At 62.5% G+C, this 56826-nt stretch carries 57 protein-coding genes and 1 tRNA gene (2 of these 58 cut by a window edge); 40 read left to right on the plus strand and 18 right to left on the minus strand.

Translation table 11 applies throughout. The features are described from left to right. Both H3221_RS00565 and H3221_RS00570 read right to left on the minus strand, forming a co-directional pair. Positions 1-359, minus strand: partial view of a hypothetical protein gene (locus tag H3221_RS00565; protein WP_196476897.1) — the 5' portion only. It extends 184 nt beyond the left edge of the window; the window shows 359 of its 543 coding nt (coding positions 1-359); it begins with the start codon at positions 357-359; its stop codon lies beyond the left edge, outside the window. Positions 360-422: 63 nt separating this feature from the next. After that, a complete protein-coding gene (locus H3221_RS00570; RefSeq protein WP_061337129.1) occupies positions 423-698 on the minus strand; it encodes a helix-turn-helix domain-containing protein in 276 nt (91 codons plus the stop codon). A 146-nt stretch (positions 699-844) separates the two neighbouring features. Here H3221_RS00570 and H3221_RS00575 point away from each other — a divergent pair, with 146 nt between their 5' ends. From H3221_RS00575 to H3221_RS00600, 6 genes are all read left to right on the plus strand, one after another. Then, positions 845-1126, plus strand: a complete 282-nt coding sequence (locus tag H3221_RS00575) for a MerR family transcriptional regulator (protein ID WP_037002676.1) — start codon at positions 845-847, stop codon at positions 1124-1126. Beyond that, positions 1119-1367 carry a hypothetical protein gene (locus tag H3221_RS00580; protein WP_074913447.1) on the plus strand — a complete coding sequence of 83 codons (249 nt, stop codon included), beginning with the start codon at positions 1119-1121 and terminating at the stop codon, positions 1365-1367. Before H3221_RS00575 ends, H3221_RS00580 begins: the two co-directional genes overlap by 8 nt. Beyond that, positions 1360-1758: a hypothetical protein gene (locus tag H3221_RS00585; protein WP_179553542.1), complete on the plus strand. Its 399-nt coding sequence runs from the start codon at positions 1360-1362 to the stop codon at positions 1756-1758. The genes H3221_RS00580 and H3221_RS00585 overlap by 8 nt, the downstream gene beginning before the upstream one ends. Before the next feature lie 460 nt (positions 1759-2218). Then, positions 2219-3502, plus strand: coding sequence for a hypothetical protein (locus tag H3221_RS00590; RefSeq protein ID WP_196476898.1), 1284 nt, complete (start codon positions 2219-2221; stop codon positions 3500-3502). Beyond that, on the plus strand, positions 3499-4488 hold the full coding sequence (locus H3221_RS00595; protein WP_196476899.1) for a phage integrase: 990 nt from the start codon (positions 3499-3501) through the stop codon (positions 4486-4488). Before H3221_RS00590 ends, H3221_RS00595 begins: the two co-directional genes overlap by 4 nt. Positions 4489-4534: 46 nt before the next feature. Then, the gene (locus H3221_RS00600) at positions 4535-4822 is read left to right on the plus strand and encodes a hypothetical protein (RefSeq protein ID WP_037005532.1); all 288 of its coding nucleotides are present in this window, start codon (positions 4535-4537) and stop codon (positions 4820-4822) included. Positions 4823-4897: 75 nt separating this feature from the next. Here H3221_RS00600 and H3221_RS00605 read toward each other — a convergent pair. Beyond that, positions 4898-4974: transfer RNA gene (locus H3221_RS00605), tRNA-Met, on the minus strand. Between the two features lie 223 nt (positions 4975-5197). On the opposite strand from H3221_RS00605, the gene H3221_RS00610 reads away from it, so the two are divergent. Then, the gene (locus H3221_RS00610; protein WP_196476900.1) at positions 5198-5425 is read left to right on the plus strand and encodes a hypothetical protein; all 228 of its coding nucleotides are present in this window, start codon (positions 5198-5200) and stop codon (positions 5423-5425) included. Here H3221_RS00610 and H3221_RS00615 read toward each other — a convergent pair. Next, positions 5422-5778 carry an excalibur calcium-binding domain-containing protein gene (locus H3221_RS00615; protein ID WP_196476901.1) on the minus strand — a complete coding sequence of 119 codons (357 nt, stop codon included), beginning with the start codon at positions 5776-5778 and terminating at the stop codon, positions 5422-5424. The genes H3221_RS00610 and H3221_RS00615 overlap by 4 nt on opposite strands. A 137-nt stretch (positions 5779-5915) precedes the next feature. Here H3221_RS00615 and H3221_RS00620 point away from each other — a divergent pair, with 137 nt between their 5' ends. Together H3221_RS00620 and H3221_RS00625 are read left to right on the plus strand one after the other, a co-directional pair. Next, a complete protein-coding gene (locus H3221_RS00620) occupies positions 5916-6080 on the plus strand; it encodes a hypothetical protein (protein ID WP_196476902.1) in 165 nt (54 codons plus the stop codon). Between the two features lie 24 nt (positions 6081-6104). Beyond that, positions 6105-6551, plus strand: a complete 447-nt coding sequence (locus tag H3221_RS00625) for a hypothetical protein (protein WP_196476903.1) — start codon at positions 6105-6107, stop codon at positions 6549-6551. 835 nt (positions 6552-7386) lie between these two features. On the opposite strand, the gene H3221_RS00630 is transcribed toward H3221_RS00625, so the two are convergent. Then, positions 7387-8301 (minus strand): DMT family transporter, encoded by a 915-nt coding sequence (locus tag H3221_RS00630; protein WP_196473639.1) that lies wholly within the window; start codon positions 8299-8301, stop codon positions 7387-7389. Positions 8302-8555: 254 nt separating this feature from the next. Next, the gene (locus H3221_RS00635) at positions 8556-10478 is read right to left on the minus strand and encodes a bifunctional metallophosphatase/5'-nucleotidase (protein WP_196473640.1); all 1923 of its coding nucleotides are present in this window, start codon (positions 10476-10478) and stop codon (positions 8556-8558) included. 172 nt (positions 10479-10650) lie between these two features. Here H3221_RS00635 and H3221_RS00640 point away from each other — a divergent pair, with 172 nt between their 5' ends. Further along, the gene (locus H3221_RS00640; protein ID WP_196473641.1) at positions 10651-10815 is read left to right on the plus strand and encodes a hypothetical protein; all 165 of its coding nucleotides are present in this window, start codon (positions 10651-10653) and stop codon (positions 10813-10815) included. A gap of 104 nt (positions 10816-10919) precedes the next feature. Here H3221_RS00640 and moaE read toward each other — a convergent pair whose 3' ends face one another. The 4 genes from moaE to H3221_RS00660 all read right to left on the minus strand — a co-directional run bounded on the left by moaE (position 10920) and on the right by H3221_RS00660 (position 13808). Next, on the minus strand, positions 10920-11375 hold the full coding sequence (gene moaE, locus H3221_RS00645; RefSeq protein ID WP_196473642.1) for a molybdopterin synthase catalytic subunit MoaE: 456 nt from the start codon (positions 11373-11375) through the stop codon (positions 10920-10922). Positions 11376-11511: 136 nt separating this feature from the next. Then, a complete protein-coding gene (locus H3221_RS00650) occupies positions 11512-11754 on the minus strand; it encodes a MoaD/ThiS family protein (protein ID WP_196473643.1) in 243 nt (80 codons plus the stop codon). Continuing rightward, on the minus strand, positions 11751-12227 hold the full coding sequence (gene moaC, locus H3221_RS00655; RefSeq protein ID WP_116619775.1) for a cyclic pyranopterin monophosphate synthase MoaC: 477 nt from the start codon (positions 12225-12227) through the stop codon (positions 11751-11753). Before moaC ends, H3221_RS00650 begins: the two co-directional genes overlap by 4 nt. A 189-nt stretch (positions 12228-12416) precedes the next feature. After that, entirely contained in the window at positions 12417-13808 is a 1392-nt protein-coding gene (locus tag H3221_RS00660; protein WP_017678167.1) for a PhoH family protein, read from the minus strand. Between the two features lie 506 nt (positions 13809-14314). Here H3221_RS00660 and yaaA point away from each other — a divergent pair. The 17 genes from yaaA to H3221_RS00745 all read left to right on the plus strand — a co-directional run bounded on the left by yaaA (position 14315) and on the right by H3221_RS00745 (position 34999). Further along, a complete protein-coding gene (yaaA, locus tag H3221_RS00665) occupies positions 14315-15094 on the plus strand; it encodes a peroxide stress protein YaaA (RefSeq protein WP_179575688.1) in 780 nt (259 codons plus the stop codon). 706 nt (positions 15095-15800) lie between these two features. Continuing rightward, positions 15801-17111, plus strand: coding sequence for a GDP-mannose 6-dehydrogenase (gene algD, locus H3221_RS00670; protein ID WP_196473644.1), 1311 nt, complete (start codon positions 15801-15803; stop codon positions 17109-17111). A 51-nt stretch (positions 17112-17162) separates the two neighbouring features. Continuing rightward, entirely contained in the window at positions 17163-18644 is a 1482-nt protein-coding gene (gene alg8 / locus H3221_RS00675) for a mannuronan synthase (protein WP_196473645.1), read from the plus strand. A 26-nt stretch (positions 18645-18670) separates the two neighbouring features. Continuing rightward, a complete protein-coding gene (locus H3221_RS00680) occupies positions 18671-19834 on the plus strand; it encodes an alginate biosynthesis protein Alg44 (protein WP_196473646.1) in 1164 nt (387 codons plus the stop codon). 12 nt (positions 19835-19846) lie between these two features. Beyond that, the gene (gene algK / locus H3221_RS00685; RefSeq protein ID WP_196473647.1) at positions 19847-21223 is read left to right on the plus strand and encodes an alginate biosynthesis TPR repeat lipoprotein AlgK; all 1377 of its coding nucleotides are present in this window, start codon (positions 19847-19849) and stop codon (positions 21221-21223) included. A gap of 14 nt (positions 21224-21237) precedes the next feature. Beyond that, on the plus strand, positions 21238-22677 hold the full coding sequence (locus H3221_RS00690) for an alginate export family protein (protein WP_196473648.1): 1440 nt from the start codon (positions 21238-21240) through the stop codon (positions 22675-22677). Between the two features lie 11 nt (positions 22678-22688). After that, positions 22689-24224, plus strand: coding sequence for a mannuronan 5-epimerase AlgG (gene algG / locus H3221_RS00695; RefSeq protein WP_196473649.1), 1536 nt, complete (start codon positions 22689-22691; stop codon positions 24222-24224). Between the two features lie 11 nt (positions 24225-24235). Continuing rightward, on the plus strand, positions 24236-25666 hold the full coding sequence (locus tag H3221_RS00700) for an alginate O-acetyltransferase (RefSeq protein WP_196473650.1): 1431 nt from the start codon (positions 24236-24238) through the stop codon (positions 25664-25666). Between the two features lie 10 nt (positions 25667-25676). Next, positions 25677-26750, plus strand: a complete 1074-nt coding sequence (locus H3221_RS00705; RefSeq protein ID WP_196473651.1) for a mannuronate-specific alginate lyase — start codon at positions 25677-25679, stop codon at positions 26748-26750. 132 nt (positions 26751-26882) lie between these two features. Continuing rightward, complete coding sequence (locus H3221_RS00710) at positions 26883-28334, plus strand: MBOAT family O-acyltransferase (RefSeq protein WP_196473652.1); 1452 nt, start codon at positions 26883-26885, stop codon at positions 28332-28334. Between the two features lie 13 nt (positions 28335-28347). Further along, positions 28348-29481 carry an alginate O-acetyltransferase gene (locus H3221_RS00715; RefSeq protein ID WP_196473653.1) on the plus strand — a complete coding sequence of 378 codons (1134 nt, stop codon included), beginning with the start codon at positions 28348-28350 and terminating at the stop codon, positions 29479-29481. A gap of 25 nt (positions 29482-29506) precedes the next feature. Next, positions 29507-30154: an alginate O-acetyltransferase AlgF gene (locus H3221_RS00720; RefSeq protein ID WP_196473654.1), complete on the plus strand. Its 648-nt coding sequence runs from the start codon at positions 29507-29509 to the stop codon at positions 30152-30154. A 97-nt stretch (positions 30155-30251) separates the two neighbouring features. Continuing rightward, entirely contained in the window at positions 30252-31688 is a 1437-nt protein-coding gene (locus H3221_RS00725; RefSeq protein ID WP_196473655.1) for a mannose-1-phosphate guanylyltransferase/mannose-6-phosphate isomerase, read from the plus strand. Between the two features lie 281 nt (positions 31689-31969). Continuing rightward, positions 31970-32434, plus strand: coding sequence for a multidrug transporter (locus H3221_RS00730; protein WP_196473656.1), 465 nt, complete (start codon positions 31970-31972; stop codon positions 32432-32434). Between the two features lie 184 nt (positions 32435-32618). After that, entirely contained in the window at positions 32619-33449 is an 831-nt protein-coding gene (locus H3221_RS00735; protein ID WP_196473657.1) for an SDR family oxidoreductase, read from the plus strand. Continuing rightward, on the plus strand, positions 33446-33814 hold the full coding sequence (locus H3221_RS00740) for a hypothetical protein (RefSeq protein ID WP_196473658.1): 369 nt from the start codon (positions 33446-33448) through the stop codon (positions 33812-33814). The genes H3221_RS00735 and H3221_RS00740 overlap by 4 nt, the downstream gene beginning before the upstream one ends. 24 nt (positions 33815-33838) lie before the next feature. Then, the gene (locus H3221_RS00745) at positions 33839-34999 is read left to right on the plus strand and encodes an AAA family ATPase (protein WP_196473659.1); all 1161 of its coding nucleotides are present in this window, start codon (positions 33839-33841) and stop codon (positions 34997-34999) included. A 137-nt stretch (positions 35000-35136) separates the two neighbouring features. On the opposite strand, the gene trxB is transcribed toward H3221_RS00745, so the two are convergent. After that, a complete protein-coding gene (gene trxB, locus H3221_RS00750; protein WP_196473660.1) occupies positions 35137-36084 on the minus strand; it encodes a thioredoxin-disulfide reductase in 948 nt (315 codons plus the stop codon). Positions 36085-36484: 400 nt separating this feature from the next. Between trxB and cysZ the strand changes: the two genes are divergently transcribed. Both cysZ and H3221_RS00760 read left to right on the plus strand, forming a co-directional pair. After that, on the plus strand, positions 36485-37216 hold the full coding sequence (cysZ, locus tag H3221_RS00755) for a sulfate transporter CysZ (protein WP_196473661.1): 732 nt from the start codon (positions 36485-36487) through the stop codon (positions 37214-37216). A 64-nt stretch (positions 37217-37280) separates the two neighbouring features. Then, positions 37281-38495, plus strand: a complete 1215-nt coding sequence (locus H3221_RS00760; protein ID WP_196473662.1) for a glycosyltransferase family 4 protein — start codon at positions 37281-37283, stop codon at positions 38493-38495. A 153-nt stretch (positions 38496-38648) separates the two neighbouring features. Here the strand turns inward: H3221_RS00760 and H3221_RS00765 are convergent, their stop codons facing one another. The 4 genes from H3221_RS00765 to rluD form a co-directional block, all read right to left on the minus strand. After that, positions 38649-39758, minus strand: coding sequence for an NADH:flavin oxidoreductase (locus H3221_RS00765; RefSeq protein WP_196473663.1), 1110 nt, complete (start codon positions 39756-39758; stop codon positions 38649-38651). A gap of 27 nt (positions 39759-39785) precedes the next feature. Continuing rightward, the gene (locus tag H3221_RS00770; RefSeq protein WP_450091408.1) at positions 39786-40376 is read right to left on the minus strand and encodes a TetR/AcrR family transcriptional regulator; all 591 of its coding nucleotides are present in this window, start codon (positions 40374-40376) and stop codon (positions 39786-39788) included. A 303-nt stretch (positions 40377-40679) separates the two neighbouring features. Then, a complete protein-coding gene (gene pgeF / locus H3221_RS00775; RefSeq protein ID WP_196473665.1) occupies positions 40680-41411 on the minus strand; it encodes a peptidoglycan editing factor PgeF in 732 nt (243 codons plus the stop codon). Next, positions 41408-42382, minus strand: a complete 975-nt coding sequence (rluD, locus tag H3221_RS00780) for a 23S rRNA pseudouridine(1911/1915/1917) synthase RluD (RefSeq protein ID WP_196473666.1) — start codon at positions 42380-42382, stop codon at positions 41408-41410. Before rluD ends, pgeF begins: the two co-directional genes overlap by 4 nt. Before the next feature lie 138 nt (positions 42383-42520). Here rluD and H3221_RS00785 point away from each other — a divergent pair, with 138 nt between their 5' ends. From H3221_RS00785 to H3221_RS00800, 4 genes are all read left to right on the plus strand, one after another. After that, complete coding sequence (locus H3221_RS00785) at positions 42521-43513, plus strand: outer membrane protein assembly factor BamD (RefSeq protein WP_196473667.1); 993 nt, start codon at positions 42521-42523, stop codon at positions 43511-43513. A gap of 192 nt (positions 43514-43705) precedes the next feature. After that, positions 43706-43942, plus strand: a complete 237-nt coding sequence (locus tag H3221_RS00790) for a PP0621 family protein (protein ID WP_196473668.1) — start codon at positions 43706-43708, stop codon at positions 43940-43942. Next, positions 43932-45524, plus strand: coding sequence for a sensor histidine kinase (locus H3221_RS00795; protein ID WP_196473669.1), 1593 nt, complete (start codon positions 43932-43934; stop codon positions 45522-45524). Before H3221_RS00790 ends, H3221_RS00795 begins: the two co-directional genes overlap by 11 nt. 2 nt (positions 45525-45526) lie before the next feature. Continuing rightward, a complete protein-coding gene (locus H3221_RS00800) occupies positions 45527-46867 on the plus strand; it encodes a sigma-54-dependent transcriptional regulator (RefSeq protein ID WP_196473670.1) in 1341 nt (446 codons plus the stop codon). Between the two features lie 136 nt (positions 46868-47003). Here H3221_RS00800 and thiO read toward each other — a convergent pair whose 3' ends face one another. Further along, positions 47004-48095 (minus strand): glycine oxidase ThiO, encoded by a 1092-nt coding sequence (thiO, locus tag H3221_RS00805; protein ID WP_196473671.1) that lies wholly within the window; start codon positions 48093-48095, stop codon positions 47004-47006. Between the two features lie 89 nt (positions 48096-48184). Between thiO and H3221_RS00810 the strand changes: the two genes are divergently transcribed. From H3221_RS00810 to H3221_RS00840, 7 genes are all read left to right on the plus strand, one after another. Next, on the plus strand, positions 48185-48694 hold the full coding sequence (locus H3221_RS00810) for a GspH/FimT family protein (RefSeq protein ID WP_196473672.1): 510 nt from the start codon (positions 48185-48187) through the stop codon (positions 48692-48694). 141 nt (positions 48695-48835) lie between these two features. Then, complete coding sequence (locus H3221_RS00815; protein WP_196473673.1) at positions 48836-49324, plus strand: GspH/FimT family pseudopilin; 489 nt, start codon at positions 48836-48838, stop codon at positions 49322-49324. An 8-nt stretch (positions 49325-49332) separates the two neighbouring features. Continuing rightward, positions 49333-49893, plus strand: a complete 561-nt coding sequence (pilV, locus tag H3221_RS00820; RefSeq protein WP_196473674.1) for a type IV pilus modification protein PilV — start codon at positions 49333-49335, stop codon at positions 49891-49893. Continuing rightward, positions 49890-50738 (plus strand): PilW family protein, encoded by an 849-nt coding sequence (locus H3221_RS00825; protein WP_196473675.1) that lies wholly within the window; start codon positions 49890-49892, stop codon positions 50736-50738. The genes pilV and H3221_RS00825 overlap by 4 nt, the downstream gene beginning before the upstream one ends. After that, a complete protein-coding gene (locus H3221_RS00830; protein WP_196473676.1) occupies positions 50735-51382 on the plus strand; it encodes a PilX N-terminal domain-containing pilus assembly protein in 648 nt (215 codons plus the stop codon). The genes H3221_RS00825 and H3221_RS00830 overlap by 4 nt, the downstream gene beginning before the upstream one ends. An 11-nt stretch (positions 51383-51393) precedes the next feature. Then, positions 51394-55068 carry a pilus assembly protein gene (locus H3221_RS00835; protein WP_196473677.1) on the plus strand — a complete coding sequence of 1225 codons (3675 nt, stop codon included), beginning with the start codon at positions 51394-51396 and terminating at the stop codon, positions 55066-55068. A 2-nt stretch (positions 55069-55070) separates the two neighbouring features. Further along, the gene (locus H3221_RS00840) at positions 55071-55496 is read left to right on the plus strand and encodes a type IV pilin protein (protein WP_196473678.1); all 426 of its coding nucleotides are present in this window, start codon (positions 55071-55073) and stop codon (positions 55494-55496) included. Positions 55497-55590: 94 nt separating this feature from the next. Here the strand turns inward: H3221_RS00840 and ispH are convergent, their stop codons facing one another. Together ispH and H3221_RS00850 are read right to left on the minus strand one after the other, a co-directional pair. Continuing rightward, positions 55591-56535, minus strand: coding sequence for a 4-hydroxy-3-methylbut-2-enyl diphosphate reductase (gene ispH / locus H3221_RS00845; RefSeq protein WP_196473679.1), 945 nt, complete (start codon positions 56533-56535; stop codon positions 55591-55593). Positions 56536-56721: 186 nt separating this feature from the next. After that, a protein-coding gene (locus tag H3221_RS00850) for an FKBP-type peptidyl-prolyl cis-trans isomerase (RefSeq protein WP_160019541.1) crosses the window boundary here: on the minus strand, positions 56722-56826 show its final stretch. The gene runs 333 nt beyond the window's last position; 105 of the gene's 438 nt are visible here — the last part of the coding sequence; the start codon falls outside the window, past its right edge — the gene reads right to left on this strand; its stop codon occupies positions 56722-56724.

Here is a 56826-nt window from a genome sequence, read left to right on the forward strand (position 1 = left end):
CTGGCCAAGAAAGGCGTCATAACTCGCCAGTAAAATTTATGAGGCTGCCAAGGAAAGCCATACTGATCACGCTTCCCTCTAGCGGTTACGCGATAAAACCATTTAGTATCATAGACCCATCCGCCCAAGAAACCGCCTATTACAGCCATCATTGCGAGCTTGTCTCTATAAGAAATACCAACTTTATCCCCATAGAACTGAAGAACCACTAGCAGTCCTACTGCAGCAAAAAACGCAACAATCAGATATACAAACTCAAAAATTATTTGATTCTTGTCAGTTTTAAAAAAAGGAACACACTCACGTCCCTCAAGACCATTATTGATACGTGCAGCACTATCCTTGGTTTGCTCTCCCACGTTTATCTCCCTCAGGTACTTAAACTGGCTTTCTTTGAAACCATCTTCGGGCCACTTCCGCTGTTACCTGCTGCCCGCTTCTTGTCCTGCCAATTTTAGGTCTGCTTCGACGTAATCCGGGCTGGTCTGCCCTGCCTCTGGCGCAATGTTCCCTGAAACGAGCCAAAGCGCGTACTCAGGGGTAATACCCAGGATTGCTTCTATGTCGTCTCCATTGACCCGGCGCTTGCCACCTCTGAGCGCATACCACTTCTCGCGGTCGATGCCTGTCAGCTCTTCGAGCCGCTTAGCAGTCAACCCCTTAGAATCCCAAATGGCTATAAGCCGCTCTCTGATCATTCAAAAATCGTCTATAAAATTGGTAAATAGTGCTACTAACTATCTGCCAGCACCGATATATTCGCATCATGTGATTGGGAGTATTTACCAATCACTAATCACTCATTAACCACAGTTTATGAGCATTTCATAGGCAGGGATAGGCAATGACTACTCAGCACCTGAACGAACCTCCTTTCGATGTCAGCTTCGACGTAGACGGCAAACGCGTCATCTACCTCGACTGCCGTAACGCCCTCACCTGCAGCAAGGAAACCTTCGCTGCCATGAACGGTGTTTCCACCGACACCGTGATCGCCTGGATGCAGAGCGGCACCATCCCCAGCGTGAAGATGGGCCGCCCTCGCCTCGTCCACCTCGCCCAAATCCGCACCGATCTGGCCAAGGGCAAAACCATCTTTGCGCAGGGGGATTACGTCGATGAATAAGGCCAACCCGAACCACGGCAACGTCGTTCCGCTCGGCTCCGCCATGGGCGACGTCTGCAGCATCGTGACCTTCGCTACAGGCAGCGGGATTCCCGCTGATGAAGTGGCCGAGCTGGTGGATAACGGCACCCTGCCAAGCCTGACGTTTGCCGACTTCCGCATGGTCAACGTGGGTAAACTCCGCGCCGATCTGCTGAGCGGTAAGGAGTCCTTCAAGGCGGGGGACTACAGCGATGACTAGCAACAGCTCCCCCGTGAATGCATCCAACGCCGCCCAGTACGTCGGCCAAACTGCCCTGGTCGAACTGGCCTGGGACGATGAACCCGAACCGCTCTGGCTGCTCCTGCATATTGTCGGCGTCGTGCTGCCCTTCGAAGGGGTGTATGACCAAGCCTACTTCATGACCCTGGAAATGAACGATCCAGGGCAGTTCCCGAACGAGGTGTTCTTCTCGGACATCCGCACTATCAGGGCGATGCGGCACCGCGACCGGCATGGTTCCGGCAACGTACTGGACCGCATGACCCTGACCCATTCCACCGATGTGGCCGGGTCAGGGGCCGCGCTCCCGGCTCGTCGGGACAGCTTCACCGTCCCGGCGAACGGAAGCACGGGCGCAGCGCACCCTTGACCCCGCACCATGAATATCAGCCTGACAACGGGAGTGTGGGGTAGCTTCACCACCCCGCGCTCCCGAGCCCTCGGCGGCAAGAGTGGGATGACAAGGGCAAAGCCCTTGGTGTTGATTCTCTCGGCCCGCCACCAGCCGCAACGCCGCACCACCGCAAAGCCAGACGCTGGGCGCGCCCGCCTGCACTTCCTCCCGCCTACACCCGACACCCTGCCGGCCTTCCTGGCGTTGATCCTGTTCCTGATCCTCTCGGCAATGGGCAATTCCTGGGTGGCCGGGAAAAGCCCAAAAGGGCCAACGCCGTATGCCTGGACAGTGACAGAAGAAGGATGCGGGCCGGCGGTGGGGTTGCGTGCGAGGCACGAGCGCGGGTGCGCGCCGCCGGCCCGCTGACGTCCCTGTAACACGTCAGATAACAAGCAGTTGAACGAGTGACAAACCTTCAATAACAGGAAATCAGATGGACGCCGTTAAAGACTTCTTCCGCGTTGATAACCAAACCGGCCTTGAGTCTCCTCATGGTCGTTTGTTCCTGGACATCGGCAAGACCGGCTTTGTCGATCTGTCTGCTGTTCGCCTGCTTCGCTGCGGCGTCGATACCGTCCGCCAGCTCTACAAGGGCCTGCTGCGCCCTGACATCCTGGGCCTGTTCGACAAGCCCGGCGCCATTGTCGATTTCGCCGGTGAGCGCTGGCACTCCGGGCGGGTAAGCCGTGACTCGGGCTACCAGTACAAGCTACAGAATGCTGACCTGGGGTTCGTACTGCTGGTGAAGAACTTCAACGCCAAAGTCGAGAACATCGGCCCACACCTGAAAATCGAGGTGTCTCCCCATGCCATCGACAACCTGTCGCCCGAGCGCCTGCAGGCCCGCCTGGATCACTACGCCTCCCAGGTGCTGACGAACATCGAGGTCAATCAATGCGCGGTGCATCTTGCCCTCGACCTGCAGGGCTGGACGCCTCCCGCCGATCTGGTCAGCAACATGCATTGCCGTGCCCGCTCGCACCGGGATGTCTCCGGCATCAACGAACTGCACTGGGCCACGAAATCCAGCGTGTATGGCCGCGGTGAAACCTCGATGTTCGGCTCTGCCAACGGCCTGCAGCTCTGCATCTACAACAAGACCGAACAGGCCAAGGCCACCGACAAGCTCGACTACTGGGAAAGCGTCTGGCGTCGCCGCGACAGCTTCGACGAAACCGACCCGGACAACTACAACCCGGCCCAGGATGTGTGGCGCGTAGAGCTGCGTTATCACCACTCCATCGTCCAACAGTTTGCCAGTGGCTCGGTAGACCTGCAGAGCGGGCAAGTGATCGACACCCGCACCTTTGCCGCCTTCGCGGGCCATCTGGACGGCCTGTGGCGTTACGGCCTGAACCAGTTCAAATACCTTGCCCGTCGCGGCTACTACGCTCCGATCTGGACGCTGATCCGTGACGACGTGCGCGTCGATCTGCCGGTCGATTCCCTGCTCGATGACACCGACTACAGGCGCTACTACAAGACCTCGCGGGGCTTCTCCGGCAAGAATGTGGAACTCTTCCTGGGAAACTTCGTAAGCCTGCTGGCACGGGAGCGAGTGGGCGCTAGAAAAGCTTTTTACACCCTCAAGGACTGGGACTGCTGGCCGGTGATCCGCGATCACTACGCATCCAAGGGTCTCGATGAAGACCGCCTCTATAAACACCTCAAAGCCTTGCTTGAGGAGCGCAGTGTTCGTTGGGGGCGTGCCGTTTGATCACCAAAGGACCAAAGGGCTGGGACGTCGATTTCTGGCTCGATAAATCTGCCGGTATCCGCAAGCGCAAACGTGGCTTTCGCACCAAAAGCGAGGCCGAACGCTGGGTATCCGATACCCGCCGCCAATACAGCCAACGTGGCCGTGATCCAGGCGAACGCCTGTCCGATCTGGTCGATACCTGGCAAGAGCTGCACGGCTCCACGCTCAAAGACCCTTACCGCTACAGCCGGACGATGGCCATAGCGCATGCCCTGGGCAACCCTATTGCCGCCACCTTCACTGCCCTGGACTTTGGCCGCTACCGTACCCAGCGCCTGAAAGACTGCACCCCGGCCACCGTGAACCATGAACACCGCTACATGAAAGCCGTGTTCAATGAGCTGATCCGCCTGGGCGTCTGGCATGAGGCAAACCCGCTGGCCATGCTGCGTCAGCTCAAGGTGGATGAAACCGAGCGAGCGTTTCTCACCCTGGATGAATGCCGGCTGGTCCTGCAGGAATGCGCCGCCTCGACCAACAGCCATACGCTGCCTGTCGCCCAAATCTGCCTGGCTACCGGTGCTCGATGGGATGAAGCCGAAAGCCTGACCCGCCCCCAGGTATCCAATGGCCAAGTGCGCTTCGTGCGTACCAAGAATGGCAAGAGTCGTTCGGTGCCGATCCCGGCCGAGCTGGAGAAGCTCATTCTGTCGCGTGGCTACCCTGGAAACGGCAAGCTGTTCAGCTCCTGCAGGTCAGCCTTCCGCAAAGCCTATGAGCGCACCGGCCTGCATACGCCAGGGCAGATGACCCACATACTCCGCCACACCTTCGCCAGTCACTACATGATGCAAGGCGGGAACATCGTCACCCTGCAGCGCATCCTGGGCCACGGTGACATCAAGATGACCATGCGCTATTCACACCTCGCACCCGATCACTTCGCCACTGCCCTGACCCATTCGCCGCTGGCACTACTGGAAGTGCACGAAACTTCCGTCTAGCCTGTCCCTTGCAGGGCAACTATTCGGCCAAAGCCAGGAGGGCTATATGGGAATGGAAGATCGTGAATGGTACAGGGACGAGCTGCGCAGCAAGGGCAAGAAGCCTTCCTGGGACAACTTCAATGCGAGCATGGCGCAACCACCCGCGCTGACCGAGGGCGAAGTGCCTCGCATTGCCAAGGTAGCAACTCCCCCGTCTGACATTCACCTGCAGGCACAACAGATCCTCGATGCTCGAGCAGACGCCAGTAAAGGCAGCCCATGGCCGATGCTGTTGATGTCGTTCTTCGTTGTGAATGCTATGGGATATGCCGGCTACCTGTTCTTGAGGTAGGGACAAGAAAGGGACAGTTCGGGGACACCGGCCCAAATAAAAAGGGGCTAGCTTGCGCTAACCCCTTGAAATTTATGGTGGCTACACCGGGACTTGAACCTGGGACATCAGCATTATGAATGCTGCGCTCTAACCAACTGAGCTATGTAGCCAACGGCGCGCATTGTCCGCGTCTCGCCTACCGCTGTCAACCCCAGATCATCGATAAATTTACGTTTTATCAAGCGGTTAGGCTTCGCCGGTGGCGGCGTGCTCAATTGCGGGTCTCTGAGCCTGCGGCTGACCTCTCAACCGCCCGAGCGGTGCTTGCGGGGCTGTCGGGCGATGCCGGAAAATCCGCCTCCAGCAGGCTGCAGCGCCGCCGCGCGCTGGCCCATGAACCGGGAGAACACCTTGAGAGCGAGAGACGATTTCGACGATCTGCGGGCGGAGCGTGACATGCCGATGCATTACCGCAACGAACCCAATCGCCATGCCGGGCTGTGGAAGCAGATCGCGATTGGCATCGTCGTCGGCTACAGCGTGCTGGGCATCATCAGTGCGGTTGCCTGGATGCTTGTCGCTCAGCTTGCGCTGAGCAGCCTGTCGATCACCCTGCCCTAACGCCCGCACCATTGCCCTTCACAGGGCACACCATCATTGTCGCCGTCCATCTTGGTGCCGGGGCAGTTGCGCAGAAAGAAGGTGGCTTCGGCACAGGAGGTCATCTGCGAGCAGTGGACTCGGCCATCGCAACGATACTGCGTGCTGGCGACCTGGACTGCGGGTTGGCTGATAGAGGGTGAGGGGCGCAGGCTGTCCAGCGAGAAGGTGGAAGAGCCTGGCTGGGTGACCACCGGATTGTCCATGACCGAGCCATCGCTGGCGATGTTGCTGATCATCGGATTACCAGGCTTGCTCAGATAGAACTGCCAGAAAGCGGCGCCCAACAGCAGGATGATGATCAGCTTCTTCATTGCACAGTCCCTTGCCCGGTTTACGTGCTTGTCAGTATCGGCTCGCCGAGCCGACAACGCCAGGGGCGTGCATTGGCACTTGCCATCCCCTGCCCGCCTCTTCATCCTGCCCCATTATTTACCCTGCGAGCCCTGTCATGACGCCCATCCAGAATATCGGCCTGGCGCTATTCGTGTTGCTTTCCATCGGTTTCGCCCTCGGCCACAAGACCGAGTGCGGCGATGGCCGCGTAGTGGAGACTTATCTGGCCAAGGGGCTGGCCTCACAGTTGCTGGGGCATGATCTTTGCCAGCAACCCTGAACACCTTCATTAAGGAATGATGTGATGAAAACGTTCGCCTTGCTTGTCAGCCTGGGCCTTCTCGGTGCTTGCGCCAACCTGGGCTCGCAGCCGCCGGTGCCGGTCACCTCTCCCGTGGTGCAGGCCTTTCGCGATATCTGCCTGCAGACGGCGCCAAGCTTTGCTGAGGCGCAGCGCGTTGCGCGCCAGCATGGCATCACCGAGATGACCGACATGGGCTTCGCCACCGTTGGCTTCAATGCCGACAAGAGCCTGAGCATTCAGGTGAAGGTCAGCCAGGAATGCGTGGTGACCAGCGAGGCGCAGGAGGATGACAGCCTGACGAGTCAGTTGCTCAGCGCGGCGGCGATCAACGCCGGCACCACGGTGCCGCGCAAGGTGCCGGTGAAGATGATGGTCGCCGGGCAGCCGTTCATCCTGATGCATGATCGTGAAGGCGGTGAAGCCTTCGTGATGTTGAAACCGGAGTGAGGGGTTCGCCGTAGGGCGGATGACGCCTTTTTCATCCGCCGGCTTTGAAAAGGTGGATCGGTGAAGCGTGATCCACCCTACGCGCGTAAAGGCGGTGAGGCCTTCGTGATGTTGAAACCGGAGTGAGGGGATCACCGTAGGGCGGATGACGCCTTTTCCATCCGCCGGCTTTGAAAAGGTGGATCGGTGAAGCGTGATCCACCCTACGCGCGTAAAGGCGGTGAGGCCTTCGTGATGCTGAAGCCGGAGTGAGGGGTTCGCCGTAGGGCGGATGACGCCTTTTTCATCCGCCGGCTTTGAAAAGGTGGATCGGTGAAGCGTGATCCACCCTACGCGCGTAAAGGCGGTGGGCCTTCGTGATGCTGAAGCCGGAGTGAGGGGTTCGCCGTAGGGCGGATGACGCCTTGTTCATCCGCCGGCTTTGAAAAGGTGGATCGGTGAAGCGTGATCCACCCTACGCGCGTGAAGGCGGTGGGCCTTCGTGATGTTGAAGCCGGAGTGAGGGGATCACCGTAGGGCGGATGACGCCTTGTTCATCCGCCGGCGTTAAGAGGTGGATCGGTGAAGCGCGATCCACCCTACGCGCGTGAAGGCGGTGGGCCTTCGTGATGCTGAAGCCGGAGTGAGGGGTTCGCCCCAGGGCGGATTACGCCTTGTTCATCCGCCGGCTTTGAAAAGGTGGATCGGTGAAACGCGATCCACCCTACGCGCGTAAAGGCGGTGGGCCTTCGTGATGTTGAAACCGGAGTGAGGGGATCACCGTAGGGCGGATGACGCCTTTTACATCCGCCGGCGTTAAGAGGTGGATCGGTGAAACGCGATCCACCCTACGCGGCTAGGCGCTCTTGCCGGGTCGCGTAGCCAGCAGCAGGCCGCCAAAGATCATCGCGGCGCCCAGCCAGTGGTAGAGCTGCAGGCTTTCGTTCAACAGCACCCAACCCAGCAACGCGGTGAACACCGGCATCAGGTAGTTGGTCAGCGCCGCCTTGGCCGCGCCGATCACACGGATGCCGTGGTTCCAGGCCAGGTAGGCCAGCAGCGAGGCGAACACGGCGGTGTAGGCGACAGCCGAGAGGTTGGCGGCATTGAGCGCCAGGTGCGCGCCCTGGCTCAGCTCGTATAGATAGAAGGGCAGAATCAGCGGTACGCCCAGCAGGATGAACACGCCCAGCAAGGCCAGCGGCGGGATCGGCTGCAGGTACGCCGACCAGCGCCGCAGCAGCAGCGAGTACAACGCCCAGTCGACCACCGCCAGCAGCATGATCAGGTCGCCCTGGTTGAACGACAGGCTGGCCAGGCGGCTCCATTGCCCCTGGCTGATCAGCACCGCAAGCCCCATCACCGCCACCAGCATGCCCCACCAGGCGCGGCGCGCCGGCCATTCATTGAGCAGCAGCCCGGCGCCGATGAAGGTCACCAGCGGCAGGCAGGTGTTGACCAGCGAGATGTTGATGGCGGCCGTGGTCTGCGCCGCGCTGTAGAGCAGCGAGTTGTAGCCGGCGATGCCCAGGCCGCCGAGCACCAGCAGGCGCCAGCCGGCAGCGCGCACGGCTACGCGATGACGCCACAGCGGCATGGCGACGAAGGGCAGCAGCAGCGCCAGGGCCAGGCACCAGCGCCAGAACGACAGGGTGAACGGGGCGATCTCGCCCGCGAAGGCGCGTGCCACCAGGGCATTGCCGGACCAGCACAGGTTGGCCAGCAACAGGCCGAACAGCGCCAGCGGGCGCGAATGATTGAGTGCAGTCATCGGGCGAGCGCCGCACCAGTGGCGCGACGGTTATGCGAGTGGGGATTGGCCGGCTGTGCGCGGTGAGCGAGCGCGCAGTGCTGAGCGATCATTGCGTAGCTTCCGAATCAGACGGCTTTGCACCATACGGAGGCATTACGGGCTTGGCAAGGTGGCGGACCGTACAACGCGCAAACCGTTGGACCCCGTAGGGTGCGCCGTGCGCACCGACCTAACGGCGTCATTCCCGGTGCGCACGGCGCACCCTACGGTCATCAACGCTGACTGCGGCGACGCAGCGGGCGACTCAGCAGCCAGAGAGTCAGCAGCATGCCGGCCAGGATCACCGCACTGGCGCCCCACTGCATCGGCCCGGCCAGGCGGAACAGCTCGGCTGGATGCAGGCTGGGCGCGCGGACCATGCGCGCTTCGGCTGCCGCACCCGTGGTGGGAATATCGGCCAGGCCGTCGCCATCGAGATCCGGCAGGCTGCGGATATGGTCGAGCAGCACCTGCCATTCCTTGAGTTCCTGCACGCCTTCCTTATCCGGGTCCTGGTCGATGATGGCGTCTTCGATACGCGGCAGCGGGCGACCCTCGGCATCCTTGGGAATGACGTCGAGCAGGCCCTTGGTCAGGTCCGGCACCAGCCAGGTGAAGCTGCCGACGTAGCTGGTAGCACCGATGCTGTAGAGGCGCGTGTCGTTCAGGTCCAGATCACGGTAGCTGCCTTGCGCATCGCTGATTTCGATGCGGCTGACGCGGTCGAACGGCACGCGCCAGGGGTTGTAGGTGAAGCGCAGGCCGGATACGCGCGGGTAATAGCTGTCGCTGTCGCGCAGCTGATAGGCGAGCAGCAGCACTTCGAGCAGCGACTTGATTTCGCGCGCGCTGATGTAGGCCTTGATCATCGGGTAGCCCGGTTCGTCATCGTACTGGCCAATGCCCAGCGGGGCGATGCGAAACAGGTCGGAGACATCCTGCACGCCATTCCGCCCCTTGAGCAGGTCATCGCGGATGGTGCCGTTGCCGGTGAAGGCCAGGTCGGCATCGACGGCATGACGCAGCGCATCGGTGACCAGGTTGGCCAGGGTCTGATCGGTGAAATCACGGCCCAGGCTCTGGTCGAGCCTGGCCAGCGGCTGGTCGAAGCGGTAGCCCCTGGGCGCCAGCATGCGCTCGCTGACCAACTGCTTGAAGTCTTCGACCCTGGCGGTGATGGTCGCATCGCCGACGATGCTGTCGTTGACCGCATGCAGGCGATAGTCACGCACACGCGGCACGCCGTCTTCACCCAGGCTCATGCGCAGCTCACCGAGGTACTGGATTTCCGAGCCGGCCTGCACCACCGGGGTACGCCCATTGACCAGCACAGGTTGCGGCAGCGCCACATGCGAATGGCCGCCGACGACGATATCGATGCCCGGCACCTGCTCGACCAGCTCCACTTCCTCGCCGCGCCAACTGCCATCGGCCTGCTGGGTGACGCCCATGTGCGAGAGCAGGATGACCACCTCGGCGCCCTCCTCGCGCAGCTTGGCCACGGTTTCCCTGGCGGTGGCGACCGGGTCGGCGAAGGTCACCGGCTTGATCATCGGGCTGACCGCCACGGCGTTGTTGCCAAGCAGACCGAACAGGCCGAAACGAATGCCGCCGCGCTCGATGAGCTTGTAAGGCAGGATGCGCCCGGCCTCGACGTGCGCCTGCAGGCTGTCGTCGGCCTTGCTCGCGGTATCGAAACGCATGTTGCTCGACAGCAGCGGCAGCAGCGCGTCGCCCTTGGCCCTGTGCGCCGCGCTGATCATCGCGGCAAGGCCGGCGGGGCGGAAGTCGAATTCGTGGTTGCCGATCACCGCGGCGTCATAGCCCAGTTCGGTCATCAGGCGCAGTTCGCTGCCCATCTCGCGGGCGATGGTGTGAAACAGCGTGCCCATGGTGAAGTCGCCGCCGTCGAGCAACAGCAGAGGTTCTTCGCCGGCTGCTGCGCGGCGTTCATTCAATAAGGTGGCAAGCCGGGCGACGCCGCCGACGGTGTCGTCATCGTTCACCGTCGCCGGGCTGTATTCGTTGTTGGGGCCGAAACCGAGCAGGCGCGACTGCCAGTCGTTGCTGTGCAGGATGGTGAAATGGCGCTCAGCGGCGACCAGCGGCGCCGCACTCAGCAGGCCGGCAAGCAGAAGGGAGAGGAACAGGCGCATGGACGATCCTTGACGATGACTGTCCACAGTATGGAGCAGGCCATGACGCCAGGCAGCGACCAATCGAGACGCAGGTTGTCGCCAATCGAGTCAGACTTTAATTGCCCCAGGTCAGCCCCAAACGAGACGGCGCGACTAAGCTGTAGTCAGGACTGCGAAATGGAGAAGCGCCATGGACCACTATCACCTGATGCTGTTGCTGCTGATCGGCGGCTTCGTGCTGCTGGGCGTCGGCTTCAACTTTCGCGAGCACGAATGGGGCGTGCGCGTCCTGGGTTTGGGCGTATTGCTGATGCTGGTGCCGATTGCATTGCGGGTGCATCTGGCGTTGGCGTAACCCTGGTGCGCGCGGCGCACCCTACGGGATCATCACCAGAGACTTCGACCGAGGCGACGCGCCGCGCCGTAGGGTGCGCCATGCGCACCGGGGGATATGGGCCCCTACGGTTTCCGCCAGCGCTCGGCGGCGCTCTGGTCGCTACAGCGGCCCTCGACCCAGCGCGGGCCTTCGCGGGTGTCTTCCTTCTTCCAGAACGGCGCGCGGGTCTTCAGGTAATCCATGATGAAGTTGCAGGCATCGAACGCAGCCTGGCGATGGGCGCTGCTGGTGCCGACGAAGACGATGGGCTCGCCCGGCTCCAGGCGGCCGATGCGGTGGATGATCTCGATGCCCAGCAGCGGCCAGCGCTCACGCGCCTCATCGGCGATCTTGGCCAGAGCCTTTTCGGTCATGCCGGGGAAGTGTTCGAGGAACATGCCGCCGACTTCGCGACCTTCATTGAAGTCGCGCACGTAGCCGACGAAGGTGACCACCGCACCAATGCCGAGGTTGGCGGCATGCAGGGCGTTGAGCTCGGTGCCGGGGTCGAAGGGTTGGGCCTGGACGCGGATGGTCATGCGATGTGTCCGTTCGGTAGGGCTTTGGAGCGGTGGGCTAAAGCGGAACGCCGCCCGGCCCACCCTACGGTGTCACTAATCTGTGGGAGGGGCTTCAGCCGCGACAACGAACGCGGAGCAGCGGCTAACAGCAGCATCAACCACCGGTAACGGTGGGGAAGAAGGCGACTTCATCGCCTTCGGTCAGCGGTTCGTCGAGGCTGCACAGTTCCTGGTTGCGCGCGCACATCAGGTTTTGCTCGCCCAGCACTTCCCATTCGCCGCCACGGGCCAACAGGTGCAGGCGCAGGTCGTCGAGGGTGGCGAAATCGCCGCTGAGTTGTTCATCGTCACGGCCCAGGGCTTCACGGTAGCGGGCGAAGTACTGCACGCGGATCATGCTTGTTCCTCCAGCTTGTAGTGACCGCTCTTGCCGCCGAGCTTTTCCAACAGGCGTACCTGTTCGATGACCATGCCGCGATCCACGGCCTTGCACATGTCATAGAGGGTCAGCGCGGCGACGCTGGCGGCCGTCAGTGCTTCCATCTCGACACCGGTTTGTCCGGACAGTTTGCAACGCGCGGTGATATGCACGGTGTCGTCACCCTCTGCACTCAGCTCGACCTTGACGCCGGTGAGCATCAGCGGATGACAAAGAGGGATCAGATCGCTGGTCTTCTTCGCGGCCTGGATGCCGGCGATACGCGCCACGGCAAACACATCGCCCTTGGGATGCTCACCGGCGACGATCATCTGCAGGGTGGCAGGCAACATGCGCACGCGCGCTTCGGCAGTGGCTTCGCGGAAGGTGGTCGCCTTGTCAGTGACGTCGACCATGTGCGCGCGGCCTTGGGAATCGAGGTGGGTCAGCACGGGAAAGCTCCAGACGGGAATCGACCGATTGTAAACCTGCAAGTCAGGATTTCGTAGCCCGGATGAAATCCGGGGCCACGGCGACAAAAATTCCCGGATTTCATCCGGGCTACGGGCTGAAAACGAAGACCCGGAGCCCTTGCAGGCTCCGGGTCTTCTTTGTTGTTACTTGTAGTTTGCAGCTTGTAGCTACATGTGGGTTTCCGCGTACTCCGCGAGGATCGAGCGCGGTACGCCCTGCAGGGTGATGTGTACGCCGTGCGGGAAGTCCTTGAAACGTTCGGTGAGGTAGGTCAGACCCGAGCTGGGCGCGGACAGGTAGGGGGTGTCGATCTGCGCCAGGTTGCCCAGGCACACCACTTTAGAGCCATTGCCGGCACGGGTGATGATGGTCTTCATCTGGTGCGGGGTGAGGTTCTGGCATTCATCGATGAGGATCAGGCTCTGCTGGAAGCTGCGCCCGCGGATGTAGTTGAGTGATTTGAACTGCAGCGGCACCTTCTGCAGGATGTAGTCGACGCTGCCGTGGGTGCTCTCGTCCTCCATATGCAGCGCTTCGAGGTTGTCGGTAATCGCGCCGAGCCAGGGCTCCATCTTCTCCGCCTCGGTGCCGGGCAGGAAGCCGATTTCCTGATCCAGCCCCTGCACGCTGCGGGTGGCAATGATGCGCCGGTAGCGCTTGCTGACCATGGTCTGCTCGATGGCCGCAGCCAGCGCCAGGATGGTCTTGCCAGAACCGGCGGCGCCGGACAGGTTGACCAGGTGAATGTCCGGGTCGAGCAAGGCGAACAGCGCCAGCGCCTGGTGGATGTCGCGCGGTTTCAGGCCCCAGGCTTCCTGATGCAGCAGCGGCTCCTGATGCATGTCGAGGATCACCAACTCGTCGCCCTTGATCGCTTTGATCCAGCCGACGAAGCCCTGTTCATCGAGGATGAACTCGTTGACGTGAACCGCCGGCAGGTTGTCGATCAGTTGCACGCGATGCCAGGTACGGCCGTGGTCCTGACGGGTGTCGACCTTGCTCACGCGATCCCAGAACGAGCCGGGCATGTCGTGATACCCCTTCGACAGCAGCGAGACGTCATCGACCAGTTGGTCGGTGTGGTAGTCCTCGGCGTCGATACCGCAGGCGCGCGCCTTCAGGCGCATGTTGATGTCCTTGGTCACCAGCACCACGGACAGGCCGGGGTTGCGCGACTTCAGCTCCACCAACTGGTTGATGATCTTGTTGTCGTTGAGGTTCTCCGGCAGCCAGGTCACCGGTGCCGCACTTTTGCTCATGAGGATGGAAAGACGACCGCAGGGGCCGCTCTTGCCGCGCTGGATGGGAACCCCGTACTCGACGTCCTCGGGCTCCGCCCCGGCGAGGATCTGGTCGATCAGGCGGATGGCCTGGCGACATTCGGCGGCGACGCCGTGCTTGCCGGACTTCAGTTTGTCGAGTTCCTCCAATACGGTCATCGGGATGGCGACGTGGTGTTCTTCGAAGTTGAGCAAGGCGTTGGGATCGTGAATCAGGACGTTGGTGTCGAGAGCGTAGAGGGTTGGAGCGGTGGGCTTGGAGCGTCCGTGGTCATCCATACGTCGGTCACCTTCTTGTAGTAGCCAGACGACGCAATACCTGGGGCGGTGCTGCGCCGGACAGAGACCGCCGACTTTTTCAGGTCGGGGCCGAAAGGTGGCAAGCAAGGTGAGGGCCAATGGCCGCCACCTGTCTGCAGGTTTCGGCGGTCTTGCTTTTTAGATACTCCAAAAAACATGACAGGCAAAAGAACTTTTCAGCTTTTTGAACTTTATTTTTAGCATCGACGAAAAGCGCTTGGCGCCCCTGCAGGACACCGTTAAAGTCCGAAGTCCTACCTGCAGTAACTCGCCTCGCTCACCCGCCCCCGTATGCAGCATGCCGCGCCATCAAGGTGCATCATCACCACGCATCTGCTGTCTTGCCGGGGCCGGAGTCGGTTCATCCGCGAGCAGAGCTCGCGCCTACAACAACAGCACAGTGGTGCTTCTCAATCACCCCGATAGGTGGTCTTGCCGTCCCCTGACCTCTAGAATCGCCGTCACGCTTTCTGGAGACTCCGCACATGCTGATGGTGATTTCACCGGCCAAGACCCTCGACTACGAGACGCCGCCTGCCACCCCGCGCTTCACCCAACCCGAACACCTCGACCACGCCCAGGAACTGATCGCCCAGTTGCGCGACTTCAGCCCGGCGCAGATCGCCGAGCTCATGCATCTGTCGGACAAGCTCGCCGGCCTTAACGCCGCCCGTTTCGGCAGCTGGGAGCGACCGTTCAACCCGTCCAACGCCAAGCAGGCGCTGCTGGCATTCAAGGGCGACGTGTACACCGGGCTGAACGCCGAGGATTTCTCCGAAGAGGATTTCGACTTCGCCCAGACTCATCTGCGCATGCTTTCCGGCCTCTACGGTGTGCTGCGCCCGCTGGACCTGATGCAGGCCTATCGCCTGGAGATGGGCACCAAGCTGGCCAACGGGCGCGGCAAGGATCTGTACGCCTTCTGGGGCGAGCGCATCAGCGGCTGGCTGAACGAAGCGCTGGCCGCCCAGGGCGATGACGTGCTGCTGAACCTGGCCTCCAACGAGTACTTCGGCGCGGTCAAGCGCAAGGCGCTGAACGCCCGCCTCATCGATACCGAGTTCAAGGACCTGAAGAACGGCCAGTACAAGATCATCAGCTTCTACGCCAAGAAGGCCCGTGGCCTGATGGCGCGTTACGTGATCAAGGAGCGTCTGACCAACCCAGAAGGTTTGAAAGACTTCAACTACCAGGGCTATCGCTATTCGGCCGAGCATTCCAAGGCCGACAGCCTGGTTTTCCTGCGCGACCAGCCGCAAGACTGACCTCTACACCGGCCAACCCATGCACCGCTCATCGGTTGCTGCATGGGTTTGGTCGCTGCGCTTGCCGATCCCCTCCTTCCTCGCCCTGCCGCTCCGTTGCGCCCTGAGCGCTGCGCTTGAGAAAAATTCCCTCGCCGTTGCGTTTGATTCTCAAAACCTGTTTGGCATCACAGTTTCAGCGCGCGTGCACTTTCCACAGAACTTATTGCCCCGTTAAGTTATCCGATAGTTTCGAGTGCATTAATGGACATATTGCCATCATGCATTTTGCAACTTGCCATTACATTGCAATCAAAATACCCGTTCAGCTCCGGTTCAGCTTCAGGACGAACGGTAGGAACTATCCGAAAGGGCCGCTACTCATACAGCCCGTAACACATTTCAATACATAACTTTCCAATCACTTGAACCTGCCAGATAGCGAATTAACGTTCGCCGGACAGCTTCACCCAAAGAAAAGTTCGTGTATTTCAAAGGGAGATATAGCAACCCGCCACAGTACCGAGATAGAGGCCTCAAGCGAGGCGGCAGCGACAACATCAAAGGGCCACCTTTCAATATAAAGGCCCACATTTGGTGCCACTTCCGGCGCCCCACTCTATTTATGCCTGAATGAACTTGCTCATATTAAATCAGCACGTTCACGGACTAGCTTTGGCCATAAGGCCAGTATTTGAAACTGCATCGAACGGACGAGGTTAATACCATGCGAATCAGTATCTTCGGGTTGGGTTATGTAGGTGCCGTTTGTGCCGGCTGTTTGTCGGCACGGGGTCACGACGTGATTGGCGTGGATATCTCCGCGAACAAGATCGACCTGATCAACAACGGTAAATCGCCCATCGTTGAACCGGGTCTGGAAGAACTGCTGCAACAGGGTCTGCGTCAGGGTCGCCTGCGCGGCACCACCGACGTCGCCGCTGCCGTTCTGGAAAGCGATGTGTCGTTCATCTGCGTCGGCACGCCGAGCAAGAAGAACGGCGACCTGGAGCTGAACTACATCGAGGGCGTGTGCCGCGAGATCGGCATGGCCATGCGCGACAAGAACGAGCGCCACACCGTTGTGGTACGCAGCACCGTGCTGCCAGGCACCGCCAAGAACGTGGTACTGCCGATTCTCGAAGACTGCTCGGGCAAGAAGGCGGGCGCCGACTTCGGCCTGGCAGTGAACCCCGAGTTCCTCCGCGAAAGTACCGCGATCAAGGACTACGACTTCCCGCCGATGACCGTCATCGGTGAGCTGGACACCGCCTCCGGCGACCTGTTGGCCAGCCTCTACGAAGAACTCGACGCACCGATCATCCGCAAGGACATCGAGGTCGCCGAGATGATCAAGTACACCTGCAACGTCTGGCATGCGGCCAAGGTCACCTTCGCCAACGAGATCGGCAACATCGCCAAGGCCGTCGGCGTCGACGGCCGCGAGGTGATGGACGTGGTCTGCCAGGACCACAAGCTCAACCTGTCCAAGTACTACATGAAACCCGGCTTCGCCTTCGGCGGCTCCTGCCTGCCCAAGGACGTGCGCGCGCTGAACTACCGCGCCGGCAGCCTGGACGTGGAAGCACCGCTGATCGGTTCGCTGATGCGCAGCAACGCCGCCCAGGTGCAGAAGGCCTTCGACATCATCGCCAGCCACGACTCGCGCAAGGTCGCCCTGCTCGGCCTGAGCTTCAAGGCCGGTACCGATGACCTGCGCGAAAGCCCGCAGGTGGAGCTGGCGGAAATGCTCATCGGCAAGGGTTTCGACCTGAGCATCTACGACCGCAACGTCGAGTACGCGCGCGTGCACGGCGCCAACAAGGACTACATCGAGTCGAAGATCCCGCACGTCTCCTCGCTGCTCAACAGTGACCTGGACGACGTGGTGGCCAAGGCCGACATCATCGTCCTGGGTAACAGCGACGAACGCTTCGCCAAGCTGGCCGAGCAGGCGCCGAGCGGCAAGCGGGTGATCGACCTGGTCGGCTTCATGCCCCACGCCAGCAATGGTGTGGCCGAAGGCATCTGCTGGTAAGGACCCGAACGTACCTGTACGCCCAGCGCGTGCAGGTACTCGGAGACGCATATGGACAAGCTCAAGAACGGCCTCAACCAAGCCAGCGGCTGGATGCTCTATCTCAGCCTGCTGATGCTGCTGGCACTGGCTCTGCCACGCACGGTGTTCGACCCCGAGTCGCGGGACTTCCTCCTGCTCATCGGTATCGTCGGCATCTGGCGCTATTCCATGGGCGCCATGCACTTCGTGCGCGGCTGCCTGTTCCTTTACCTGGTGTACCCCTGGTATCGCCGCAAGGTTACAAAACTCGGCAAGGACGCCGACCCCTCTCATGTGTTCCTGATGGTCACCAGCTTTCGTATCGAGGCGCTGACCACCGCCATGGTCTACCGCTCGGTGATTCGTGAGGCCATCGACTGTGGCTACCCAACCACGGTGGTGTGTTCGATCGTCGAGCTCTCCGATGAGTTGCTGATCAAGAACCTCTGGGCTCAGGCCGAGCCGCCGGCACATGTCACCCTGGACATCGTGCGCATTCCCGGCACCGGCAAGCGTGATGGCCTGGCCCATGGTTTTCGCGCCATCTCCCGGCAGATGCCGGACCGCGATGCGGTGGTGGCGGTGATCGACGGCGACACCGTGCTCGAGCCTGACGTGGTGCGCAAGTGCGTGCCCTGGTTCAAGCTGTTCCCCAATGTCGGCGGGCTCACCACCAACGAGTTCTGCGAGGTGCGCGGCAGCTACATCATGAGCGAGTGGCACAAGCTGCGCTTCGCCCAGCGCCACCTCAACATGTGCTCGATGGCCCTGAGCAAACGTGTGCTGACCATGACCGGGCGCATGTCGGTGTTCCGCGCCAGCGTGGTGACCGACCCCGAGTTCATCCGCGACGTGGAAAGCGATCACCTGGAGCACTGGCGCCTGGGCCGCTTCCAGTTCCTCACCGGTGACGACAAGTCCAGCTGGTACAGCCTGATGCGCTTGGGCTACGACACCTTCTACGTGCCGGATGCGGCGATCAACACGGTCGAGCACCCGCCGGAGAAGAGCTTCATCAAGGCCAGCCGCAAGCTGATGTTCCGCTGGTACGGCAACAATCTGCGGCAGAACTCGCGCGCCCTGCGTCTGGGCATGGGTCGCCTCGGCGCCTTCACCAGCCTGGTGCTGTTCGATCAGCGCGTGTCGATGTGGACCTGCCTGCTGGGTCTGTGCGTGGCGATCATCGCCAGCATCAAGTACAGCCTGATGTACCTGCTGATCTACCTGCTGTGGATCGGCACTACGCGGCTGATCCTGACGCTGCTGCTGATGCTCTCCGGCCACCGTATCGGTCCGGCCTACCCGGCGCTGCTCTATTACAACCAGATCGTCGGCGCGATCGTGAAGATCTACGTGTTCTTCCGCCTCGACCAGCAATCCTGGACGCGCCAGAACACCAAGCTCAATCGCGGCCTGTCCAGCTTCGCCAACTGGTTCAACAGCTGGTCGTCGCGTGCCATGACCTTCTCTGCCTCCTGTGTCTTCATCGCCGCGCTGCTGGCGCTGGTGTGACCGTACTCGAATAGGAATTAGCCACCATGAACTCAGTCGCCAATCACAACGTCGTCCATGAGTCCGAGGCCCAGCGCCAGCACGCCCGCGTCAAGCTGCCGGGGCGTCTGCGCTTCACCAATGCCAAGGGCGAACGCATCGATGCGCGTCTGCAGGATGTCTCTGCCGGCGGTTTCAGCTTCACCAACGAGAAGACCACGCACAAGGTCGGTGATTTTCATCGCGGCCAGTTGCAGTTCCAGCTCGACAGCCTGGTGCTGGGCCTGGACGTGGAGTTTCAAGTCAACTCGGTACAGCCCGAGCACAACCGCGTCGGCTGCCAGTTCCATGGCGTCGGCGCACGCGAAACCGCGGCCCTGCGCCACCTGATCAGCGCGCACCTGGCTGGCGAGCTGGTCAACGTCGGCGAAGTGCTGCACATCCTCCAGCGCGACAACTTCACCAAGGCACGCAAGAACGGCGGTGGCGGCGGCATGGGCATGTTCGGTCGCCTGCGCGCGGTGACGTTCAGCGGCGCGATCTTCCTCATCGGTCTGGCCGCCTTCGGCTATATCGGCAAGTCGATCTACGGCCTGTACTTCGTCACCCACGCACAGTCGGCGCAGATCAGCCTGCCGGCGCTGCAGGTGACCATGCCGCGTGAAGGCAGCGTGCAGAGCCTGGCGCAGCCCGATGGCATCGTCGAGAAAGGCGCGCCGATCGCCACCTTCACCACCAGCATGCTGGAAATGCTCAAGGGGCACCTGGGTGACGATCAGCTCGAACCGAGCCAGATCGAAGCGCTGTTCGCCCGTGAGATGCAGGGCACTCTGACCAGCCCATGCAACTGCAAGATCTCTCGCCAACTGGTGGCCGACGGTCAGTTCGCCAGCAAGGGCGACGTGATCTTCGAACTGGTGCCGCAGGACGGCATCGCCACCGTTGCCGCCAGCTTCCCCTACCGCCATCTGGAACAGGCGCGCCCCGGCACGCCGGTGACCTTCAAGGTGGCCGGCGAAGACCAGGCGCGTCACGGCGAGATCGTCAGCAGCGCCCTGCATGACGGCGGCCTGAGCTCGGACATCCGCGTGGTGATCAAGCCCCAGGAAACCCTGCCGGCCAGCCTCGCCGGGCAACCGGTGGATGTGGTCATCGACCGTGGCCCGTCGCTGGGCTGGCTGGTCGATCGCGCCGTCGCTGCCGGGCGATAAGGGGGTCACGCCGTGAGCATGCTCCTTCTTCGCCCCACGCTGCTCGGCCTCGCCGTCAGCGCCACGCTGGCCGGTTGCGCCGGCCTGCCGGATGAGCGCCTGGCGCGTGAAGCCTTGCACAGCGGCGACCAGCAGACGGCCGAATGGCATTTCCGCCAGCTTGCCGAAATGGGCTACAGCGACGCGCAGATCGGCCTGGCCGACATCTATGCAGCGGGTGGCCAGACCCAGGACCTGGATGAAGCCGAGCGCATCTACCGCCAGGCCCTGGACGGCTCGCCACGGGCCGAGGCGCGCCTCGGCAAGCTGCTGGCGCGCAAGCCCGGCAGCAGCCTGGCCGAGCGCCAGGAGGCCGCCGAGCTGCTGGAAAGTGCCGCCCAGGCCCGCGAGCCCAGTGCGCTGCTGCCGCTGACCGAACTCTACCTGTTCTACCCACAGGACTTTCCCGCCATGAACCTCGCGCAACGTATTCAAGACTGGCGCCAGCAGGATCTGCCGCAGGCAGAACTGGCGCAGATTCTTCTGTATCGCACCGATGGTACCTACGACCAGCATCTGGGTGAGATCGAGCGCATCTGCCAGGCGCGCCTGGCCAGCAACGACGCCTGCTACGCCGAGTTGGCCACGGTCTACCAGAAGCAGAACCGCGAAGACGACCGCCAGGCGCTGATCGAGCAACTGCTGGCGGGTTACCGCGCCGGCACTGTCTCGCCCAACCAGGTCGACTCCGTGGCTCAGGTCCTCAGCGACCCTGAGGTCGGCCAACCGCAACCGCAGCAGGCACAGGAGCTGCTCGAAGCCATCGCACCGAACTATCCGGCCGCCTGGGTCAGCCTGGCGCGCCTGCTCTACGACTATCCGGCGCAAGGCGATATCGACACGCTGCTCGGTTATCTGGACAAGGGCCGCGAGGCAGCCCTGCCACGCGCCGAATTGCTACTCGGGCGCCTGTACTACGAAGGCAAGTTGCTGCCGCAGCAACCGAAGAAAGCCGAAGCGCATCTGCGCAAGGCCGCGCCCAGCGAACCCAGCGCCAATTACTACCTGGGGCAGATCTACCTGCGCGGCTACCTCGGCGAGGTCTACGCCCAGCAGGCGCTCGACCACCTGCTCAGCGCTGCGCGCGCCGGCCAGCTCAGCGCCGACTTCGCCCTGGCGCAGATGTTCAGCCAGGGTCGCGGGGTCAAGCCCAACCCGGTCAACGCCTACGTATTCAGCCAACTGGCTCTGCCACGCAACACGCCGCCGACCGTCGAGCTGGCGCATGCGGTGGCCGAGAGCCTGACCCCGGCACAACTGGCCGAAGGCCAACGCCTGCTGCGCGAAGAGCGCGATGCCCGCGGCATCGTCTTGCAGCAGCAGGCCGCCCTGCAGGTCAGCCAGCCATGAACAAGGATGCACGCATGCAGTTAAACCGTATTGCCAGCCAGCTCGGCCTCAGTGCCAGCCTGCTGGCGGCCAGCGCCGCCTGGGCGGCGGATGCGCCGAAGCATTTCGGCCTGGATGTGAAGATCACTGCGCAATCGGAAGACGACCGCGACCTCGGTACCCGCGAAGGTGGCGACGTCAGCGGTATCGGTCTCGATGTGCGCCCCTGGGCCTACGGCGAGCGCGGCGACTGGAGCGCCTTCGCCATGGGCCAGGCAGTTACCGCCACCGACACTATCGAAACCGACCCGCTGCAGGATGACGGCGAAGACAGCACGCAGCGCAGCGACGCGCGCCAGCCGGACAAGAGCTACCTGGCCATGCGCGAATTCTGGGTCGATTACGCCGGCCTCACCGCCTACCCGGGCGAGCACCTGCGCGTCGGTCGTCAGCGCCTGCGCAGTGACGAAGGCACCTGGTGGGACACCAACATCGAAGCGGTCAACTGGCGCTTCGATACCACCCTGTTGCAGGCCAACGTCGGCATCGCCGAGCGCTTCTCCGATTACCGCACCGATCTCGACGACCTGGCGCCCGAAGACGAAGACCGCCAGCATTTCTTCGCCGGCCTCGACTACCAGTGGACGCCCGGACACCGCATCGGCACCAAGCTGCACCACAGCCGCGACGACGGTCGCCTGGCCAATCCCGGCGAGCGCGTCGACGAGCTGAGCAAGCGCTACACCGGTGACCTGACCTGGTTTGGCCTGCACGCCGACGGCGGCTTCTTCGAACGCAATTCACGCAACCGCCTCAACTACTGGGCGCAGCTGACCTGGTTGCAGGGCGATACTGACCAACTGCAGCAGCAGGTGGTCGGCAGCGACCGCATCGCCACCGGCTCGCGCAGCCAGGACGTCGACGCCTGGGCCATGGACCTGGGCCTGCGCTACAGCCTCGATGAAAACTGGAAGATCGGCGCCGCCTATGCCCGTGGCAGCGGCGGTGGCGACGAGGACAAGTCGCGCCAGTTCATGCAGACCGGCCTGCACAGCAACCGCGCCAATTTCACCGGCGTCGAATCGCGCCTGCACCGCTACGGCGAGGCCTTCCGAGGCGAGCTCTCCAACCTGCAGGTGGCCAGTGCCTTCAGCGCCTGGCAACTGGGCGAGGACTACGACGCCAGCGTCGTCTACCACCGTTTCTGGCGCGTCGATGGCGATCAGGACGTCGGCGACAGCGGCATCACCGCGCCGCTAGTGGCTGGCGAGAAAGACATCGGCCAGGAAGTCGACCTGGTGCTGACCCGCTATTTCAAGCAGGGCCTGCTGCCGGCCACCGTTGCTGAACAACTGGATGATCGCTCGGCCCTGGTGCGCCTGCGCGCTGGCGTATTCCTGCCCGGCGACGCCTACGGCAGCGGCACCGACTCGGTGATGCATCGCGCGTTCGTCGACTTCATCTGGCGCTTCTGAGGGATCGGATCATGCAACCCAACGGCTTAGCCCTACCCCTGCTGCTCGGCGCACTGTGCCTCACGGTGCCCCTGGCCCAGGCCAACCCGACGCAGCACCAGTTCGACTACCGCGTACGCAGTGCACCAGCTGACGAACTGCATATGGAAGCGCCCACCCTGCCGGATCTGTCCGGCTACACCAAGGAGGCCGTGCTGGCCAGGATCCCGCGTGACAAGCGCGGTCAGGTGGTGGTGCGGCGCATGCTGCGCCAGGACGCGCTGAAGGACTTCACCGGCGGCAACGAGCGCCTGCGTGAGTGGATCAAACGCCAGCAAGGCATGCCCCAGGCGATCTTCATCGAAGGTGGCCTGGTCACCGCCCAGGACATCGCCAAGGCGCTGCCTGACAGCCAGTTTGCCGAGCAGGAACCGGGCGTGTACCTCGCCCGTCTGCCCATCGTCGTGGCAGAAGGCGCGGCGCTGCATGTCGGCAAGGACACCCGCGAACTGCGCCTGTCGCAAGAGCGCGGCGCGTTCCTGGTCAACGACGGCCTGATGTTTCTCACCGACACCCGCGTCACCGCGTGGCGCGAGGCCGACAACGGCCCGGCGACCCTGCGCGACGACGGCAAGGAGTTCCGCCCGTTCCTGGTGTCCTGGGGCGGCAGCGAGCTGTACATCGCCAGCAGCGTGCTGACCAGCCTGGGCTACGACAACTCCAAGTCCTATGGCGTGTCGATCACCCAGTACACGCCGAACATGCATGAGCGCCTGCAACGTGAAGAACCGACCGGCTGGCTGATCGATTCGGAGTTCGTCGACCACTGGTACGGCTTCTACTGCTACGAAGCGCAGAACGTCGTGATCAAGGGCAACACCTACCGCGACAACATCGTCTACGGCATCGACCCGCACGACCGCTCGCACGGCCTGATCATCGCCGAGAACACCGTGTACGGTACGAAGAAGAAGCACGGCATCATCATCTCGCGCGAGGTCAACGACAGCTGGATCTTCAACAACGAGAGCTACGACAACAAGCTCTCCGGGGTGGTCATCGACCGCAACAGCGAGCGCAACCTGATCGCCTACAACCGCGTGCATGGCAATCATGCCGACGGCATCACCCTGTACGAGAGCGGCGACAACCTGCTGTGGGGCAACCAGGTGCTGCGCAACCAGCGCCACGGCATCCGCATCCGCAACAGCGAGAACATCCGCCTGTACGACAACGTCTCGGCGATGAATCAGCTCACCGGCGTGTACGGCCACATCAAGGACCTGTCCGACACCGACCGCGACCTGCAGCTGGACCCGTTCGACACCAAGATCTCGATGATCATCGTCGGCGGCACCCTGGCCGGCAATGGCTCCAGCCCGATCAACATCGACTCGCCACTTTCCGTCGAGCTGTACCGCGTGAAGATGCTCGCGCCGCGCAAGAGCAGTGGCATCCAGCTCGCCGGCATCCTCGGCGAGAAGCAGGACGAAATCCTCGACCTCATGGTGCGCCAGCGCCTGCCCGTGCTGATCGACCCAATCGATCCCGAGCTGATGACCAACTGACGAGGCCTCTAATGACTGCACACACACTCAAGACCCTGGCCCTGGCAGTGACCTGCGCCGCCTTCGGCAGCACCCTGCAAGCCGAAGAGCGCCAGGCACCGCACTACCAGGTGGAAGATTGCTGCTCGCTGTGCCCGGCTGCGCATGACGCCAGCCGCTACACCACCAACTACATGAAGAACTTCGTCACCCTGATGGATGCCGATGAGGGCTGGCTGTTTCGCAGCGTCGAAGACCTGCGCACCGAGTTCGGCACCAGCGAAATCGGCTACCAGCGCCTCAAGGAACTGCGTGACGGCCTCAAGCAGCGCGGCGTGGAACTGGTGGTGGTCTATCAACCGACCCGCGGCCTGGTCAATCGCAGCAAGCTGCGCCCGGCCGACTATCAGCGCTTCGACTACGACAAGGCACTGCGCAACTATCGCCAGGCGCTGACCCGCTTCGAACAGCTGGGTATCTGGGTGCCGGATCTGGCCTCGCTGACCGACGAGGACAGCGACAAGGCGTTCTACTTCCGCCGCGACCAGCACTGGACACCCTACGGTGCCGAGCGCACCGCGCGTCTGGTGGCCGAGACGGTCAAGCGCATCCCCGGCTTCGAAGACATTCCGCGCAAGGAGTTCGTCACCGAGCGCGTCGGCCTGATGGGCAAGACCGGCACCATGCAGAACGTCGCCAGCCAACTGTGTGGCACCGGTTATGCGGTGCAGTACGTCGATCAGTTCATCACCGAGCCGAAGAATGCCAGCGATGGCGACGCGCTGTTCGGCGACGACAGCAGCCCACAGATCACCCTAGTCGGCACCAGCCACAGCGGCAAGAACTACAACTTCGGCGGCTTCCTGGAGCAGTACCTGGGCACCGACGTGCTCAACGCCGCCTTCCCGGGTGGCGGCCTGGAGGGTGCGATGCTCGAGTACCTGGCCAGCGATTCGTTCCAGAACGACCCGCCGAAGGTTCTCATCTGGGAATTTTCGCCGCTCTACGACCTGGCCTCGGACAAGATCCACCGCCAGTTGATGGCCTCCTTGAACAACGGCTGCAGCGGCCAGACCGAGCTGCTCGCCAGCGAGAAACGCCTGCATCCGGGCAGCAACGAAATTCTCGTCAACGGCCAGAACAAGCTGCTGACCCTGGCCGGCAATCGCCACCAACTCGACCTGCGTTTCAGCGATCCGTCGGTCAAGCGCGTCGACGCCACCATCTGGTACCTCAACGGCCGCCGCGAACAGCTCAAGCTGGAGAAACCCAACACCGTCGACACCGACGGCCGCTTCGCCGTCGAACTGCGTGACGAGCCGGGCTGGGGTGAGCAGAACTTCTTCGCCCTGGAAATCCAGAAGCCCGAGGACAGCGCCGACGACCTGAAAGTACAGGCCAGCCTGTGCCAACGCCCGAGCGGGCCTGGCCAGCAGGTCGCGCAGCATCACGCGAACGACTGAGGAGGCCACCATGCCTGCACGACTCGCACCTTTGACCCTTGTGGCGCTGCTGCTCAGCGCCCCGGCCTTCGCCGCGCTGCAACCGCCGGCGGGTTACTACGCCGCGGTGGGCCAGCGCGACGGCAAGGCGCCCGCCTGCCCGGCGGTACCGCAGCCCTACACCGGTGAATTGCAGTTCACCAGCAAGTACGAGGGCTCCGACAGCGCGCGCGCCACGCTCAATCGCCAGGCGGAGAAGAACTTCCGCGAGCAGACCGCGCACATCACCCGTCTGGAAAAGGAGGCCGGGCGGATGATCACCGGCTACATGCGTACCGGTCAGCGCGAGCGCCTGGAATGCGCCATCGAATGGCTGGACCAGTGGGCCAGCGCCGATGCGCTGGAGTCCGAGCAGTTCAACCACACCGGCAAGTCGATGCGCAAATGGGCGCTCGGCAGCCTGGCCGGCGCCTGGCTACGCCTGAAATTCTCCGAGTCACAGCCGCTGGCCGCCTACCCGCAGCAGAGCGCACGCATCGAAGCCTGGTTCACCCGCCTGGCCGAACACACGGTGCGCGAATGGAGCGACCTGCCGCTGAAGAAGATCAACAACCACAGCTACTGGGCTGCCTGGTCGGTGATGGCGGTGGCGGTGATCGATGATCGCCGCGATCTGTTCGACTGGTCCGTAGGCCAGTTCCGCATCGCTGCCAATCAGGTCGACGACGAAGGCTACCTGGCCAACGAGATGCGCCGCAGCCAACGCGCCCTCGCCTACCACAACTACGCCCTGCCGCCGCTGGCGATGATTGCGGCATTTGCCGAAGCCAATGAAGTCGACCTGCGTGGCGAGAACCATGGTGCCCTGCAGCGCCTGGCCGAGCGCGTGCTGCAAGGCGCGCGCGACCCGGCTGCGTTCGCCCAGCGCACAGGCTCCAAGCAGGACATGAGCGAGCTGCGCAAGGACTTCAAGTACGCCTGGCTGGCGCCCTACTGCAGCCTCTATGCCTGCAGCGAAGAGACCCGCGAACTGAACCAGGAGATGGGGCCGTTCAACAGCTTCCGCCTCGGTGGCGAAGTGACCCAGGTGTTCGGAAAGCCGTAGGAGCCGGCTTGCCGGCGATGCTTTTAAAAGCTGGTCGCTGGCAGGCCAGCGCCTACGGACGTAGCAAAAACAAACCCTCCGCTCGCGGGGGGAAAGGGGGGCGCTGCCCCGGCTGTTCACGGAGAAGCACGGATGGTCTTTTCATCCAACGTCTTTTTGTTCCTGTTCCTGCCGATCTTCCTCGGCCTGTACTACCTGTGCCCGAATCGCGGGCGCAACCTGCTGATCCTGATCGGCAGCTACGCCTTCTATGCCTGGTGGCGGGTGGATTTCCTCCTGCTGTTCGCGGCGGTGACGCTGTGGAACTACGTCTTCGGCCTGCGCATCCAGGCGCATGCCGGCACCGAGAAGGCGCGCCGCTGGGTGGTGGCCGGGGTGATCGGCAACCTGGCCACACTGGGCTATTTCAAGTACGCCAACTTCGGCGTGGCCAACATCAACGCCGTGCTCGAATCCTTCGGTCTCGAGCCCTTCGTGCTGACGTCGGTCATCCTGCCGATCGGTATTTCCTTCTACATCTTCCAGTCGATCAGCTACCTGATCGACGTGTACCGCAGGGACACCGAACCGACGCGCAACCTGATCAACTTCGCCGCGTTCATCGCTCTGTTTCCCCAGCTGATCGCCGGCCCGGTGCTGCGCTACAAGGATCTGGCCGACCAGTTCACCGACCGCACGCACAGCCTCGACAAGTTCAGCGAAGGCGCCACGCGTTTCATGCAGGGCTTCGTCAAGAAGGTGTTCATCGCCGACAGCCTGGCGCCGCTGGTGGACCATTGCTTCGCCCTGGAAAACCCCAGCACCGGCGACGCCTGGCTGGGCATGATCGCCTACACCGCGCAGCTGTACTTCGACTTCTCCGGCTACAGCGACATGGCCATCGGCCTGGGCCTGATGATGGGCTTTCGCTTCATGGAGAACTTCAACCAGCCCTATATCAGCCAGTCGATCACCGAGTTCTGGCGGCGCTGGCACATCAGCCTGTCCACCTGGCTGCGTGACTACCTCTACGTGCCGCTGGGCGGCAACCGTCACGGCACCTTCAACACCTACCGCAACCTGTTTCTGACCATGCTGCTGGGCGGTTTCTGGCATGGCGCCAACTGGACCTTCCTGATCTGGGGCGCCTGGCACGGCACCTGGCTGGCCATCGAACGGGCGCTCGGCGTGAAAGCCGCACCGACTGTGTTCAACCCGCTGAAATGGGCCTTCACCCTGCTGCTGGTGATGCTCGGTTGGGTGATCTTCCGTGCCGAGAACCTGGAGGTGGCCGGGCGCATGTACGCCGCCCTGTTCAGTTTCGGTGATTGGCACCTGAGCGAGCTGACCCAGGCGCACCTCACCGGGCTGCAGATGGTCACGCTGGTACTGGCCTGGGTGGTGATCGCCGTCAACGGCGCCCGCCAGTTCCTTGCCAGTCGGAGCCATGAACCGGGCCTGACGCTGGCCAGCGCCGGTGTCGCCCTGCAGGCCGTCGATCTGCGCATGGTGGCCGTGCGCGGCGCCCTGCTGCTGCTGTTCTGCGCCTCGCTGCTCAAGCTCTCGGCGCAGAGCTACTCCCCCTTCCTGTACTTCCAGTTCTGAGCGGAGGCCGAGCATGAATCGCCCCATCAAGACCCTGTATGTCGCGCTGTTCGCCCTGCTGCTGTTGCCCGTCAGCCTGCTCGCCCTGAGCAAGCTCGGCGCCTACCGCATGCCGGCGCAGCCGAGCGTGCTCGACGGCGGCCTGGCCAAGAGCATCGAGCATCACTACGACGAGAACTTCCCGCTCAAGCAGGCCGGCATCAACCTCTGGGCCGCCCTCGAGTACCTGGCGTTCGGCGAAGGCCGCAGCGGCCTGGTGGTCGGCGAAGACGGCTGGCTGTACTCGGACGAAGAGTTCGATCCCGTGGCCGACGGTCAACGCCAGCTACGCGACAACCTGGCGCTGATCCGTGGCGTACAGCGCCAGCTGGAAGAACGCGATATCCAGTTGCTGCTGGCCATCGTCCCGGCCAAGACCCGTCTGTACCCGGAGCACACCGGCAGCCATCGCCCCAGCGCGCTGCAGCGCAGCCTGTACCCGCGTTTTCACCGCGCGGTGCGCAATGCCGGGATCGCCGCGCCGGACCTGCTCGGCCCGCTGCAGGCGGCCAAGCGCGAAGCGCCGATGTTCCTGCGCACCGACACCCACTGGACGCCGCAAGGTGCCGACGTGACCGCACGCGCCCTGAGCGAGGTGGTGCACAGCGCCATGCAGCTGCGTGGCGAGCCGCAGCAGTTCGTCACCGAGGCCGTGGAAACCCGCTCGCACCAGGGCGACCTGACCCGCTTCCTGCCGTTGGCGCCGCTGTTCGAAAGCCTGATGCCACAAGCCGACCGCCTGCAGCAGCGCGAAACCCACGCCGCCGAAGGCAGCGGCGACGACCTGTTCGGCGACAGCGACCTGCCGGTGACGCTGGTCGGTACCAGCTACAGCGCCAACCCGGCCTGGAACTTCGCGGGTGCCCTGCGTGAACACCTGCAACGCGACCTGGCCAACCACGCCGAGGAAGGCGGCGGCCCACTGGTACCGATGCTCAAGTACCTGCAAAGCGAGGACCTGAAGAACAACCCGCCACAGCTGGTGATCTGGGAATTCCCCGAGCGCTACCTGCCGATGGCCAGCGATTTCACCGATTTCGACCCGCAATGGCTCACCGCACTCAAAGACGGCGGCGAGCGCCAGGGGCTGGCTGCTGCCAGTCACTGATTCATCCCCCAAGGAGGACTATCCGATGAACACTCAAACCACTCTGCGTCGTTTCACCCTGAGCGCCTGCGCCCTGGCCCTGGGCCTCGGCATGCTTCAGGCGCATGCCGATGACGGTGCCCTCTACGGGCCCAAGGCACCCAAGGGTTCGGCCTTCGTCCGTGCCTATAACGCCAGCAGCACCGAACTCGATGTCAGCGTCGGCCAGACCCAGCTCAAGCAAATCTCGCCACTCGGCTCGAGCGACTTCAAGTTCCTCCCGGCCGGCAGCTATCAGGCCCAGGTGGGTAGCGCGCAGATGCCGGTGGAGCTGCAGGCCGCGCGTTACTACACCCTGGTCAGTCAGACCGGCGCCAAGCCGCGCCTGGTCGAGGAACCGCCCTTCACCAGCCGGCAGAAAGCCCTGCTGCGCGTGCAGAACCTGACTGACAGCACCCTCAGCCTGAAAACCGCCGACGGCAAGACCGATGTGGTCGCCGATGTAAAGCCGGACGGCCGTGGCGACCGCGAGATCAACCCGGTCAAGGTCGGCCTGGCGCTGTTCGACGGCGAACGCAAGGTCGCCGACCTGAAACCGGTCACGCTGGAACGCGGCGAAGTGGTCAGCCTGTTCGTCACCGGTGGTCAGGGCAAGTTGTCGCCGGTGTGGGTCAAGCGCCCCATCGACGGTTGATGCAGTGAGTTTCTAGAACAAGGAAAACGGCGGGTACACGCCGCACCGACACGACACGGGCAAACCACTTGATCAATCGTTCAGGAGAGACACAACCATGACCCCCATCATCCTATCCGGTGGCAGCGGCTCGCGACTCTGGCCTCTTTCGCGCAAGCTGTATCCCAAGCAGTTCCTCGCCCTGACCGGTGAGCAGACGCTGTTCCAGCAGACCCTGCAGCGCCTCTCCTTCGACGGCATGCAACCGCCCGTGCTGGTGGCCAACCAGGAGCACCGCTTCATCGTGCTCGAGCAACTGGAGCAGATCGGTCAGCAGACGCAAATGCTGCTGCTCGAGCCGTTCGGCCGCAACACCGCCCCCGCCGTGGCCATGGCCGCCCTGCAGCTGGTCGCCGAAGGTCGTGACGAACTGATGCTGGTGCTGCCGGCCGATCACGTACTGGACGACCAGCAAGCCTTCCGCCAGGCCCTGGCACTGGCCACCGTGGCCGCCGAAAAAGGCGAGATGGTGCTGTTCGGCGTACCAGCCGACCGCCCGGAAACCGGCTACGGCTACATCCGCGGCCAGGCTGATGGCGACCTGCCCGATGGCGTGGCGCGCGTCGCCAGCTTCGTCGAAAAACCCGACGCCCAACGCGCCACCGAGTATGTGAACAGCGGCGACTATTACTGGAACAGCGGCATGTTCCTGTTCCGCGCCAGCCGCTTCCTCGAAGAGCTCAAGCATCACGATGTGGACATCTACGACACCTGCCTGCTGGCCCTGGAACGCAGCCAGCGCGACGGCACGCAGATTTCCATCGACCCGGCCACCTTCGCCTGCTGCCCGGACAACTCCATCGACTACGCGGTGATGGAGAAGACCAGCCGCGCCTGCGTGGTGCCGCTCGCCGCCGGCTGGAACGATGTCGGCAGTTGGTCGTCGATCTGGGAAGTGCATGACAAGGACGACGCCGGCAACGTGACCAAGGGCGACGTGGTGCTCGAGGACAGCCGCAACTGCCTGATCCACGGCAATGGCAAACTGGTTTCGGTACTGGGCCTGGACGACATCGTCGTGGTGGAAACCAAGGACGCCATGATGGTGGCGCACAAGGACCGCGTGCAGGACGTCAAGAAACTGGTCGGCAAGCTCGACGCACAAGGACGCTGCGAGACCCAGAACCACTGCGAGGTGTATCGCCCGTGGGGCTCGTACGACTCGGTGGACATGGGCGGTCGCTTCCAGGTCAAGCACATCACCGTCAAGCCGGGCGCGCAGCTGTCGCTGCAAATGCACCACCACCGCGCCGAGCACTGGATCGTGGTGTCCGGTACGGCCAAGGTGACCTGCGACGACCGTGAGTTCCTGCTCACCGAGAACCAGTCCACCTACATCCCGATGACCTCGGTGCACCGCCTCTCCAACCCGGGCAAGATCCCGCTGGAGATCATCGAGGTGCAGTCCGGCACCTACCTGGGCGAAGACGATATCGAGCGCCTGGAAGACGTGTACGGCCGCAGCGATGCGCTAGCCGCTGGCGCCGCCCACTGAGCGGCTCGTAGCCGGATGCAATGCGGGTCGATCTCGGCCCCGGATTGCATCCGGGCTACGCCCCGGTTCATCCAAGGCATGCGCAACGAACTCCCCTCTCCCATTCATGGGAGAGGGGTTGGGGGAGAGGGCAGAAGATGCCACGCCGTTGCAGGTTCTGCCTTTCCCTGCCCCTTTCCCGCCAGATGAAGGAAGCTGTCACACCCTGCGACAGCCCACGCGGTTACCCTGACCTGACACCTTGTGTAGGATGAACGCAGACTTCGCAAAAGGCTGCCCTCATGCTGTTCGGTGTCGTACTCGTCATCACCTGGCTGATCCTGCTGATCCGCTACCCGACCAAGGCGCTGCCAGTGTCCATGGCCGCGCTGGTCGGTCTCGGCCTGGTGGCCACCTGGGTGCTCTGGCAGGAAACTCGCGATGAGCGCTACCTCGCCCATCTCGAACTGCGCCTTGGCTACGACCCGCAACGCTGTCCCGCCGATCGCCCTTTGGCCATCGACCTGAAGAACGGCAGCGACGCCGCCCTGCTGGAGCTGCGCTGGGAAGTCGCTGCCTACCGTCCCGGCAATGCCACCAACCTGGCCCAGCGCCTCTACGAATCGCCGCGCTACAGCGGCCCCGGTGAATTGCTGCCGGGCGCCAGCTGGAGCGACTGCATGCCCCTGCCCGATCTGCGCAGCGGCTATCGCCCGGCTACGCTGGAGTTTCGCGCCGAACGTCTGCAGGGCAAGTTCATTCGCTGACACCTGCTACATGCCTGACGCAGGAGCGCCAACTCCGTAGCCCGGATGCAATCCGTGGAAGTTGCCTGTGACGGTTCCCGGATTTCATCCGGGCTACGAAACACGTGCGCCACCACCTCGAGCACTCCCCCAACATCCCCAGCCTGCTAAGCTGCAGCCCCATCTCGTCTCAGGGAATCCCGCCATGCCTCAACCCAGCGTCCTCATAACCGGCTGCTCCAGCGGTATCGGCCGCGCCCTGGCCGACGCCTTCAAGGCGGGTGGCTACGCCGTCTGGGCCACGGCGCGCAAGGAGAACGACCTCACCGCCCTCGAACAGGCCGGCTTCAACGCGGTGCAGCTCGACGTCAATGATGGCGAGGCGTTGCAGCAACTGGCCGCACGCCTGAACGAGGAAATCGGCGGCCTCGATGTGCTGATCAACAACGCGGGCTACGGCGCCATGGGCCCACTGCTCGACGGCGGTGTGGACGCGATGCAGCGGCAATTCGAAACCAATGTGTTTTCCATCGTCGGCGTCACCCGCGCGTTCTTCCCGCTGCTGCGCCGCAGCCGCGGTCTGGTGGTCAATATCGGCAGCGTTTCCTCCGTACTGGTGACGCCCTTCGCCGGTGCCTACTGCGCCTCCAAGGCTGCCGTGCATGCATTGAGCGACGCGCTGCGCATGGAGCTGGCGCCGTTCTCCATCGAGGTGATGGAAGTGCAGCCCGGCGCCATCGCCTCCAGCTTCGGCGCCAACGCCAGCCAGCAGGCCGAGGCGCTGATCCGCGAGGATTCGCCCTGGTGGCCGCTACGCGATGGCATCCGCGCCCGCGCCAACGCCTCGCAGGACAACCCGACCCCGACCAGCGAGTTCGCTGCGCAACTGCTGGCCGCCGTGCAGCGTGACAAGCGCCCGCGCCTGTTGCGCCTGGGTAATGGCAGCCGCGCCCTGCCACTGCTTGCCACGCTGCTGCCCAAAACCCTGTTACAACGGGTACTGAGCAAACGCTTCGGCCTGGTACAAAGCCTGTGAGCCAGAGCCTGCAACTGCGCTACTACGCGGCTGCGGGAATAGTCGTGGCCATCGTGCTGAACCTGCTGCTGCGCACCTTCGTGCGCCTGGGCGGCGTGTTCACCACATTGCTGATCGCCGCCGCCATCGCCGCCGGCCTGGCGCTGGTGTTTCACTGGCGCCAGGGGCGCGCGCCGAGCAGCGCCGAGCGCTGGCGCTTCATCCTGCTCTATGGCGGCGTGCTCGGGCTGCTCTATCTCGGCCTGCTGGGCATGATGTATCTGCAGGACACGCCCAGCCCCATGGGCCTGTTTCTCTTCAGCCTGCATTACCTGTGCTACCCCGTGCTGGCCTGGCTGGCGTTTTCGCCACGCCATGGTCGCTGATCGTTTTGTCAGGATGACTCCGCCATGCTGCACACCCTCGCCGTCGCCAACTACCGCTCGATCAACAGTCTGGTGCTGCCGCTGGGCCGGCTCAACCTGATCACTGGCGCCAATGGCAGCGGCAAGTCCAACCTCTACCGCGCGCTGCGCCTGCTGGCGGAAACCGCGCAAGGTGGCGTGGTCAACGCGCTGGCACGCGAAGGCGGGCTGGAATCGAGTTTCTGGGCCGGACCGGAGAACATTTCCCGACGCATGCGCAGCGGTGAGGTGCCCGTGCAGGGCGGCCCACGGCAGAACGTGATGCGCCTGCGCCTGGGCTTTGCCGGCGAGGATTTCGGCTACGCCATCGCCCTTGGCCTGCCCGAGCCAAGCAACTCGGCCTTCGCTCTCGACCCACAGATCAAGCGCGAGTGCATCTGGGCTGGCGCCCGCTACCGCCCTGCCTCGCTGCTGGTGGATCGCGCCGGGCCCATGGTGCGCATGCGCGAAGGTCGCAGCTGGCAGGTACTGGCCCAGCACGTGCCGAACTACGACAGCCTGTTCGACCAGATCGGCAACGACCCGAATTGCCCGGAAGTCTTCCAGTTGCGCGAAACCATCCGCCGCTGGCGCTTCTACGATCACTTTCGCAGTGATGCCGACGCGCCGGCGCGCCAGCCGCAGCTGGGCACGCGCACGCCGGTGCTGCATCACGATGGCCGCGACCTGGCCGCCGCGCTGCAGACCATCCGCGAAATCGGCGACCGCGAAGCCCTGAACGCCGCCATCGACGACGCCTTTCCCGGTAGCCGCCTGCATATCGATTTTCAGGCCGGCGGGCGCTTCGCCGTGGAGCTGCGCCAGGAAGGTTTGCTGCGCCCGTTGAGCGCAGCCGAGCTGTCCGACGGTACGCTGCGCTACCTGCTGCTGGTGGCCGCCCTGCTCACGCCACGGCCACCATCGCTGATGGTGCTCAACGAACCGGAAACCAGCCTGCACCCGGATCTGCTGCCTGCACTCGGGCGCCTGATCATCGCCGCCTCGAAGCACACGCAGGTTTGGGTCGTCTCTCACGCCAGCCGGTTGATCGCCACGCTCAAGGAGAGCCCGGAGTGCAACACCCTGGAATTGGACAAACAGCTCGGCCAGACCTGCATTCGTGGCCAGGGCATGCTCGACGAGCCGCCCTGGCATTGGCCGGATTGAGACGTCCGCATCGCCCATAGGGTGTCGCGGGGCCGCCTAGGCTGCGCGCGCCGACGTCCGATGCCCCGTCATCAATGAATGACTACGCACCTGCAGAACGCGGTGCGCACGGCGCACCCTACGGGAGCTAACCGGCCTTAGAGTCCGTCGAGGTAACGCTCGACATCCAGCGCCGCCATGCAGCCGGCACCGGCCGAGGTAATCGCCTGGCGATAAATCGAATCAGCCACGTCGCCCGCAGCAAACACGCCGGGAATGCTGGTCGCGGTAGCATTGCCCTCGCGCCCGCCGTTGACCACCAGGTAGCCGTCCTTCAGCGCCAGCTGGCCTTCGAACAGGCTGGTATTGGGGGTATGGCCGATGGCGACGAACAAACCATCGACCCTCAACTCGCGGTAAGCGCCGCCATACTGTTTCAGGCGCACGCCTGTGACGCCGCTGGCATCACCCAGCACCTCGTCCACCTCGGCATTGAGCTGCAGTTCGATCTTGCCCTCGGCCACGCGCTCCTGCAGCTTGTTCTGCAGAATCTTCTCGGCCCGGAATACATTACGGCGATGGATCAGGGTCACCTTGCTGGCGATGTTGGCCAGGTACAGCGCCTCCTCCACGGCGGTGTTGCCGCCACCGACCACCGCCACCTCGCGGCCTCGATAGAAGAAGCCATCGCAGGTCGCGCACGCCGAAACGCCGCGCCCCATGAACGCTTCCTCACTGGGCAAGCCCAGGTAACGCGCACTGGCGCCGGTGGCGATGATCAGCGCGTCACAGTGATAGGTAGCACTGTCGCCAACGAGAGTGAAGGGCTTGCCGGCGAGGTCCACGGCGTTGATATGGTCGAAGACGATCTCGGTCTCGAAGCGCTCGGCATGCTCCTGCATGCGCTGCATCAGCACCGGCCCGGTGAGGCCGTGAGGATCGCCCGGCCAGTTATCCACTTCCGTGGTGGTGGTCAGTTGGCCACCGGCCTGTATGCCGGTGATCAGCAGCGGTTTCAGATTGGCGCGGGCGGCATACACCGCTGCGCTGTAACCGGCAGGACCGGAACCCAGAATGATGACGCGGGCATGACGAACGGCAGACATCGCTAACTCCTCGCAGGCCCACAGGGCCGGCAGGCCAGATAAAAAGGGACTCTCGAAGCACTAGGGGAAGGCTTGGAAGGGTGAGAGCCCCGCAAAAGGAAAGCCCTAAGGAAACACTGAAAAGGCCGTCATGCCCGCGCAGGCGGGCATCCAGAACCTACGAATCACCTGAGCTCCCGCCTTCGCGGGAGTGACGATGAATGGCTTTTTTCAGGAAATCCCTGAAGGGAAACTGGACGCAAGGCTATCGGGGCGGCCTGCGAAGCGGAAATACCCATTACCAATTCCGCGAATAGAATCCGCCTATTGCCGTCGGGGTTGAACCTTGCTGCATGGCTGAACTTTCACCGCGCGGGCAAAGTCGGTATGGTCGCGCGCATCAACCACTCAGGAGACCACCATGCCCGCCGCTCCCGTCCTGTCCGGCCCGCAATACCTGCGAGAAGGCCTGAAACTGGTACTCAGCCCTGGTCTGCGCCTGTTCGTGTTGCTGCCGCTTACGGTCAACCTGCTCCTGTTCGTCACCCTGATCAGCTTTGCCGTGCAGCAATTCAGCGGCTGGGTCGATACCTTCATGCCCACACTGCCGAGCTGGCTGAGCTTTCTGCAGTACATCCTCTGGCCACTGTTCGTGGTGCTGGTGCTGCTGATGGTGTTCTTCACCTTCACCATGCTGGCCAACATCATCGCCGCGCCGTTCAACGGTTTTCTCGCAGAGAAGGTGGAGGTGGTGGCGCGCGGTGAAGATCACTTTCCGCCATTCAGCTGGGCCGAACTGGCGGCCATGGTGCCGCGCACCATGGGCCGCGAGATGCGCAAGCTGGCGTACTTCCTGCCGCGCGCCATCGGCCTGCTGATCCTCAGCTTCATCCCGGTGGTGAACCTGATCGCTGCGCCGCTGTGGCTGCTGTTCGGCGTGTGGATGATGGCCGTGCAGTACATCGACTACCCGGCGGACAACAACAAGATGAGCTGGCAGGACATGCTCGCCTGGCTGCGCGAGAAACGCTGGCAGAGCCTGAGCTTCGGCGGCATCACCTACGCCGCGCTGCTGGTGCCGGGGCTGAACATCCTGATGATGCCCGCCGCCGTGGCCGGCGCGACGCTGTTCTGGGTGCGTGAGCGCAGCTAGCGACATCACAAAACCGCAACACACTCGTCACAGTCATTACATGGCACAGGCAGAGACTGCGTATATGAACGCACCGTCTCTGCATGTCGCCCTGATCAGCGAAACCTTTCCGCCGGAAATCAACGGCGTGGCCAACACCCTCGGCCGCCTGGTCGATGGCCTGCGTGGCCGCGGCCATCGCGTACAGCTCATACGGCCGCGCCAGGAGGTCGATCAGGAGCAGGACGCCGGCCATGATCTGCTGCTCACGCGCGGCTGGCCGCTACCCGGCTACCCTGGTCTGCAGTGGGGGCAGTCATCCCTGCACAAGCTGCTCAGGCGCTGGCAACGGCAGCGACCGGATGTGCTCTATATCGCTACCGAAGGACCGCTGGGCCTGTCTGCTTTGCGCGCAGCCAGGCGTCTGGCGATCCCGGTGGTCAGCGGTTTTCACACCAACTTCCAGCAGTACACCGGGCACTACGGCATCGGCCTGCTGACGCGGGCAATGACCAACTACCTGCGCTGGTTCCACAACCGCACGCAACTGACGCTGGTGCCGAGCATCGGCCAGAAGGTCGACCTCGAACGCCGCGATTTCGAACGCCTCGTCCTGCTTGCCCGTGGCGTCGACAGCCAGTTGTTTCACCCAAGCAGACGCAACGAGGCCCTGCGTGAAAGCTGGGGCCTGGGGCCGGATGATCTGGCGGTGTTGCATGTCGGTCGCCTGGCGGCAGAGAAGAACCTCGGCCTGCTGGTCAAGGCCTTCCACGCCCTGCAGAAGGCACACCCACAACGACGCATGCGCCTGATTCTGGTCGGCGACGGACCGCTGCGCGCCAGCCTCCAGGCGCAATTACCAGAGGCGCTGTTCTGCGGCCTGCAACGCGGTGAAGCGCTGGCCACGCACTACGCGTCGGGCGATCTGTTCCTGTTTCCCAGCCTCTCGGAAACCTTCGGCAACGTGGTACTGGAAGCCCTGGCATCGAGCCTTGCGGTGGTGGCATTCGACCAGGCTGCAGCTGCCCAGCATATTCATCACGGCCACAATGGCATGCTCGCTCGCCCTGGCGACGAAGCCGGTTTCTGCGAAGCCGCCTGTGAGCTGCTGGAAGATGCGGAAGTGTTGCGGCGCATCCGCCTCAATGCCCGCCGTCATGCCAGCCACTTGAGTTGGGACGGCATCGTCGCGCTGTTCGAGCAACACTTGCGCAGCGCCATGCAGCCAACGTCCGAACAGACGAAGCCGGTGAATATCGACACCCCAGTGGCGATTGCGAGCAAAACGTCAGAGCACTGACCCATTCCCCGCCGGGTGCGCCGTGCGCACCGGGAACCCGACGCGATACCAAGCAGGTTCGCGCGGTGCCGCATCAATCAGCGCACATAAAAAAGCCCCGATGTGCCGGGGCCGAAACCGGGCGCCGGATCGCGACGCCCGCTAGAAACAGACTCAGACCAGCGTGGTCAGCGCATCGCGACTGAACGGCAGGATGTCCTGCTCACGCCCCTCACGCACCTTCAGCGCCCAGTCCGGGTCGACCAGCAGTGCGCGGCCCACGGCTACCAGGTCGAACTCCTCCTTGTTCAGGCGCTCGAGCAGATTCTCGAGGCTGGCAGGCTCGGCCACCTTGTCGGTCTTGACCATGAACTGCAAGAACTCGCCATCCAGACCAACGCTGCCGACGGTGATGGTCGGCTTGCCGGTGAGCTTGCGCGTCCAACCAGCCAGGTTGAGGTCGCTGCCTTCGAACTCCGGCTCCCAGAAACGGCGGGTCGAGCAATGGAAGATATCCACGCCAGCCTCGGACAGCGGCTTGAGGAACGCCTCCAGCTGCTCCGGTGTCTGCACCAGACGTGCGCTGTAATCCTGCTGCTTCCACTGCGAGAAACGCAGGATGATCGGGAAGTCCGGGCCGACTGCAGCACGCACTGCCTGGATCAGCTCGATGGCGAAACGCGAACGCGCGGCCAGGTCGCCACCGTATGGGTCGGTGCGCTGGTTGCTGCCTTCCCAGAAGAACTGGTCGATCAGGTAACCGTGGGCGCCGTGGATCTCCACGCCGTCCATGCCGATGGCTTTGGCATCTTGCGCGGCCTGGGCGAAGGCGGCGATCACCTCATCGATATCGGCCTGAGTCATGCCGTGCACGACCACTTCACCGTCCTTGACCTTCTCCATCGGGCCATAACCGGGAACGCTGGCATCCGGCTCGGTGCCCAGGCGACGCACGTTACCGACGTGCCAGAGCTGCGGGACGATCTTGCCGCCTTCGGCGTGCACGGCCTCGACCACCTGCTTCCAGCCGGCCAGGGCGTCTTCGCCGTAGAAACGCGGCACGTTCGGGTAACCGTTGGCGGCCTTGTGGCCGACGGTGGTGCCTTCGGTAACGATCAGGCCCACGCCCGCAGCTGCGCGGCGACGGTAGTACTCGATGACCTTGGCGTTGGGCACGCCACCGGGCGAGAAGGACCGGGTCATCGGCGCCATGACCACGCGGGTCGGCAGCTCCAGGTTACCGAGACGGAACGGGGCGAACAGGGCTTGAACAGGAGCGCTCATCATCTTTCCTCTGGGATTGAAGGGTAATCAGGCCTGCAGCAAACGCTCCAGGCGGGTGACGAAAGTTTCCAGCGGTTGCAGGTTGCGGCCCACCTTGAGGCGAGCAAGCACGCCCTGCCAGGCGTCGCTGATGAAGGTGGCGAGGTTGCCGCAGTCCTCGTCAGCCGACAGTTCACCGGCAGCCTGCGCCTGCTCCAGGCAGTCACGCAGAATGTCCACCGAGGCCTGCTGGATAGCGGCGACCTCGGCACCAATGGCCGGCAGCATCTCGCTCATCTCGAAACTCAGGCTGCCGATGAAGCAGTGGTATTGCGGCGTCTCCTGCCGGGCGAAATGCGCCAGCAGCTCGCGGTAATAGCCGAGGATGCGCGCACGCGGGCTCGCCGCCGGGTCGTTCAACGCCTGGGCGTAGCGCGCCAGACGTGGCCGATAGATGAATGCCAGCGCCTGCAGGGCGAAGTCTTCCTTGCTGGCGAAGTAGTGATAGAAGCTGCCCTTGGGAATCCCGGCCGCCTGGACGATCTCCAGCACGCCGGTGCCGTGGTAGCCACGGCGCGTCATCACCGCCGAGCCTTTGCTCAGGATCAGGTCACGCTTATCGAGTCGAATGCCGTTCATGGCGCCGAGCATATGACCGGTCGTCTCGCTCGGCACAGCACTATTGATAATGGTGATTGAGAGCTAAAAAGCAGGATGCAAGGAACCGTGCCTTTCGTGCTCAACAGCATGGTGGATCGATGAAGCGCGATCCACCCTACGCGCTGGATGGATGAACCTTTCGCGCCGGACGCCACGGTGGATCGGTGAAGCGTGATCCACCCTACGCGGACAATCGCGGCGGCCAGCCCGTAGGGTGGATGTCGCTTTTCACATCCACCACAGCGCCAGCGCTATCAAGCACGATGCCCCGAGGTAGATGGTTCAGGGCTGCAGCCAGATCAGCGAAGCAAAACGCCCGGTGCGGGCACTGCGGCGATAGGAGTAGAAGCGCGGGTCGTTGTAGGTACACAGGCCACCGCCGCTGACGGCGGTCACGCCGATGGCAGCCAGGCGGATGCGCGCCAGCTGGTAGATATCGGCCATGAACTTGCCGGCATTGGCGCTGGGCACGAACGCGCTGGCAGCCTCGACATGTTGCTGCACGAAAGCCTCACGCACTTCAGCCCCCACCTCGAACGCGGCCGGACCGATGGCCGGGCCGAGCCAGACCAGCAATTCCTGCGGTGCGACGTCCAGCGCCTGTACAGCCGCCTCCAGCACGCCACCGGCCAAACCGCGCCAGCCGGCATGGGCCGCCGCCACACGGGAACCGGCGCGGTCGCAGAACAATGCTGGCAGGCAATCGGCAGTCATCGCCGTGCAGGCGATACCGGGCGTGGCCGTCCAGTTGCCATCGGCTTCGATGACTGTTGCAGGATCAGCTGGTGCCACGACGGTGCCATGCACCTGACGCAACCAGGCTGGCTGGCAACCCAGGGCATCGACCAGATGCTGGCGGTTGCTGGCCACTGCAATCGGGTCGTCCTCGACATGATCGCCCAGGTTGAAGCTATCGAACGGCGCAGCACTGACACCGCCGCTACGCGTGGTGATGCAGGCGCGCACGTTGGCCGGCGCAGGCCAATCGGGCGTGAGCCAATCGTGGGCACTCACCCGACGAACGCCTCGCGATCCTGACGCAACAGGGTCAGCAGCCAGACCAGATCATCCGGCAGCTCCGACTCCCACTTCATGCGCTTGCCGGTAGCCGGATGATCCAGCTCGAGGAAACGCGCGTGCAACGCCTGACGCGGGAATTCCTTGAGGCTCTGCACCAGTGTCGGGCTGGCGGCCGGCGGAATGCGGAAACGACCGGCGTAGACCGGATCGCCTACCAGCGGGTAGCCAACGTGGGTCATGTGCACACGAATCTGGTGAGTCCGCCCGGTTTCCAGCTTGACCCGCACATGAGTGTGCGAGCGGTAGCGTTCAAGCACCCGGTAGTGACTGATCGCCGGCTTGCCGCCATCGGTCACCGCCATGCGCTGACGCTGGCTGGAGCTGCGGCCGATCGGCGCATCGATGGTGCCGCCGGCGGTGATCACGCCGATGCAGATGCATTCATAGATGCGGCTGACGGTGCGCTTCTGCAGTTGTTCGACCAGGTTGGTCTGCGCCTGCAGGGTCTTGGCCACCACCATCAGGCCGGTGGTGTCCTTGTCCAGGCGATGGACGATGCCGGCGCGCGGCACGTTGATGATGTCCGGAACGTGATGCAGCAGGGCATTGAGCAACGTGCCATCGGCATGCCCGGCAGCCGGATGCACCACCAGGCCGGCCGGCTTGTCGATCACCAGCAGGTGTTCGTCTTCATAGACGATGTTCAGTTCGATGTCCTGCGCGATCCACTCGCCCTGCGCCTCCTGCTCGGCATCGAGCACCAGGGTCGAGCCGGCATGCACGGTGTCGCGCGGGCGCGCCACGGCGCCGTCGACGGTCAGACGACCTTCCTTGATCCAGGTGGAGAGGCGCGAACGGGAGAACTCGCCAAACAGCTGCGCAGCCACCTGGTCGAGACGTTGACCGCCCTGTTCAAAGGGAACAATGGCTTGGAGTTGGATCAGCTGCTTGTTTATAGAAGTCATCTTCGGCAACGGCGGGAGCCAGGCCTTTGGTTTCGGCGACAGGCTTGTGGTTAAATACGGCGTCTTTGCCCCAGGGGTTTCCAGGGGCGCTCATCATAACAGGACGGCCGCGCGGCCGTCACAGGGACGCAAGCCGCCATGCAAGTGAAACACCTGCTGCTGATCGCCATCCTCGCCCTTACCGCCGCCTGCTCCTCCAAGCAGCCGGAGGTCGATGAAAACCTCAGCGAGGTGGAGCTGTACCAGCAGGCCCAGGCCGACCTGGACAACCGCAGCTACACCCAGGCCACCGCCAAACTGAAGGCGCTGGAGTCGCGCTATCCGTTCGGACGCTATGCCGAGCAGGCGCAACTGGAACTGATCTACGCCTACTACAAGAATGCCGAGCCGGAAGCTGCAAAGTCTGCGGCGGAACGCTTCATCCGTCTGCATCCGCAACACGCCAACGTCGACTACGCGTACTACCTCAAGGGCCTGGCCTCCTTCGATCAGGACCGTGGCCTGCTCGCACGCTTCCTGCCGCTGGACATGACCAAGCGTGACCCAGGCGCCGCGCGCGACTCCTACAACGAGTTCGCTCAGCTCACCAGCCGTTACCCGACCAGCCGCTACGCACCGGACGCCAAGCAGCGCATGATCTACCTGCGCAACCTGCTGGCTGCCTATGAGATACATGTCGGCCACTACTACCTGACCCGCCAGGCCTACGTCGCCGCCGCCAACCGTGGTCGCTACGTGGTGGAAAACTTCCAGGAAACCCCGTCGGTCGGTGACGGCCTGGCGATCATGACCGAGGCCTATCAGCGCCTGTCCCTGGACGACCTGGCTGCCACCAGCCTGGAAACCCTCAAGCTCAACTACCCCGATCACCCGAGCCTGGAAAGTGGCGAGTTCGTCCCGCTCGAAGAGGAAGCCGACAACCGCTCCTGGCTGGCCAAGGCTACCCTGGGCCTGATCGAAACCGACACGCCGCTGCCGCCGGGTGAAACCCGCGCCAGCCAGGACGTGGTTCGTCAGTACGAGGAAGCCGAGCAGCAGATACCGCGCGAACTGCAGCAGGACGCCAAGACCGGCGAAACCGCCAAGAAGCGCTCGATCTGGAGCTACATGACCTTCGGTCTGTTCGACTGATCGACACGTCAGCGCAAGAGGGAGGCCACGGCCTCCCTTTTTTCTGCCCGCAGATTTCATCCAGGCTACGGGCCCGACTCCGACTTGCAGCCCGCCCCCTCGGAATCAGCTCACAGCCTGCTACCGCCCCCCTGTGCCGATGGTCTCAGCTTGGCTAAACTGCCGGCTTTAACCGGATATAAAGAGCACACCATGGGCCTGTTCCGCCTGCTGTTCTGGGTTGCAGTGATCTTCGCCGCGATCTGGATCTGGCGTCGCTTCATCAGCAAAGCCAAAAGCACTCGCCCCACCGAGGACGCTGCAGCCCCGATGGTGCGCTGCGCACACTGTGGTGTGCACATTCCCAAGACCCAGGCGCTGAGCCAGGATCAGCAGTGGTACTGCTCTCAGGCCCACCTCGAACAAGGCCCGCACGCCGGTGACCGCTGATATCAGCGCGCCCGACAGCACGCAGGGACGACGCATCCTCAGGCTCTACCACTTCTATCGCCTGAGCATCGGCCTGGCGCTGATCCTGATGATCTCCAGCAACCTCGACGAGCAGTTGCTGGATGTCGTGCATATCGAGTTGTTTCGCACCGGCAGTTGGGTTTACCTGATCCTCAACATCTTCATCGCCGTGCTGGTGCAGAAACCCAAGCACCTGATGCAGCTGTTCAGCCTGGCGCTGGTCGACGTGATCTTTCTCTCCGCGCTGTTCTACGCAGCCGGCGGCACGCCAAGCGGCATCGGCAACCTGCTGGTGGTGGCGGTGGCCATCGCCAATATCCTGCTGCGCGGACGCGTTGGTCTGCTGATCGCCGCCGTCGCCGCCATGGCGCTGATCTACCTGACCTTCTACCTCAGCCTCAGCCGCCCGGCTGCCGCTGCCCAGTACGTGCAGGCCGGCGCCCTCGGCGCGCTGTGCTTCGCCGGAGCACTGTTCATCCAGGGCATCACCCGCCGCCTGCAGGTCAGCGAAAACCTGGCCGAACAACGCGCGGCCGACGTGGCCAATCTGGAAGAACTCAACGCACAGATCCTGCAGCGCATGCGCACCGGCATACTGGTGCTCGATACCCAACATCGTGTGCTGCTGGCCAACCAGGGTGCAACGCAACTGCTGGGGCGCGGCGAACTGACCGGCAAGATCATCGACCCGCATTGCCCCGAGCTGGTCAAACGCCTGCAACAGTGGCTGCACAACCCGACCCTGCGCCCGGAAAGCCTCCAAGCACAAGTCGATGGCCCGGTACTGCAGCCCAGTTTCATTTCCCTGCAACGCGGCGACCAGCAGCACACCCTGGTGTTTCTCGACGACATCTCGCAGATCGCGCAGCAGGCGCAGCAGCTGAAGCTGGCCTCGCTCGGCCGCCTGACCGCCGGTATCGCTCACGAAATTCGCAACCCGCTCGGTGCCATCAGCCATGCCGCGCAGTTGCTGCAGGAGTCGGAGGACTTGCACGGCCCGGATCAGCGCCTGGCGCAAATCATTCAGGATCACTCCAAGCGCATGAACCTGGTGATCGAGAACGTCCTGCAACTGTCACGCAGGCGCCAGGCCGAACCGCAACTGCTCGACCTGAAGTACTGGCTGCACCGCTTCGCCAGCGAGTTTCGCAGCTCGGCACCGGCTGACCGGCAGATTCACCTGGAGACTCAGGGCGGCAGCCTGCAAACGCGCATGGACCCGCATCAACTGACCCAGGTGCTGACCAATCTGGTGCAGAACGGCCTGCGCTATAGTGCCAAGCAGCACAAGATCGGCCAGGTCTGGCTGCGCCTTTTCCGCGACGACAACAGCGACCTGCCGGTGCTGGAAATCCTTGACGACGGGCCAGGCGTGCCGCCCGAGCAGGAGCAGCACATCTTCGAGCCCTTCTATACAACCGAAAACAAGGGCACCGGCCTCGGCCTGTATATTTCTCGCGAGCTGTGCCAGGGCAACCAGGCGCGCCTCGACTATAAACCTCGGGAAGGGGGCGGCAGTTGCTTCCGCATCACCTTCGCCCATCCGCGCAAACTGAGCTGAGCATGAACCGCCAGAGAGCCCTGATCGTCGACGACGAACCCGATATCCGCGAGCTGCTGGAAATCACCCTCGGACGCATGAAGCTGGATACCCGCAGCGCCCGCAACGTCAAGGAAGCGCGCGAGTGGCTGGCGCGCGAGCCGTTCGACCTGTGCCTGACCGACATGCGCCTGCCCGATGGCACCGGCCTGGATCTGGTGCAATACATCCAGCAGCGCCACCCGCAGGTGCCCGTGGCGATGATCACCGCCTATGGCAGCCTGGACACCGCCATCAACTCGCTCAAGGCCGGCGCCTTCGACTTCCTCACCAAACCGGTCGACCTCGGTCGCCTGCGCGAGCTGGTCGCCACCGCCCTGCGCATTCGCTCTCCCGAGGGTGAGGAAACCCCGGTCGACAGCCGTCTGCTCGGTGACTCGCCACCGATGAAATCGCTGCGCAAGCAGATCCAGAAACTCTCGCGCAGCCAGGCGCCGGTCTACATCAGCGGCGAATCGGGTAGCGGCAAGGAACTGGTCGCCCGCCTGATCCATGAGCAAGGCCCGCGCGTCGAACAGCCTTTCGTGCCGGTGAACTGCGGTGCGATTCCCTCGGAGCTGATGGAGAGCGAATTCTTCGGCCACAAGAAAGGCAGTTTCACCGGCGCCATCGAAGACAAGCAGGGGCTGTTCCAGGCGGCCAATGGCGGCACCCTGTTCCTCGACGAGGTTGCCGACCTGCCGCTGCCGATGCAGGTCAAACTGCTGCGAGCGATCCAGGAGAAGGCCGTGCGCGCCGTCGGTGGCCAGCAGGAAGTGGTGGTCGATGTACGCATCCTCTGCGCCACCCACAAGGATCTGGCAGCCGAAGTCGCGGCCGGCCGTTTCCGTCAAGATCTCTACTACCGCCTCAACGTCATCGAACTGCGCGTGCCTCCGCTGCGTGAACGTCGCGAAGATATCGCCCAGTTGGCCGACGTGATGCTCGCGCGCCTGGCCGATGGCACCGGCCTCGCCGCCGCCAGGCTGCACCCCGATGCCCTGGAAAAACTGAAGAACTACCGCTTCCCCGGCAACGTGCGCGAGCTGGAAAACATGCTCGAACGCGCCTACACACTGTGCGAAGACGATCAGATCACGCCCAGCGACCTACGCCTGGCCGACGCCAGCGGCCCGAGTAGCGAAGGTGGCGAAGCCAGCCTGGCGCAGATCGACAACCTCGAGGACTACCTCGAGGACATCGAACGCAAGCTGATCATGCAGGCTCTGGAAGAAACGCGCTGGAACCGTACGGCGGCAGCTCAGCGTCTGGGCCTGACCTTCCGTTCGATGCGCTATCGACTGAAGAAACTGGGTATCGACTGAAGCTCGCCCTCAGCACCCGCACGGCGTACCGGGCGGCGATTCGTTCGCGAAGCAGCGCCATTGCTGTCCATGGCAGGCCGTCAACTGGCGCTATGCGCGGCCCGCGTCACGGCCTACAAAGGCATCGAGTCACCGCTTACAGCCGCCCCGCCGGCGCGTAAGGCGCCGGATCGATGATCGGCTCGTGCCCCAGCAGCAGATCAGCCAGCAACCGGCAGGACGCTGGCGCCAGCACCAACCCGTTGCGGAAATGCCCGCAATTGAGCCAAAGACCGGGATACGCAGGCAGCTCGCCAATGAAGGGGATACCTTCAGGCGAACCGGGCCGCAAACCGGCCCAATGCCCCACCACCTCGGCACCCTTGAGTGCAGGCAACAGTTCTTCGGCCGAGGCCTTGAGGCTTTCCAGCGCATTATCGGTCGGCGTCTTGTCGAAGCCGGCGTATTCCAGCGTGCTGCCAATCAGGATATGCCCATCACGCCGCGGGATCGCATAGCGCCCCCTGGCCAACACCATGCTGGGCAGAAAGTCCTCGGCGCACTTGTAGAGAATCATCTGCCCCTTCACCGGCTCGACCGGTAACTCCAGACCAAGCGTTTTGAGCAGTTCGCCACTCCAGGCCCCGGCAGCCAGCACCACGCGCTCGGCACGGATCTCACCATCGGCCGTAGTCACGCCGCAGATCCGACCCGCCTCCCGGATAAAGCCCGTGACCGGGCAATGCTCACGCAGCTCCACGTTCGGCATGGCCGCCAAAGCCGCTCGCAGCGCTTTGACCAACCGAGGATTACGCACATTGGCCACGCCCGGCATATGGATGGCGCGCTCAAAACCACCACCCAGAACAGGCACCTGCCGATACGCCTCGGCGATATCCACTGGAAAAAGCGGACGCCCCTCGCGTGCAGCCCAGGCCAGCGCCTCGGCCTCATCATCGAGATCCAGCCAGTACAACCCGGTGACATGCACCTCGGGATCAACACCGGTGTCTTCCAGCAACTGCCGCGCAAAACCCGGATAGAAATCCTGCGACCAATGCGCCAACGCCGTCACCGCTGCGCTGTAACGCCAGGGATAGAGCGGGGACACGATGCCGCCGCCGGCCCAGGAAGATTCGCGGCCGACACCGGATGACTCGATCAGCACCACCGCGACACCCGCACGAGCCAACAACAGGCTGCTCAGTAGGCCGATAGCACCACCGCCAACTACCACCACATTTTTCACCCTATCGCCTCCACACTTGCCAGATTAATAGCAGCGGTCTACACCTTTTAAGAGCCAGGAAGGCACTCACCACCGCAGGGATACCCACCATGCGCAACTCGCTGCAACGAGCCACAACCCTCCCCGAACTCCTCGTTACCCTCGCATTGCTGGCGCTACTCAGCACCTACGCGGTACCCAGCTTCGCCAAGTGGATTACCAGCAATAAACAAAAAATGCTGCGCGAGAAGCTCCTCTATAGCCTGCAGATGGCAAGAACCCAGGCCGTGCTGAAGAGTCGCTCCATGGAGTTATGCGGATCGACGGATGCCCTCGACTGTGACGAAAACTGGCACAAAGGCTGGATTCTACGTGTTGCAGCCAGCAAAGAAATCCTGGCGGCCGAACAATTGCACCAAGTCGACTTGCCCTTACGCTGGAAGGGTTCCGGAGACCGGATTCTGTTTCGCAATAACGGCCAAACGCCCATGAGCAACGGTCGTTTCACGCTCTGTGAGGACGACGGCAACCTGCTCTGGCAACTGATCATCAGCCGACAGGGGCGCATCCGCCAAGCCACTGCCAAGGAAAACCTTGTCGAGGCCCACCGCTGCATCTAGCAGCAATAAATCGTGAACTGGCGCAAATATTCCGGGCACCACCCGCCGGTCGTCCCGTCACTTGCGCCAGTTATCCCGCGACAGGCGACCCGAGCACTCATTTAGGCGAGCATTGACCTGACATTCATAGTGGAGTTCACCATGTCAGGCCCAGTGACAAGCCGTGGTTTTACCCTGATAGAGCTGATGATCGTCCTGGCACTGTTGGCCATCGTCTCCTTTATTGCGGTACCGAACTTCATGGACTTCATCGAGCGCAACCGCATACAGACCCAGGCACAAGAGCTGCAAGCCTTCCTTCTGTATGCCCGCGGCGAAGCGGTGAGCCGCAACACCAGCATCACGGTGGCCCTGGACGAAGACGACGATGACCTGTGGGTAGCCAAGCGCAGCTCGGGCGAAGTCATCCGCCAGCTCACCCAGAACCCCGAGTTGGTGCAGATAGATTCCAGCGCCGACGAAGTGCGTTTCAGAAGCAACGGCACTGCAACCGCAGCCAGCTTCGTCGTCTGCAAGGACGGTGATACCGAGCGAGGGTTTTCCCTGCAAATTCAGGCCAGTGGCGCTATTACGCTGAGCCAGGCGGGCAAGAATGCTGACGGCAACGACCTGAACAGCTGCACTCTGTGAGGAAGATGATGACAACTGCAAAAGGCTTCAGCCTGATCGAAGTACTTGTGGCGCTACTGCTCACCACCATCGGTGTGCTTGGCATGGTCGCACTGCAAGGCCGCAGCATTCAGTACACCCAAGACTCGGTACAACGTAACACTGCGGTGGAACTGGCCAACGACCTGATCGAGATCGTCCGCGCCAACCCTCAACTGATGTTCAATAACGTGCCGCCAACGTTCCCTATGAACAGCGGCATGCGCAGCTCCTCAGCCTTCTATAAGGCCAAGACCGAAGATTTCAGCAACCGCGAAGATTGCGTCGTCAGCGCCACCGAACTCGCAAAAACAGCCCTGGAGCAACGCGATTGCTGGGCTGATCGTGTCGAACAAATGCTTCCTGGCGGCAGCGAACTGTTTACCAGCGATATGTACGTCTGCCGCAGTGCCACACCGGGGCAATGCAACAACAACCAAGGTTCGATGCTTGAAATCCGCCTGGCCTGGCAAGTTCGTGCAGGCGCTTGCCTGGACGCCAGTGATCCCCAGGCCACCATTTGTACCTACACCGTGCGGGTTCAGCCATGAAGAGCAGCCAACGCCAGAACGGCCTGTCAATGATCGAGCTGCTGATCAGCCTCGCGATCAGCAGTTTCCTGATTCTCGGTATCACTCAGGTCTACATCGACAACAAGCGCAACCAGGTTTTCCAACTAAACCAGATGGGCAACCTTGAAGGCAGCCGTTTTGCAGCGCTGGTCATCGACCAGTATCTGGGCAAGGCCGGTTATCGGCGCAACCCCGCCGCCCTGATCGAGACCAGCTTCCCTAGCCGACCGGCCGGAGGCGACTGCCTTGAATTCAAGCTTGGACACACTGCAACAGGACTGGACCCCGACGTTGGGGAGGGGTTCTGCATCCGTTATCAACCTCAGGTAAGCGGTGAGCTGGATTGCCAAGGAAGCAGCAGCGGTGTCAATTACACCGAAGCCTTCCCCGGTAACTTCCCCAGCGCCGACCAGGTCATTCTTGCATTCAAGTATGAGTCTGGCGGTAACACCGACCTGCAGAAGGGACGGTTGCTGTGCAAGAACCTAAACGCCACCACCCCCCAATATAGTGAGCTCTTGAGTGGCATTGCCGATATCCGCCTGGAGTTCGGTGTAGGCAACAACGACGCGCTGGATAAGGAAGTGAGCACCTTCATTTCGCAGAAAGACTGGACAGCCGACTCCGGCGCCATTCGCAGCATTCGCTACAACCTGCTGCTGACCAGTGGCGCAAAACTGCGCGACAGCGATGACTCGCTGATACTGGACAAATGGCTGGAGGGCGCCCCTGAAGCGAGCAAGACGCGCCTGCAGAGCGCTGACAACCGCCGCATCTACCAGATCGCCAGTAGCACGCAAAACCTCAGGAATCTCATGCCATGACAGCTTTCCCTAGTCACCGCCAAAACGGCGCCGTTCTGCTCGTCGCCCTGGTCATGCTTCTGGTGCTGACGCTTCTGGCGGTCAGCAGCATGCGCAGCGTCACCCTGGAAACGCGCATCACCGCCAATCGCGCGCAAAGCGTGCAACTGGTCAATGTCGCCGAGGCTGGCCTGCGTGAAGCGGAATTCCGCTTTTACGGTCCAGGCAACCTGGCCGACAAGCTAAATGCCAACCCCGCCAACTGCAATACGAACAACACCTTGAAGACCAACGGCTTGAACAAACCCTGCCTGCTGGAAATTCTTGGTGACAAGTTGCAGGCGTTCGTGGAAGAACCTCAGGAAATAAACGACAGCTTCCTGGACGCCAACTCAAATGGCGGCCTGGCCTGGATGCCTTATCGGGGTACGGATCCAGCCAATTCCACCGAGCCCAGCGGCAGCCACACAGCCCAATGGAACAGCATGCTGGCAGGCGAAAGCGAGACAGCGGCAGTCAATGCCGAATACGGCATGGCTCTTGAAGGACAGGGCACCTACTTCTATCTGAACAACGCCAAGGCCACTCCGAAAGAGGGCCAGAGCGGCGGCGTTTCTTACGTACAGTCGAGCCACGCCAATATCTACCTCGGCCTCAATAACTGAGATCAGCCAACATGAACGCCATTCGTGACATTCGCGCCAAGACATTCGCCAGCACCCTGTCCGGCATCGTCCTGCTTAGCGCGGCGAACAGCTATGCCGACGTATCCCAGACACCGCTCAGTCTTACCATCGGCGTGCCGCCGAACATGCTGGTGACGCTGGATGACTCGGGCAGTATGCGCTGGGCTTTCGCCCCCGATAACGTCAACGATACTCATGCAACCCGCCGGGCCAAGTCGAGCGCCTTCAACCCGCTCTACTTCAACCCCAATATCACCTATCGCGCCCCGACTGTGTTCACCACTGCTGGCGTCGAGCAGCAGTTGTCCACCAGTTACACCAACGCGCTATTGAATGGCTTCAAGAGCACATACGGCGGCATCGACCTACGCAGCAACTACAGGTTCACTTGGAGTTACGACCTGCGAAGCACCCAGGCCACCGCCTATGGTTACAGCAATACGTCCAACCGCCTTGGGGAAAACCCTTCCGCTGATTTCCCTAATTGCTTCGTAACATCATTAAATAACGGCCAAACGAAGACCTGCACAAGCGCTGGTACAACAGTCAGCATCAGACGCAATAACAGTGGCAATGGATGTACCGTTTCAGCAAGCGGCTGGACAAACGGTACCTGTAGTTATAACAGTAATAATGGACGCTACACTGGCGGCTGGGCACAAGCAGGCGTTCCCGCGTACTACTATACGTACGACCCCACTCTGGCCAATAACTGCACCACAGCCAACGACGACTGCTACAGACTGAACTTCGTCAGCAATGACCAGCAGCAGAACTTCGCCAACTGGTATTCCTTCTATCGCAACCGCGCCCTGGCGACGGTTTCTGCAGCCTCCCTGGCATTCTATGGCCTTTCGTCGTCTGTACGCATGAGCTGGCAGGGGCTGGGCAACTGCACCACGTTCACCGGCAGCGATACCAGCGACTGCTACAACAACGCATTCAAGGAATACTCTCCCGCTCACAAGGGTCAACTTTATGCCTGGCTGCAGGATATCAATTTCAACCAGGGCACTCCCCTGCCAGCAGCGCTGAAACGTGCCGGCGAGTTCCTCACCACCGCCACCCCCTGGCAGAAGAACCCCAACGGCAGCGGCAATACCACGCAGAACACCTATTCCTGCCGGGCTAGTTACCACATCCTGATGACGGATGGGCAGTGGAACGCCACCACCAGCATGCCCAGCAATTTCCGTGACGATGCGGCCACCTTCAACCTGCCGGACGGTCGCGCCTACAGCCAACGTCGCCCTTACTACGACACGACTGCCGAAACCCTGGCCGACCTGGCCATGCATTACTGGGCCACGGACCTCAATCCCAACCTGACCAATCGCATCCCCGCCTACATTCCTTTCAAGAGCGGCGATGCGACCACTGATTACTGGGACCCGCGCAACGACCCGGCCACCTGGCAACACATGACCAACTTCGTCATGGGCCTGGGCCTGACCCAGTCGCTCAATAACGCCAATGTGCCCTGGGCTGGCAGCACCTTTGCCGGCACGGGTTACAGCAACCTTGTGTCCGGCACGGCCAACTGGCCGGCGGCCTCCAGCGGCAGCGCCAACAACGTCTACGACCTGTGGCATGCCGCGATCAACTCACGCGGTGAGTTCTTCAGCGTGGACAGCCCCGATGCCATGGTGCAGGCCTTCGATGACATCCTCAAACGAATTGCCGACCGCAAATCCACTGCGGCCCGCCCAGCAATCAATTCCGGTCAGGTCAGTGCAGACGAAAATGATGAAGGCAAGGTCATCACCGTTTCGTACCAGACCTCCTACGCCAGCGACGACAACTGGTCGGGTGATGTGAAGCGTTTCGAGAAGTCCTGGAACGCACAAAACAATGCCTTCGAAACCGCTCAAATCTGGAGCGCAGAGTCCCAGGTACCGCCGTGGGCCAGCCGCAATATCAAGATCGCCGGCGACAACAACAATGGCATGGTGAATTTCACCTGGGCCAACGCAGGCTCTGCCAGCACCGTAGGCACGCTCGCCTACTGGCTCAGTCGCGACCCGGAAAACAGCAACGTCGTCGACAATCGAGCGGAGCAGCGTCTGGAATACCTGCGTGGCAACCGCAGCGGCGAAGGCACCACCTTCCGCCAGCGCAGCGGTGTGCTGGGCGACTTCTTTTCTTCCACGCCTGCCGTGGTCAGTGGGGCGCGCTACCTGGTCAACGTGACCAATGCACTCGAAAACACCAATACTTACAGCGAGTTCGCCAAAGAAGCTGCCAAACGCACTCCCCGACTCTACGTCGGCGGCAACGACGGCATGCTGCATGCCTTCAATGCCAAAACCGGCGCGGAAGAGTTTGCCTTCATACCCAGCAGTGTGTTCAACAAACTGAATAAACTCACGGGTAGCAACTACAGCCATGAGTTCTATGTAGACGGCACTCCGGTGGTAGGCGATGTGTTTACCGGCACCGAATGGCGCACCATTCTGGTCGGTACGCTCAAGGCAGGGGGAAAGTCCATTTTCGCCCTCGACATCACGACGCCCGGCGAAGAAAAACTGCTGTGGGAATTTGACGACAGCAAGCTTAGCGAAGCGACCGTGAAGATGGGCTTCAGCTTCGCCCAGCCGACTATCGCACGCCTGCACACTGGCAAGTGGGCAGTAGTGATCGGCAATGGTTACGAAAGTGAGGGCAATACCAGCGGTAAGGCTGCGCTGTTCGTTATCGATGCCTTGGAAGGCAACCTGCTCAAGAGCCTTGAAGTGCAAGGCACCGTCGGCGTCGCCAATGGCCTGTCGTCAGCCAAGCTTGGCGACTTCAACGCTGACGGTGTAGCCGACTACGCCTATGCCGGTGACCTGCAGGGCAATGTATGGCGTTTCGATCTTCTGCGCAGCGGCCGTAGCGTAGACGCTCCCTTTACTCGCGATGATGACAGTGAAACGGCGATCTCCGACTTCAAGGTTGCCTATGGCGGTAATCCACTGTTCAGTGCCACCTTCAACAGCACTCCCCAACCTATTACCTCGGCGCCGAGCCTGGTACTGCACCCCACCGGCTCTGGCTATCTGGTGGTCTTCGGCACTGGCAAGTTCTTCGAAACGGGTGACAAGGAAGGTAACAAGAACATTGCACAGACGGTCTATGGCATCTGGGACAAACAAACCCGGGGTCAACCCTCCAGCAACCCGGGGATCAACCGCAGCAGCCTGCAACAGCAGAGCATCAGCGAGCAAACCACTGTAAGCGCCGCAGATGGCACCACTCGTCAGGGACGCGTTATCAGTAACAACACCATAGATTGGAATACGCAAAACGGTTGGTACCTGAACCTGGTGCAGAACGATGGTGAGATGGTCGTGGAGAACATGTCTCAGCTGGGCCGGACCATCTTCATGCAGTCTCTGGTACCCAATGACGATCCGTGCGGCGATGGTGCAGCCAACTGGACGTATGCACTCAACCCGTTCACCGGTGGCCGAACCCCTCAGAACTCTTTCAGCTACACGCCGACGGGTGATGCGGAGAGCACTAACATTTCTGCAATTCGTCAGGATGGCGAAGGTGGCGGTACCATTTCGCAGAACTCCGACGGCGGCTTCCAGTACTGCACTGGCCAGACCTGCGCGAATATCTATCCCGACCCGTCCAGCATCGGCCGCCAGACCTGGCGCCGTGTGGAGACTGAGGACTAAACATGAGCAAGCAGTTGAACCGACAGCAGGGTTTCACCCTGATAGAAGTGATGATCGTGGTACTGATTATCGGCGTATTGGCCGCCATCGCGTATCCGAACTACAGCGAATACGTTAAACGCGGTAACCGCAGTGAGGGCCAGGCATTTCTCAATGACGTCTCGGCACGCCAGGAGCGCTATTTTTCGCAGAATAACGCTTACGTCACCAGTGACGCCGACGTTGGCAAGCTCGCGTTGAAGAATGGAAATATGTCAGAGACTGGCAAATACGAATTAGCGCTTAGCAAAGTCGACGATGATGGCGGCTATACCCTGACCGCCAATCAGCAGTTCGACGATACCAAGTGCGGAAATCTGACCCTGAACGCCCGCGGAGTCAGGGGCAGCAGCGGAAGCGGCATGAGTACTGCTGACTGCTGGCGTTGACATAAGCTGGAAAAAAAATGCCCCGGTTTCTGTGGAAACCGGGGCATTTTTTATTTTGAATCGCTGACTTTATCGAAGCAGGAACGTGCAGCGCTCAGAGCGCTTTCACCCTCAACTCCTTCGGCATCGAAAAGGTAATGTTCTCCGGCCGGCCATCCAGTTCGGTCTCCCCTACCGCGCCCCAGGTGCGCAGTTGCTCGACCACGCCCCGCACCAGTACTTCCGGCGCGGAAGCGCCCGCAGTGATGCCGATGCCACTCACGCCATCGAACCACTCACGCTGGAGATCCTCAGCGCCGTCAATCAGATAGGCCGGAGTCCCCATGCGCTCGGCCAGTTCGCGCAGGCGGTTGGAGTTGGAGCTGTTCGGGCTACCGACCACCAACAGTACATCGCAGTCGCTGGCCAGCTGCTTGACCGCGTCCTGGCGGTTCTGTGTGGCGTAGCAGATGTCGTCCTTGCGCGGGCCGCCAATGGCGGGAAACTTGGTGCGCAGGGCGTCGATCACCTTGCTGGTGTCGTCCATCGACAAGGTGGTCTGGGTCACGAACGCCAGGTTTTCGGGGTTGCGCACCTGCAGCTCAGCGACGTCCGTCTCGTCTTCCACCAAATAGATGGCGCCACCATTGCTGGCGTCGTACTGGCCCATGGTGCCTTCGACTTCCGGATGGCCTTCGTGGCCAATGAGGATGCATTCGCGGCCTTCACGGCTGTAGCGCACCACTTCCATATGCACCTTGGTCACCAGCGGGCAGGTGGCGTCGAACACCTTGAGGCCACGACGCGCCGCTTCGTCGCGCACGGCCTTGGAGACGCCATGAGCACTGAAGATGACGATGACATCATCCGGCACCTGATCCAGCTCTTCGACGAACACCGCGCCACGGGCACGCAGGTCTTCGACCACGAATTTGTTGTGCACCACTTCATGGCGTACGTAGATCGGCGGGCCGAAGACTTCCAGCGCGCGGTTGACGATTTCGATGGCACGATCGACACCGGCGCAGAAGCCGCGAGGATTGGCGAGTTTGATATGCATGGAGATTCTCGGCACGCGGTCATTCAGATGGGGCAGTGTAACGCGGGATCGACCAGGGTTCCCGCTTCACGTGGCCCGGATGAAGTCCGGGAAACGATGGTCACGCTTTCCCGGATTTCATCCGGACTACAGACTGCAACAAGAGCCTCGCGGCTGAAGCCGCTCCTACAAGAGCGGCTGCACGGGCTAGAGCGCCTTGACGTCGATGATTTCCACATCGAAGTCCAGCACCTTGCCGGCCAGCGGATGGTTGAAGTCGATGGTGACCTGCTTGTCATCGAACGCCTTGAC

This window comes from Pseudomonas chaetocerotis (assembly GCF_015712105.2).
Classification (GTDB): Bacteria; Pseudomonadota; Gammaproteobacteria; order Pseudomonadales; family Pseudomonadaceae; genus Aquipseudomonas; species Aquipseudomonas chaetocerotis.

Bases quoted from the DNA above. Each gene is read 5' to 3' on its own strand.
- H3221_RS00580 (WP_074913447.1), top strand. From the start codon at position 1,119: ATGAATAAGGCCAACCCGAACCACGGCAACGTCGTTCCGCTCGGCTCC.
- moaE (WP_196473642.1), bottom strand. From the start codon at position 11,375: ATGACCATCCGCGTCCAGGCCCAACCCTTCGACCCCGGCACCGAGCTC.
- H3221_RS00760 (WP_196473662.1), top strand. From the start codon at position 37,281: ATGAACGCACCGTCTCTGCATGTCGCCCTGATCAGCGAAACCTTTCCG.
- H3221_RS00570 (WP_061337129.1), bottom strand. From the start codon at position 698: ATGATCAGAGAGCGGCTTATAGCCATTTGGGATTCTAAGGGGTTGACT.
- H3221_RS00705 (WP_196473651.1), top strand. From the start codon at position 25,677: ATGCCTGCACGACTCGCACCTTTGACCCTTGTGGCGCTGCTGCTCAGC.
- H3221_RS00800 (WP_196473670.1), top strand. From the start codon at position 45,527: ATGAACCGCCAGAGAGCCCTGATCGTCGACGACGAACCCGATATCCGC.
- H3221_RS00770 (WP_450091408.1), bottom strand. From the start codon at position 40,376: ATGAACGGCATTCGACTCGATAAGCGTGACCTGATCCTGAGCAAAGGC.
- H3221_RS00810 (WP_196473672.1), top strand. From the start codon at position 48,185: ATGCGCAACTCGCTGCAACGAGCCACAACCCTCCCCGAACTCCTCGTT.
- H3221_RS00615 (WP_196476901.1), bottom strand. From the start codon at position 5,778: ATGAAGAAGCTGATCATCATCCTGCTGTTGGGCGCCGCTTTCTGGCAG.
- H3221_RS00835 (WP_196473677.1), top strand. From the start codon at position 51,394: ATGAACGCCATTCGTGACATTCGCGCCAAGACATTCGCCAGCACCCTG.
- H3221_RS00690 (WP_196473648.1), top strand. From the start codon at position 21,238: ATGCAGTTAAACCGTATTGCCAGCCAGCTCGGCCTCAGTGCCAGCCTG.
- H3221_RS00815 (WP_196473673.1), top strand. From the start codon at position 48,836: ATGTCAGGCCCAGTGACAAGCCGTGGTTTTACCCTGATAGAGCTGATG.
- H3221_RS00610 (WP_196476900.1), top strand. From the start codon at position 5,198: ATGAACCGGGAGAACACCTTGAGAGCGAGAGACGATTTCGACGATCTG.
- pilV (WP_196473674.1), top strand. From the start codon at position 49,333: ATGACAACTGCAAAAGGCTTCAGCCTGATCGAAGTACTTGTGGCGCTA.
- algG (WP_196473649.1), top strand. From the start codon at position 22,689: ATGCAACCCAACGGCTTAGCCCTACCCCTGCTGCTCGGCGCACTGTGC.
- H3221_RS00630 (WP_196473639.1), bottom strand. From the start codon at position 8,301: ATGACTGCACTCAATCATTCGCGCCCGCTGGCGCTGTTCGGCCTGTTG.
- algD (WP_196473644.1), top strand. From the start codon at position 15,801: ATGCGAATCAGTATCTTCGGGTTGGGTTATGTAGGTGCCGTTTGTGCC.
- ispH (WP_196473679.1), bottom strand. From the start codon at position 56,535: ATGCATATCAAACTCGCCAATCCTCGCGGCTTCTGCGCCGGTGTCGAT.
- alg8 (WP_196473645.1), top strand. From the start codon at position 17,163: ATGGACAAGCTCAAGAACGGCCTCAACCAAGCCAGCGGCTGGATGCTC.
- H3221_RS00725 (WP_196473655.1), top strand. From the start codon at position 30,252: ATGACCCCCATCATCCTATCCGGTGGCAGCGGCTCGCGACTCTGGCCT.
- H3221_RS00790 (WP_196473668.1), top strand. From the start codon at position 43,706: ATGGGCCTGTTCCGCCTGCTGTTCTGGGTTGCAGTGATCTTCGCCGCG.
- H3221_RS00635 (WP_196473640.1), bottom strand. From the start codon at position 10,478: ATGCGCCTGTTCCTCTCCCTTCTGCTTGCCGGCCTGCTGAGTGCGGCG.
- H3221_RS00825 (WP_196473675.1), top strand. From the start codon at position 49,890: ATGAAGAGCAGCCAACGCCAGAACGGCCTGTCAATGATCGAGCTGCTG.
- yaaA (WP_179575688.1), top strand. From the start codon at position 14,315: ATGCTGATGGTGATTTCACCGGCCAAGACCCTCGACTACGAGACGCCG.
- H3221_RS00830 (WP_196473676.1), top strand. From the start codon at position 50,735: ATGACAGCTTTCCCTAGTCACCGCCAAAACGGCGCCGTTCTGCTCGTC.
- trxB (WP_196473660.1), bottom strand. From the start codon at position 36,084: ATGTCTGCCGTTCGTCATGCCCGCGTCATCATTCTGGGTTCCGGTCCT.
- H3221_RS00700 (WP_196473650.1), top strand. From the start codon at position 24,236: ATGACTGCACACACACTCAAGACCCTGGCCCTGGCAGTGACCTGCGCC.
- H3221_RS00640 (WP_196473641.1), top strand. From the start codon at position 10,651: ATGGACCACTATCACCTGATGCTGTTGCTGCTGATCGGCGGCTTCGTG.
- H3221_RS00765 (WP_196473663.1), bottom strand. From the start codon at position 39,758: ATGAGCGCTCCTGTTCAAGCCCTGTTCGCCCCGTTCCGTCTCGGTAAC.
- rluD (WP_196473666.1), bottom strand. From the start codon at position 42,382: ATGACTTCTATAAACAAGCAGCTGATCCAACTCCAAGCCATTGTTCCC.
- H3221_RS00680 (WP_196473646.1), top strand. From the start codon at position 18,671: ATGAACTCAGTCGCCAATCACAACGTCGTCCATGAGTCCGAGGCCCAG.
- H3221_RS00600 (WP_037005532.1), top strand. From the start codon at position 4,535: ATGGGAATGGAAGATCGTGAATGGTACAGGGACGAGCTGCGCAGCAAG.
- H3221_RS00720 (WP_196473654.1), top strand. From the start codon at position 29,507: ATGAACACTCAAACCACTCTGCGTCGTTTCACCCTGAGCGCCTGCGCC.
- H3221_RS00735 (WP_196473657.1), top strand. From the start codon at position 32,619: ATGCCTCAACCCAGCGTCCTCATAACCGGCTGCTCCAGCGGTATCGGC.
- cysZ (WP_196473661.1), top strand. From the start codon at position 36,485: ATGCCCGCCGCTCCCGTCCTGTCCGGCCCGCAATACCTGCGAGAAGGC.
- H3221_RS00715 (WP_196473653.1), top strand. From the start codon at position 28,348: ATGAATCGCCCCATCAAGACCCTGTATGTCGCGCTGTTCGCCCTGCTG.
- H3221_RS00585 (WP_179553542.1), top strand. From the start codon at position 1,360: ATGACTAGCAACAGCTCCCCCGTGAATGCATCCAACGCCGCCCAGTAC.
- H3221_RS00650 (WP_196473643.1), bottom strand. From the start codon at position 11,754: ATGATCCGCGTGCAGTACTTCGCCCGCTACCGTGAAGCCCTGGGCCGT.
- H3221_RS00590 (WP_196476898.1), top strand. From the start codon at position 2,219: ATGGACGCCGTTAAAGACTTCTTCCGCGTTGATAACCAAACCGGCCTT.
- H3221_RS00620 (WP_196476902.1), top strand. From the start codon at position 5,916: ATGACGCCCATCCAGAATATCGGCCTGGCGCTATTCGTGTTGCTTTCC.
- H3221_RS00625 (WP_196476903.1), top strand. From the start codon at position 6,105: ATGAAAACGTTCGCCTTGCTTGTCAGCCTGGGCCTTCTCGGTGCTTGC.
- H3221_RS00575 (WP_037002676.1), top strand. From the start codon at position 845: ATGACTACTCAGCACCTGAACGAACCTCCTTTCGATGTCAGCTTCGAC.
- H3221_RS00730 (WP_196473656.1), top strand. From the start codon at position 31,970: ATGCTGTTCGGTGTCGTACTCGTCATCACCTGGCTGATCCTGCTGATC.
- H3221_RS00745 (WP_196473659.1), top strand. From the start codon at position 33,839: ATGCTGCACACCCTCGCCGTCGCCAACTACCGCTCGATCAACAGTCTG.
- H3221_RS00660 (WP_017678167.1), bottom strand. From the start codon at position 13,808: ATGGATGACCACGGACGCTCCAAGCCCACCGCTCCAACCCTCTACGCT.
- H3221_RS00785 (WP_196473667.1), top strand. From the start codon at position 42,521: ATGCAAGTGAAACACCTGCTGCTGATCGCCATCCTCGCCCTTACCGCC.
- H3221_RS00840 (WP_196473678.1), top strand. From the start codon at position 55,071: ATGAGCAAGCAGTTGAACCGACAGCAGGGTTTCACCCTGATAGAAGTG.
- H3221_RS00710 (WP_196473652.1), top strand. From the start codon at position 26,883: ATGGTCTTTTCATCCAACGTCTTTTTGTTCCTGTTCCTGCCGATCTTC.